Origin of the sequence: Streptococcus parasanguinis (assembly GCF_016648925.1) — a bacterium.
In the GTDB taxonomy this organism is placed as follows: domain Bacteria; phylum Bacillota; class Bacilli; order Lactobacillales; family Streptococcaceae; genus Streptococcus.
On the sequence record NZ_JACLQX010000001.1, the window covers coordinates 20,586 to 78,256 of the forward strand.

Sequence of the window (57,671 nt, forward strand, 5' to 3'; positions counted from 1 at the left end):
AAAATAGGAAGGTGACGCCGCACTCGATGAGTGCTAGGAAGCTTATCTTTTTTCCTAAGAAATGAGGCCAAAATTCAGTTCATCAGGATACAAAGGGCGTGAAGAATCCCGTATGAAAATAGGAGATTGACGCAGTGTGCCACGCACACCAGGAAATCTATCTTTTTCACTAGGGGATTAGCCCGTGTTCAACTATCAAGATATTTTGGACGGTTCGGCTTGCCGAACATTTCTGTAGAAAAATAGGAAGGTGACGCCGCACTCGATGAGTGCTAGGAAGCTTATCTTTTTTCCTAAGAAATGAGGCCAAAATTCAATTACTCAAGATACTAAGGCTACCCAACTCAACGAGATAGGAATTTCAAGAGCCCATCTATTTGTTATATCCTCATCTTTGTATCCAAGCACGTATACCTTTTATTTTAACATATTCAAGCCCAAAAGAAAAAGGCTTTAAGGGCCTTTTTCTGCGAATCTTCCAAGAGACCTATATAAAAATTTTAGATCCAGGTATAGCTTCTATTTATTTTTAAGATTTCGCGAATTCTGTACTGTCGACATAAAAGCGTGTTTTATGGCTTCCACCCTTGTAGTTCTTATTGTTACGTTTCAAGACAAAACGTCTGTATGGATCGGAAGTACCTTGGATAGTCGTTGTCACTTCAACTGAATCTTCATTGACCACCCATTCATCAGGCGAAGGGATTTCCATCGGTGGCATCGCTCCTCCACGACCACCAGGTACAATTTCGTAGAAGGCCTTGTCTTTTGTCGAATAGAGCCAGCCGTCCTTCTTTTCGTTTGTCAGTTGGATCAGCTTGTCTTGTGACAGACTGCGGATAGAGTCCGATGTCTCTTCTGCATTCAATTTATCAATGACATCTTGCAGATTATAGGTTCCCGGCGTATAGGTATTGTAGTAATCAATGAACATGTCTTGCGGGTAACCATCAACCGCACCGTGATCATTGTTCAACTCTAGCAAGCGAGTCGGTTGCACCTGAAGTGAATAGGTCAAAGACGCACTGTTTTCAATGATCGAGTAGATATCCGCTTGGTCCGCTTTTGACAAGGTCCCAATGGCTTCTTTATCATGCTCATCTGACTTAGCTTCTTCTGACTGTTCTTTTTCTTGCGCCTTGTCAGATGATTTTTTGACCGATGAAGCTCCTACTGGACTGTGCTTACGCTCATAGCGTTTTGGGGCGCAGGCTGCTAGGGAAATTACCGAACCAACTGTTAAGAATAAAATAATAAATTTTTTCACAATATCTCCTATTTTTTTATCCTAGTCTATCAAAGGAAATCTATTTACTCAGTATCAATGAAGAGACCACTAGCAAATATAATTTTTTGTTTTTCTAACCTTTTTTAGTCTTCCTTATAGAACAAGTCGCTTTGATCTGAAATAACATTCTGACCCCAATAAATAATATCCTTACTATTATCAACAGAAAAATTTCCATATTTTAATGATGCAGGAAACTCTTGACCTGCTGGGAAAAAACTCATTGCTGAAGCACCAGCTGGGGCAGTTGAATGAACACTACTACTTAAGTATCCAAATTCATGATTAAAGCGGTCTACAACCTGATCTGTTGGTGCACCATTTATCTTTGATATACCGTTATCATCAAATGTTACACTCATTCCTTTCCCATTTCTCCAGGTCCCTGCAATACTTGAAAAATCACCGTTCTGAATTTCTTGAATATTCATTCCACTGCTTTTCTTACTTGTGCTTGCTGATTTAGAACCATCCACACGCGTTGTGAAGTCAAGGGCGATCCAGCCTTGTCCAGATTCAAGCTTGCCCCAGGTATGACCATCGGCATCTACGGTTTCCGTAATGGTGTGAGTTCCTTTTGAGATCATCCCTGCAGAGGGTGCTGAAGTAGACGGTTCTTTTCGAATACGAAGATCGGCCACGCTAACTTGTACTTGAAAGCTTTCCGATTTTTTCTCTTCTGCTTTAGCTGTTGATTTGGAGTATCCTGTACCATCAAATGTTTTCCAGTCAAGTTTACTGAGGTCTAACTTCTTGGCTGAAATACCGAGAGCCTGCTCTGCTGTTTCCTTCCCACCAATTTGAATGGTTGCTTTCTTTTCTTCCTTGGCTTCCCCTTTTCCTAGTGAATATAGGATCAATTCCATTTCTGGATTAAGGGATTGCCAAGTGGCATAGACGATTTGCCCATTGTCAAAAACTTCTAAGCTAGAGCGATAGCCACCTGCAGAAGCCACATAGGCTACATGGAGCAAGGTTGGCTGCTTATCTTTCAAATAATACACAGCAGCAATCGTTTTGCCATCCCCAATCAGCAGTTCATCATTACCATCACGATTAAGATCCTCAAAAGCATATTGCCACTCATTGGTACTCCCAAGTGTTTGAAGGTTAAAGACATACGCATATTCTTCTGAAGTTGCTTCGATCTTCTTCAGTTCATTTTGTAAAGCTGTTTTGTCCTTAGTATGAATGGCAACCGCATAAGACTTATAGCGATCTAATACCTCTTGATAATACTTTTGACCTGTATCCTTCTTCTCTTTTTTAACCGATGATGACGTTGCTGTCTTTGTTTTACTTTGGCGTTCATAGCGTTTGGGCGTACAAGCCACCAGAGCTAGAACGGACGCACCCGCCAGTAGTGAAATCATAACCTTTTTCATAAAAATTTCCCCATTCGACTTACTTTTTTCTTAAAATTATATCATTTTAGGCTGGGTTTCCCCAGCCTAAATAGTGTTTTTATTTTGATTCGCGTTTGCGTTTCAATCCAACAAAACCTAGAGCTGCCATTGCTAGCCCCATAAGTCCAAGTGTACTTGTAGTTCCACCAGTTGATGGCAATTTCTTCATATTTGCTTGTTCTTCTTGAGCTGCAACTGGTGTGTTTGCACCAGGAGTTCCTGTTACGATTGGGACGATTGTCTTCATCACTTTGTTTTGAGTGGATTCATGACGAACTGGTTCGTTGCGACGAGTTTCTTCTTCGTGTTTGATACGTTCTTGTTCGAGACGAATTGCTTCTTCCAATTGTTTCGCTTTAACGAGTTTTTGATAAGCTTCGAAGACGCGAGTGTAATCTTCTTGAGCCACTTTCGCTTTTACTTTCAAAGCTTCAAGTTTTGCAACTTCTGTTTCAAGAGTTGCTTTAGCTTCAGCTGTTTTAGCTTTTGCTTCAGTTAGTGCTTTTTCAGCTTCAGCAAGTTTTGTAGGAGCATTCTTGAGCAATTCAAGATAATCTTTTGCGTCTTGTACGGCTTGTTCTGCTGATTTGACAGCTTGTTTAGCACGTTCAACTTTAGCTTTAGCTTCAGTTGTTGCAAGACCTTTTGCTTTCAAATCGTTTTCAGCGTCGATTGCTGTTTTAAGAGCAAGTTTAAGATCTTCTTCTTGAGCAACCAATTTAGCTTTAGCGTCTTTTAATTCAGATTCGCGTTGTGCACGAACTTGTTGCAAGTTTGCAAGATTTGATTTAGCTGTTGCAAGTTCATCTTTAGCTGTTTCAAGAGCTTTTGCAGTTTCAACTACTTTAGCTTGAGCTGCTGGAGTTTGTTCTTTGACCGCAAGCGCGTCATCGTATGCTTTTTGAGCTTTAGCAATAGCATTTTGAGCAGCGTTCAATTTTGTTTGAGCGTCAACTTGAGCTGATTTTGCAGAAGCAAGATCATTTTCAGCAGATTTAACGGCTTTATCCGCTGCTATTTTCTTATCTTTTGCTGCCTGAAGTGCTTGTTCTTTCTCTGCAATCGAAGAAGTAAGGGAGGATTTGTATTCAGCATCAGTACTAATATAGTCTGCCTTATCTTCGTTCATAGCACGGCTTGTTGACAAAATGTGAACCGCACCAGAACTTATACCGATACCAATACCAGTTCCTTGAAGTGTGATTAAATGTTTTGTGTGACCGTTAGATTGGTCACCATCGGCAAACATCATTTTACGGATTGCGCTCGCAATGTCTTGTTTGATATTTAACATAGTGTATCCGTCAAAGTTTTCTTTATGCCATTCTGGTAAAAGTCCCCCAAGAGATTCTCCCGCACCGTATTGTCCAAGAATTGAAGATAGGTGTTCCCAATTTTTAAGAAAATTAAACTTATCTGGTGTCCCTCCATTATCCGCATAGAACTTAGAATATCCATGAGCGATAGTGTCAGCCATTTCTTGACCACCTACTGTCAATTGAAGAGGTTCTATTGTTTTACCTGGTTCGCGTTTAGACCAATATTGTTGGTTAAGGTCATTCAACATTTGAGCCGTAAATTCAGCAAGTTCTTTACGTTGAGCTGATGTAAGATTTGCAAGATCGACGACTTCTTTATTAGAGCCAATGCCTGTTTGGCTATAAGCATCCCAGTCGATTTCTGGTTGCAATTTCATGAACTCATCTTTATGAGAGATGAACCATTCGTAGTCCTTAATATCGTGTTTTGCATAGTCAGCAGGAACGAAGATTTTACGGAGAGCTTCGTCTTGTTTCAACTTAGCAACTTTTTCTTGATAAGCGGCGTTTGCTGCATCAAGTGCTTTTTGAGCTTCATCAACTTCAGCTTGAGCGACACCTGCTTTAGCTTTTGTTTCAGCAAGAGCTTTTTCTTTTGCTTCTACGTTAGCTTTTGCATCAGCGAGACCTTGTTCAAGAGCAGGAACGTTCTTTTCAGTACGTTCTTTTTCGAGAGCTGATTTTGTTTCATCAATTTTAGCTTGACGGGATGCGTCGAATTCTTTTGCACGAGTCAATTCATCTTGAGCGGCTTTATTCACAGACTCTGCATCTTTCAGTTTATTTCCCGCAATCGTCACTGTCTCCTGTGCTCTGGTCAGTGTTGTCTCATTAAGAGCTTGTTCTGCCTTCTTCACTTCTTCCTTGGCTAATGCGACTTTTGCTTTTTCATCTTCTATTTTTTTAGTAGCCTCTTCATATTTTTTTCCTGATTCGGCTTCTGCTGTCTCAGCTGATTTCACACCTTCTTCAGCCGTTTTTACACTTTCTTCAGCTGATTTCACACCAGCCTCTTTTGTTTTAATGGCTTCTTCAGCTTTTGCAATATTTTCAGGAGTTGCTTCCCTCGCAGCTTCTTTTGTTTTTTCATAGGTTGCTGCTGCCGTTTTTTCAGCAGCTTCCGCTTCCTTAGCCTTTTGATCGGCCACGCTGACAACCTTTTCTTGTTCTGTTACCGTTTTAGCCGCAGCATCAGCTTGCTCTTTTGCTGTATCAACTGCCTCTTTTGTAACCTCAGCAGTATGGTCAATATTTGAAACAGTTGCTGATGTCCCTGTCTGAGGTTGAGCAACTGGCGCTTCTTCAGCTTGTACAACTGAAGTTACAGCAGTAGCGGCAATAATAGTAGCACCGATAGCAATACTTTTCTTTGTTGTTTTATTCATAATTATATTCCTTCTATTTACTTCCCTACCTATTTATCCCGGATTTCTTATCTTCCATAACGAATATTCTCAAGTTCACTTGCTACAGCACGTGATGCAGCAGCTGCTTCTTGTGTTTCTGCAATTTGTCTAGCACTTAAAATATTTGCATGTTCTTGAAGCTTGATCATTCGTTCTTGATTAATAATCTGCTCTTTTTCAAGTTCGATCATCTCTGCCTCAAAGGCTCGACGGGCTGCACGGTCTAAATATGTATCGTATAGATTAATTGCTTCCTTTATATTATCTGCTTTGAAATTATTAAACGCGTGAATAAGATAGTTCACTGCATCTAGTGCATAATAATCTTTAGGGTACCATCCTTGACCAATTGCTACAGCTTGATTCCGGAAATTTTCCATCAAACGTCCCTCTTGCTGATAGGCCAATTCTAATCGTTGATTTTCTGCAACTACTGCTTGGTAATCTCTTAAATGCTGCTCATTTTTATTACGAATACCTTTATTCACAAACGCAATCATGAGTTCCAGCTTATTTTGAATGATGAAATAGGTGGCTACAATTGATACTCCAAGTAGAATTAATGTTATAGGATTAGGAGTCAAAAGCAAACGTAGAGGGAATACCAGTAAGATCCCTCCCATAATCAGTGTCGCTGGATAAATCCAGCTATCCTTTGAACCTTTCATACGACGATACAATAGAAATAAAAATCCTGATAAGAATAATACTTCAAAGATAATATCTCCGATTAATCGATTCACAGCACCAAGTAAGATGACATACAATAAATCCCCTAATAGTATCGAAATACTTGAAAATACCATAATTGAAAAAGCAAGCTTGAGGGATTTATGAGACAATGTGTTGTCGTTATATTCATCTTGTTGAATCAATTTGGCTGTTCTCATTTGATTAACAAGTGTAACCTGACGTGAACGGGCTTGAATAAATCCCAATATATTCTCACGAATGAGTTCTAATTTAGAGACAATTTCTTCTCTTGTTTCCATATATAACCTCCCCTATCACTAATTAGCAACATTTTACTAAAATTTTGAATATAAGAATTGCCACAAAAAATTATCAAACAATCCTTATATTCTTTATAGCTATTAGTGTTGAGTATTGCATGAAATGCAATACTCTGATGTACTTAGTATATCAGCAAAATTTCAATCCATGTCTTACCTAAATATAGTAGTTAGAATTGAAATTTTAATCTAAAATGTTTTCCCAGCTCTTTTCAAGATTTTTACACAAGCATTTTCCCCTCTCCCCCTATGTTTCTGTCTTTTTTTCTGCTATACTTAGTATAGTTATTTGATCAAAAGGAGAACACTATGGAATTAAAAAAACGTTCTGAATTTCCTGAAAACGAACTCTGGGACCTCACAGCCCTCTACCAAGACCAGGAAGACTTCTTGCGCGCCATTGAAAAGACTCGCGAGGAAATCAATGAATTTGTCCGTAACTACAAGGGCAAGCTCCACACTTTTGAAGACTTTGAAGCTGCCTTTGCGGTCTTTGAACAAATTCAGATCCAACTCAGCCACATTGGCAACTACAGCTTTATGCCACAAACCACTGACTTTGGCGACGAAGCTTTTGCGGAAATTGCTCAAGCGGGAATGGATTTCGAAACTTGGGCCAGCGTCGAACTTTCCTTCTTTGATGATGCTTTGGTCGAAGCAGATGAAGATGTCCTCGAACGCCTGGGACAACTTCCTCACCTCACTTTTGCCATTCGCCAAGCCAAAATCAAGAAAGCTCACTACTTGGGAGCTGATGTGGAAAAGACCTTGACCAACCTTGGTGAAGTCTTCTACGGACCGCAAGACATCTATACCAAGATGCGGGCGGGCGACTTTGAAATGGCTGATTTCGAAGTGGATGGAAAAGTTTACAAGAATAGCTTTGTTACCTATGAAAACTTCTACCAAAACCATGAGAATGCAGAAGTCCGTGAAAAAGCCTTTCGTTCTTTCTCAGAAGGTCTCCGCAAGCACCAAAACACGGCTGCTGCTACCTATCTAGCCCAAGTTAAGTCTGAAAAGCTGATTGCAGATATGCGGGGCTACGACTCTGTCTTTGACTATCTCCTAGCTGAGCAGGAAGTGGATCGTGCCATGTTTGATCGTCAGATTGACCTGATCATGAAGGACTTTGCTCCGGTCGCTCAAAAATTCCTCAAACACGTGGCCAAGGTCAACGGCCTTGAAAAAATGACCTTTGCTGATTGGAAGTTGGATTTGGACAGTGCGCTCAACCCTGACGTTACCATTGATGACGCTTATGACTTGGTCATGAAATCTGTCGCACCACTTGGAGAAGAATATTCACACGAAATTGCCCGCTACCAAACCGAACGCTGGGTCGATTTCGCAGCCAATGAAGGCAAGGATTCCGGTGGTTATGCGGCAGATCCATACCGCGTCCATCCTTATGTCCTTATGAGCTGGACAGGACGGATGAGTGATGTTTACACCCTGATCCACGAGATCGGACACTCTGGTCAATTTATCTTCTCAGACAACAACCAAAGCTACTTCAACGCCCACATGTCGACCTACTATGTGGAAGCTCCTTCTACCTTTAACGAGCTCCTCCTCAGCGACTATTTGGAACACCAGTTTGACGATCCTCGTCAAAAACGCTTTGCTTTGGCTCACCGTTTGACAGATACCTACTTCCACAACTTCATCACCCACTTGTTGGAAGCAGCCTTCCAACGCAAGGTCTACACCCTGATTGAAGAAGGTGGAACCTTCGGCGCTAGCAAACTCAATAGCATCATGAAGGAAGTCTTGACAGAATTCTGGGGAGACGCCGTTGAAATCGATGACGACGCAGCTTTGACCTGGATGCGCCAAAGCCACTACTACATGGGGCTTTACAGCTACACCTACTCAGCTGGCTTGGTTATCTCAACAGCGGGTTACCTGCATTTGAAGAACTCCGAAAACGGAGCTAAAGATTGGCTAGACCTCCTTAAATCAGGTGGTAGCAAGACACCACTTGAGTCAGCCATGATCATCGGAGCAGATATCTCAACTGACAAACCACTCCGCGATACCATCCAATTCCTTTCGGACACTGTGGATCAAATCATTGCCTACAGTGCAGAATTGGGAGAATAAAATTCAAAAAAAGCTAAAGAAGGTTCATTCTTCTTTAGCTTTTTTGCTTTTTAACTCAACTCAGCCACAATGGCCTTAATTTGTGCTGCGGTATGCACTCCTGCTACTTGTTTAACAACCTGCCCATCTTTTTTAAAGAGCAAGGTTGGGATGGACATAATGCCGAAAGCACGCGCTGTTTCTGGATTTTCATCCACGTCCATTTTTAGGATTTTTAACTCATCTTCCGAAAGTTCTTCCGATAATTTTTCTAAAATAGGAGCTTGCATGCGACATGGACCACACCAGGTTGCCCAAAAGTCTACCAAGACCAAGCCTTCTTTGGTTTCTGCTTCAAATGTTGCGTCTGTAATTGCTTTTGCCATTTTCTTTCTCCTTTAGTTTTGGTACTGCGTCAAATCTTGCTTCATCAAATAGAAGAAGACATCTCCGTAAGTCCCTTGGTAATCCAATTCATACCCATTATAGGTCAGTTTCACAACAGGATAAAAATCTGCTACCCCAATCAAGCAGGCTTGTTGGGAGCGTTCAAACTCTTCGTAGGAATCAAAATGCATGACTCTTTCTTGTTTTGCACCGTCTAGATATGTAATTTCAATCATATCGATAACCTCTATTTCTTATGATGCATCAATTGTAACTCTAGATATTACATCTGTCAAACAAAACGACTTCCTCAGAATGATGGATCTTGTTCGATAAGGAAAAGACAAGAAAACAGCCCCCTGAATCCAGAGAGCTCCATTCTTGCTGGATAGAACGTTTCTAGACAAGGCGACGAACCGAAGATTGTACCGGATTTCTTCTGAAAACAAAAAATCTCCCCGAAGGGAGATAGATCTGGTCTATTTTACCTTACGATGCTAGGAACCGAAGCCGAAGATTATACTCGAGTATATCGAGGCAAGGTGACAACGCAGCGTAAGTGGAAAATAGAGCAGATTAACGACGAAGTCCAAGAGAGTTGATCAACTCACGGTAACGGTTAACGTCGTTTGTACGAAGGTAAGCCAACAAGTTACGACGGCGACCGATTTTCTTCATCAAACCACGGTAAGTAGCGTGGTCTTTTTTGTGTTGTTTGATGTGTTCGTTCAAGTGGTTGATTTCCCAAGTAAGGACAGCAACTTGTACTTCTACTGAACCAGTGTCACCTTCGTGACGTGCGTATTGTGCAATGATTTCATTTTTTTTCTCTTTTGAGATTGCCATGATAAGCTCCTTTTCTTTATGCTCTATCCGAGTGGCAGGTTTGGCATATCCTGCTACCAAGAAAGAGTTAGTTGTCTATTCGACCTTCTTATTCTACCAAGATTTCATCTTTCTGTCAAACACTTATGTTTCCTTTGAGAGGAGCTTTTCTCATTTCTAAAAAGAACCTTGGGAATATGGACAGTTTGATGGATCATTCTTCAAGCAACTTATTCAAAAGAGAGTGGGACAGAAATCGGTAATTCGTTAGAATTTGATTTCGTCGTCCCACCTCCGCACAGTTGAGTAGGGCTGTAAAAGCTGATGAAATCAGCGTAGTAGAGCCCACTCAACCACTGCGTCTTGCTCGACAATCCAAAAATAATTGAGAGGCTAGGACTTTTGTCCCAGCCTCTTTTATCGGTATGAAGCTTATTTCTCTTTCCGTTTACCACGCAAGAGCAAAGCCAAAGCAAAAATTGCTAAGAGGGCACCGAGTATGGTCAATCCGTAAGCAACAACTTCACCAGTTGATGGAAGAATTTTTTTCTTTCCTTCTTTTGGTGTAGTTGGAGTTTCTGGTTTTTCCGGTGTGCTTGGTGGCGTTGTAGGAGGAGTTGTTGGCGGTGTCGTTGGTGGTGTCGTCGGTGGAGTTGTTGGCGGTGTCGTTGGTGGTGTGGTAGGCGGAGTCGTTGGCGGTGTGCTTGGTGGGGTGGTAGGAGGTGTTGTTGGTGGCGTATGACGATTGGTTACCGTGAAACCATCAATGTTGCTTGTATAACCTGCTACTGGATCCTCTGTAATCGTGTAGGCAATCTTCTTACCTTCCTTGTATACAGGTAGATCCGTGAAGCTTGCCTGCCAATTATCAGTAGCTGTAATTTCTTTTACAGCCACTTCTTGACCATCCGCAAGGAGGCGAACTGTGATTTTTTCAGGACGAAGACCCTCTTTATTGTCTGCATCATCCCAGATCTTCTTGACCGCTACTTCCGTTACTTCTGGTGTGCGGCTATTGGTGATCACTACATTTCCCTTGTTACTGTCATCAACCGTACTAGTATAGCCTTTGACTGTTCCAACTTCTTTCACTTGGTACTGAATCTCTTTGCCTTTCGCTTTTAGAGGCAAATTGCTAAAGGTATGAGTCCAGTTATTTTTAGCAGAAAGTTCCACTTCTTTTCCTTGAGCTTTGCCGTCTGCATAAAGCTGTACCTTAATGGTGTTTGGACGTTTCCCATCTTGGTCATTGTTGTCTTCCCAACGTTTTGTAACAGTGACGCTGGTTTTACCAGGCTTGTAGCTATTAGTAATGGTTGTTCCATCAATCGCAGCAGAGTAATTGGCTACTGTGTCTTCTGTGACTGTGTAGACAATTTGTTTGCCGTGATTGTATTTTGGAAGATTGGTAAAGACTGTCTTCCAATCAGTCGCTGCACTTAGCTCTTGGCTAGCTACTTCTGTACCATCTGCAAGGAGACGAACAGTGACCTTGTCAGGACGAACACCATCTTGGTTGTCATTGTCTTTCCAAACTTTCGTTACTGGAATCTCAACAACTTCTGGTGTCCGAGTGTTGGTAATATTGGTTCCCTCAATAGTTGCTTCATAGCCTTCAACAGGTTCTTCTGAAACAGTGTAGGCAATGACATTGCCAGCATCATCGACCACATCGAGATTATCAAAATGATAAGCCCAAGTTCCTGTAGCATCTGGTTTCACTTCTTTAGAAGCGACTTTGACACCATTTGCTAGGAGGTTGACTGTGATTTTTGACGGACGCTTGCCATCTTGATCGTCATTGTCATTCCATGTCTTTTGACTAGCAACGCTTGTCTTTTCTTTTTGGTTCACAACATCACGAGAAATCGCGAGGTCATTTCCAAAATCGTCCTTGCTGATCTTGATAGGTTCTTTAGAGAGAACATAGCCTGTTGGAGCTTGAATTTCTTGAACCGTATAAGCTTGTTTGATCAAGCCCGTAATGGTACCAACACCATTCTCATCTGTCGTAATGGTTCCTACTTGCTCACCTGTATCATCTGCTGTCACAGCAAAAACAGCACCTGCAAGAGCCTGACCATTTTCACCTTTTTTATGAATCGTAAAGGAGTATTTCTCACCATTGAAGTCTCCATCAAGGAATTGATACAGAATATCTGCAACCTTATTTTGCTCCTTGATTTCTGTAGCTGTCATCTTCGCATTGTTTTTGTAGGAAGTATTGATGGCTGGGACCTTGTCCAAATAAACATCATAGCGAATCGTCATTCCTTGTTCTGGAGCTAGATCCCCAATGTGAACCGTTAGAGATTGACCATCGGCACTGACAACAGGGGAATAATTCTTCGTGACGTTGGTAGTGTCTCTTAAGTGATAGGCACCATCTTCGTTATCGATCTGCCAAGTTCCAGTATGGATGTTGATAGAATCTGCTTTGATTTTTCCATCTGTAAAGGCCAATTGGTCCTTAATATCAATATTATGAAGAGCTGTGTGACCTTGATTGATGTTCAAGGTATAGGTCAATTTTAATTTATTATCTGAGTTGGTCCAACCCCATTTGCTAAAGACTTCTGGAGTAGGAGGATTTTCACCCGGGTTCACCCCTTTGTAATCGATATTCCCACCTGAAATCACTTTCTTATCGATCGTGAGAGTAAAATCAAGTGTCTTTTGCCCTTTGACGACTTGGTGGTCTACACGCGCAAAGAAACGCAGTTTCCCTGTCACATTGGCCATTCTTTCAGGATAATCCGTATAGGTTACAGTGATGACTTTTCTTTGATCATCTACCGTTGCTGTCGCAACTTTTTGACCACTTGGATCCAGCAGGTCAATGGTATCCGTTTCAAAGACCTTAAAGTCATCTCCAAGTTGGATAACGGTCTGATCTCCCTTTTTTACACGTCCATTTGGCAACACAAAGTTTGCTTCAACTTGAAAACTTTCCCAAACACCGAGTGGATCTGTAATGGCCCCACCAGTTGATTTCGAGATGTTTACAGATGTCACAACATCATTGATCGTATCTGCATGGACTTTAGCCGGACTATTGGGTTTGGCAAATCCTAAAGCCGCTACCAAAAATAGGGCAACTGCTATCACAACAGAATAAAGCCTCTTTTTCATAAACGATTTTTCTCCTTTTTCTACGTTTACTAGATAAGGTATGTGAGTCGAAAAATTATCACTACATATTGTGATTTTATGCACAACCCATCTTTTTTCATTATAATCGATTTACTTTGAGAAGACAAGCTATTATATATGCTTTTTGTATTTTAAGTACATTTTTTTGATACAAAGAAAAATAGAGAGTGAGACAGAAATCGGTCATTCGTTAGAATTCGATTTCGTCGTCCCACCTCCGCACAGTTGAGTAGGGCTATAAAAGCTGATGAAATCAGCGTAGTAGAGGCCACTCAACCACTGCGTCTTGCTCGACAATCCAAAGACAATTGAGAGGCTAGGACTTTTGTCCCAGCCTCTTGGTTTTTTGCTTATAAGGGAACTCCGAACACCTCTAGGGACTTGAGTTCAGAAGATTGGAGTCTCCGCCATTCTCCCAATTGAAGAGTGGGATCTAGTGTTAGAGGACCCATAGAAATTCGCTCTAAATCCACTACTTCCTTGCCACAGGCAGCGACCATGCGCTTGACCTGATGGAATTTTCCTTCTGCAATTTCAATTTCGACATAGGAACTGGCGCTTGTCTCATCCACCTCTAAGATCTGCAATCTCGCAGGCAAAGTCGTGAAATCTTTGAGGGCAATGCCTGCTTCAAAACGGGCCACATCTGCCTCATCCATGATCCCAGCCACCTGGGCACGGTAGACCTTCGACACATGCTTCTTCGGCGACAGCATGGCATGGGCGAGCTTACCATTATTGGTCAAAAGGAGCAAGCCATGGGTATCGATATCTAGGCGCCCGACAGGAAAGACTTCCTTGTGACGGGCTGTCTCATCCAATAGATCCAAGACAGTTTGGTGATGATCATCCTCAGTCGCTGATATGACTCCAGCTGGTTTATTAAGCAGATAGTACACAAAGGTTTCATGGACCAGATTTTCCCCCATAAAGGTCACCTGATCCTTGTCTGGATCAATCTGTAGCTTCCCTGCTGTCTCTTTTTTTCCATTCACTGCGATTTTATTTTGCTTGAGAAGCTGCTTGACCTCGGTCCTACTCCCCACGCCACAATCCACTAAAAATTTATCTAGACGCATGATTACTTCCCGCTCTTTCGCACAATCCAAAGGCCAAAAAAGGAAATCAGGATCATGAGGATACCAGAAAATCCAAAAATAAAGGCAGGAGTTGAGGAGACAGTTCCTAAGAGGCTGAGAACAAAGGTCGTTGCGATCGAACCTGCACTACACCCCAACACCGCAATGGATGTTGCCTGACTCAAGACCCCTGCGGGCATCTTATCAGATAAGACATTGTAAACTGTTGTAAGAGCTACACTATAGGCAAAGCCTGCAAGGATGGTCACAATGGCAAGCATCCAGAGATTGGTAGAAAGCCCGATCAACAGTTGGGTCAAGCCATAGGCCACTCCCGAAACGAGCAACAAGCGATCGCGGAAGAGCTGGGTCAAGGGTGAGAAGGCTAATCCTGCAAGGATCCCGACAAATTGCATAGCTGCTAACATAATCCCTGCAGTTTGGGCAGTGCCATGCCCAACTTGCTCCACCACACTTGGAATCCGAACAGTAATCATGACATTAGATAAGACGATCGACGCCGCAACAACAGCTAAGCCTAGTGCCGTCCGCCATTGACCAGCTGTCATCTGATCATTCCGATGTTTCTCCTCTACACCAACTGTTTTCGAACTATATGGCACAAATAAGAGATACAAAAGTAAGATTGGAATACTGATACCGTAGACGAGAAAGGCAGCCTGCCAGCCAAAGCGAATCAAGAGACTCACTCCAAAGGTCAAAACAGCTGTCCCAACAACCTCTGCAGAACCCCGAATGCCAAGTGTTTGGACACGTTCTTTTCCTTTATAGCGCTCACTGATAATGGCAATGGCAGAAACATTGAGCAAGCCAACCGCCATCCCGAAAATAATCCGAGACAAAAAGACAACCGGATAAGCTGGACTGATTAAGGGAATAAAGCCACATAGAGCGTAAGCGACTAGGCCTATCACAATCATCTGACGCTCTGAAAATAGGCGCCCAATCCATTTATTGAAGATGAGTGAAACCATGATCCCTGCAGAAGGAAGCGAGACCAAGAGCTCAATCATGCTGTGAGGAATTCCCTTGTAATAGGCAAACATGGCCGACTGCGCACTCGAAATCGAAAACGAGGTCGTCAAAATAAATGAAAGCGCGAGAATACTCACTTTCTCCATGATTCTTTTCATTATTTTTTCCTTTAAACTATTCTTTTTTTCACACTCCTCCTATAATAACACGAGCTAGTGACAGGACGCAATAGATTGAATTAAAAAAACGAAATGATTTTTCAATCATTTCGTTCGTACTAGTAATTGTGAGGCGAAGACTCCTGTTAGGAGCATCAAAGCACCAATCAAGACAAAGAGCAGATGATTGGAAGGAGCTAGTGGCGTCACCAACTGGATGAAGAAAGAGGAGACGGCTGATCCAAGATTGCAGCCAATCAAGACAAGCGAGGTCGCAAGATTCAGAAGATTAGTCGGAATTTTTTCAGATAAGTGATAGAAGATACTGGTTACTCCTGTACTGTAGGTAAATCCTGCCAAGAGGGTTCCTAGAACCAGGCTCCACAGCTGTCCAGACAAGCCAATCAAGGCTAACGCTAGACCGAAACCAAAGCACATGATCATGAGCAAGTTCTTTTTGAAAACATGTGTCAAACTAGCAAATCCTACCCCTGCGACAATCCCTGTTAATTGCATCAGACTCAAGACGGTTCCAGCTGTTGTCGCTGTTCCCATATGAGCGTCAACAATGATATCCGGCACGCGCAGACTAATAATAGAATTGAAACAAATGATGATACCAGCAATCACGGCTAGCATCAGACTAAAACGCCATTGAGGGGAGCGAAGGCGTGCGGAACCTTTCTTTTTCTCCTTCAAGCTAGACTGTTTTTTCCCCTTAGGATAGGGGACAAAAAGGATATAGAGGAGTAAAATCAAGTAACCACCTCCATATACAGCAAAGATCGCTGGCCAGCCTAGGGGTAAGAGTTGTCCCACCATAAAAGTCAAGATGGCAGAACCCACCACTTCAGCAGACCCCCGATAGCCCAGCATCCGAGTCTTGTCATTGCCTGAGTAGCGTTCACTGATAATCGAAATAGCCTTGGCATTGATCATTCCTGTCCCCAAACCAAAGAGAAAACGACTCAGAAAGATGAGAGGATAGTCCTGCACGACCAAAGGCACAAGGCCGCTAGTTGAAAAGAGCAAGAGCCCTGCGACAATCATCTGGCGCTCACTCATCCACCGCTCGATCAGGCTATTTAAAAAGAGCATGACCACAACCGCAAAGGCCGGCAGGGAAACCAAGAGTTCCACCTGTCCTGCTGAATATCCGAATTGGCTGAAATAGGCCTTCATAGCTGGCAAACCGGCTGTAATTGAAAAAGATGAGATCAGCATGAGCGACAAGCTCAAGAGACTGATTCTTTCCATTGTTTTTTTCATTTTTTTATTTCCTACACTTTACTGGTAACATTTGACTTTACTAGTTTTTTTTAGAAAAGATTCAAACTAGTATTTTCAATAGAATCCTAGTATAATCAATTTAGAAAGAGAAAAATAGGACATTTGTCCTATTTTAGGAGATTAAGATGAAAAAAATTTCCCCATCTACGAAACTCATGGAGATCATCACTGACTACCAATTGGATCAGATCTTTCCAGGTGACTGTCTTAGTCAGCTGGATCTCGTTCTCTATCAGGCTGGAGAGTATATCTGCCGCCAGGGTTCTGACCAAGATGTCATTCCTTATTTTCTCAAAGGCCGGCTCAAGATCGTCCACAGTCTTGAAAATGGTAGCGACACAATCCTTGAAATCCAAGAAAAACCTGGACTCTTAGGAGAGATTGAGCTCCTGCTCGATCGGGTCTGTATCACATCGGTCATTGCAGACCAAGACTCGCTAGTCGTCCAGCTCCCAGCCCAGCACTTTAAGAAGCGCCTCCTGCTTGATCCAACCTTTTTGCGCTCTACGGCCAAGACCTTGGCTGAGAAATTGCACCAGATCAACTATTTGGCTCCTGCCAACTTTCATTATTCGGTCAAGGAACGCCTCGCTACTCATTTTATGGAACATTGCGATGAAAATGGGACCCTCAAGCCCAAGATGAATCAGCTGGCCCTGCATTTTGGGATCAGCTACCGCCACCTTAGCCGCGTCATCAAGCAGATGATCGAAGAGGGCTTAGTCCAAAGAGAAGGGAGAGTCTATACGATTTTAGATGCAAAAAGGATGAATGATTTGTCCATCAAACATGCGGAAACCGTCGACAGATAACTTTAATTTTAGGCTCTTTTGTGTTATCATGGAGGGTAGAAAGAAAGTGAGAGTAAAACGATGAAAGCAATTGAAAAAGTTACAAGAGCATCCCATTTGATTGATATGGATGACATTATCCGCGAAGGAAATCCCACACTTCGAGCGGTTGCGGAGGATGTGACCTTCCCTTTGTCTGACCAGGAAATTATCCTAGGTGAAAAAATGATGCAATTCTTGCACCATTCTCAAGACCCTGTCATGGCTGAAAAACTCGGCCTCCGTGGAGGAGTGGGACTCGCGGCCCCTCAGCTGGATATCTCAAAACGGATCATCGCTGTTTTGGTTCCCAATCCAGAAGATGCCGATGGCAACCCACCAAAAGAAGCCTATAGCCTTCAAGAAGTCATGTACAATCCAAAGGTTGTCGCCCATTCTGTTCAAGATGCAGCTCTTGGCGACGGGGAAGGCTGTCTCTCAGTAGACCGCAACGTCCCAGGCTATGTGGTTCGACATGCCCGCGTGACTGTTGAGTATTTCACAAAAGATGGGGAAAAGAAACGCATCAAACTCAAAGGCTACAACTCCATCGTCGTTCAACATGAAATCGACCACACCAACGGCATCATGTTCTATGACCGCATCAACCCAAACAACCCATTTGAAATCAAAGAAGGACTTTTGATTTTAGAATAGCGTAACCGACAAAAATACCTAACTGAGAAAACTCTCGGTTAGGTATTTTTTGTTATTTTTTGTCTTGCCTTTTATTCGAAAACTTGCGCATGATGGTACGCGCTATGCTAATGAAGAGGTCCAAGACGATTCCTAGGGTAACCATTCTGACAAACCACACTAATAAAATTGGTCGTCTTACCTTTGCATCAGCATATCCTAAATGATCAAGTGCTACAAACATCAATAGATAGCATACTATTTCTAACGGAATGCGAAGTTTAGCTTTTTTCAGACTGAAGCCTTTCAACCAACCCCATAGTAAATCCCACAACGTCGGATTCTCCTCAGGTTCATCCTCCCAGTAATCCTTGCTTTTCGTTTTCAAATACAAGAGGTAACCCACTTCTGTCAGCAATTGAGTAAAAGCGTAACTGAATAGTATGCTTACGGATACTCCTAGCACCACTCCATAATAGCCAGTAAGGGCCGCTCCTATCATGGAGCAGACGAAGATGATCGTTAGGGCATTGCTACTGTAACTACTTGATTTTGCGAAATAATTTCCCAGGGTTCTAGTTGGTGAAAAGCCAATCTTTAACTGCTTCTTAAGCCAAAAATGATGATAAATAAAGCCCAATAAGGTACAAATCACAAGAAAAGTAATGACGATGAAGCCATATTTCGGGAAACCTACTTCAAATTCCTTATTTGCAAGAGCAGAAACAATGATGAGCAAGCCCATGACTTGGAGCGATAAAAACATTCCTACATAGGTGAATAAGAGTAGAGTCGTTGACAACACTTGTCTTCTATATATAAATGCCCCCATTAACGGCAAGAAAAATGCAATGATATGGTAAAGACAATAGATGACGAGGATATCAAAAAACCAATGACTAAATGGTTTTATACCTTTCGATACATCATACGAATAAAAACAAAGGATTTCAAATGCGAACAGAAATACGCCTGTCCACGAATTGATCATCATAGCCGCTGAAGCGCGTGTATTGGCTAAACTTTTAAAGTAGACTTTGTTCGCCTGCTTAATATCGACTTTCTTTTCATTTTTCATAGCATGCTCCTTTCTAAAAAATTGTTTTAAGGGCCAAAAGCAGATGGACGCTGCTATTGCTTCTGGGTTTTACTCGACTGGATCTACTTGATTTTAGCTTTGAAATCGTCGCCTGGAGCATATAAACCTAAAATAGCTGATGCTAAATACATAAATGAAGTAACAAATAGGACCATATGAACAATTAGATTTGGTTTAATTTTACTCAAAACTGAGTAAATCATTGCACTTGACAAAAACAAAGGAACTATCAACAATAAAAGATTTCTTAGTACTATCCTAAATTTTGCTGGGCGACAATAGATTCTTTTAGCTTTCTTAGAAGCCATCATTCCAGTCTCTATTTTCCTAGTGCTCAGCCAAATACGAAGCCCAACAACAATACATAGAACAAGGATCATTAACACTAGATTCAGTAGATGGGAAGTAAAATATAAATAATCCTCTATCGGAAAAGCTCTACCTAGTAAAACTGCTAAGGAACCAGCACCAAGTGTTGAGATCCCCACTTTAGTCTGAGTTGAAAGCATGTTCTTATCTCCTTCAAGCACTTTCGGAGCTATTGCTTCTACTTCATCCTCTGTTAGCTGATAACCTTTATGAGGGACAAAATAGGTAAACCATGGAAGAAAATAACTTGTTATAATTGGCCGATCGACTTCCATTAAATACCATTCATTCTCTACTTTTAACAAACGATATCGAAAATTCATTTTCGGTAAATACTCGATTTTTGCGGGTTTAAACATAGATGTCTCTTACTTTCTATACTGTTTCATTCTTAGACGGAGAAACTAAACTAACTTTTCACCAGTCTACCACAGCCATAATTATCTTATTTAATCATAACAGAACATACCTTCCATCATACCTGATTTTACTTTGATGATCAAGTTTTGACTAAAAAAGAGGTTGGAAGATTTCCAACCACTCTATCTGTTTTAGCAAGTTAAACCTAGCTTCCTCTTTCCCAGAAGATGGCTAATAAAATCATGGCACCAAGAATCGATGGGATAATCGCTGTACCGTTTAGGCTTGGTCCCCAAGCACCAAAGAGTAATTGTCCTAAAAAGGCACCAATCCAGCCCAGGAACATTTTCCCAAAACATCCCATGCGTTCGCCACGATTGGTGATAGCTCCAGCTAGAAGTCCGATCAAAAGACCGACAAACATACTTCCAATCATAGTTTCTCCTTAAATTGCCCAATCTCCATTGCGGAAGACTGGGACGCGGGTGCCGTCTTCTCGGATGCCGTCGATATTCATTTGATTTGAGCCGATCATGAAGTCGACGTGAACGTCTGAGCGGTTAAGGCCGGCTGCTTCGAGTTCTTCTTCCGTGAACTCTGCACCACCTTCTACGCTGGTTGCATAGGCTGCCCCGATGGCCAAGTGGTTAGAGGCATTTTCATCAAAGAGAGTGTTAAAGAAGGTAATGCCTGATTGGGAAATTGGGCTTGGATCTGGTACGAGGGCACATTCACCCAAGGCACGCGCTCCCTTGTTTTTGAAGACCAAATCTTTCATGACTTGATCGCCTTTTTCAGCTGTGATATCCACAATTTCTCCATTTTCAAAAGTCACTTTGATCCCTTCGATGATGTTTCCGTTGTAGCTAAGCGGTTTTGTAGAGGTGACATAACCTTCTGCGCGACGGAAGTCAGGAGCTGTGAAGACCTCTTCTGTCGGCATGTTTGGCAAGAAGCTTTCACCTTGGGCATTGATGGCTCCGGCAGATTCCCAGACGTGATTTTTCGGCAAGCCAAGAGTCAAATCGGTGCCAGGCGCTGTGTAGTGAAGGGCTGAGAATTGTTCCTTATTTAGTGTATCTGCCTTGCTCTTGAGAATAGCTGCATGCTCTTCCCAAGCCTTGACTGGATCTTCCTCATAGACCCGGCAGGTCTTGAAGATTTGATCCCACAGGAGATCCACTGCTTCTTCATCGCTCGCCGCATTTGGGAAGACCTTTTTCGCCCATTCCAGTCCTGCTGCAGCAGCAACGGTCCAGCTGACCTTGTTGGATTGAGTAGCGATGCGCATTGGTTTCATGGCCATGCCCAAAGCCTTAGCTGAGGCAGAAAGCTTCTCTGCATCAACACCATTTAAGGCACCTGGATCAGACGAGCGCACACCCAAGCGACTAGCCTTGTGGTCTAAGAGGTAGTTCATCTCCGCGATCTTATAGTCTGGCACATTGTCCAAACGATCCATCGGTGCATGGAGGAATTTTTCCCGGGTAGTGAAGTCATCGGCCCATTGGACAATCACTTCGTGCGCACCCAAAGCATAGGCTTCCTTCACAATCAAGTGGGCCAATTCTCTTTGTTCCACATCAATGTTCAAGACCAAGGTATGGCCAGGTTGCACGTTGATGCCGTTCGCCACTAACAATTTAGCGTATTTTTCGAGGTTTTCTTTAAAATTTGGTAAAACCATTGTTTTCTCCTTCATAAGTGAATAATCTTCTCCTAGTATACCATAAGTTCATGCAAAAAGAGAGCGGGACAGAAATCGGTAATTCGTTAGAATTCGATTTCGTCGTCCCACCTCCGCACAGTTGAGTAGAGCTGTAAAAGCTGATGAAATCAGCGTAGTAGAGCCCACTCAACCACTGCGTCTTGCTCGACAATCCAAAAATAATTGAGAGGCTAGGACTTTTGTCCCAGCCTCCTTTTTCTTGTTCCTTCTAGCTTAAGGAAGAACATAGCCTTGATCATCCACGGTATGGGGTTGTTCAGAACTGCTATTCTCTCTCAAGGCTTCCAAATCTTGATCCAAAATGGAATTGTAGTCTGTACTACCTTCACGGGTTACCCGAGTTGATACTTGGCGCAAGAGTTTTTCATTGAGATTGCGAACCCAGCGACCATTACTATGGTCATTGGCACGCATATAATTCCCTTTCACAATCTCTCCATAAAGAGCTTCATTGACTTGGTAACCTTGCTTACGCAATCCTAACAGACCGATCTCCACGATCTCATCTGGGCTGTAGTCTTCAAAATCAAATGTAGTCGGGATTCGGCTTTGCAGACCTGAATTGACCTGCAAGAAGTCGTGCATCTCTTTCGTGTAACCAGCAAAGATAATGACGATATCACGACGGTGGTCCTCCATAAATTTGAGGACTTCATCCAAAGCTTCCTTCCCAAAATCATCATTTACACCGGTAAAGAGGGTATAGGCCTCATCGATAAAGAGGACACCACCCAGTGCACTCTCCAAAACTTCACGCGTCTTCAAAGCTGTTTGACCTTGGTAGCCTCCAACCAGATTGCTCCGCGATACTTCGATGAATTTCTTCTGATTGATCACCCCTTTTTGGAAGAGAATGTTACCCAAAATGCGGGCAACGGTGGTCTTCCCTGTACCGGGATTTCCAAGAAAGAGGGAGTGCAAGGTCGTATCTTCGACGATTCCTCCTTGTTCGGCCCGTTTTTGGTTGAACTCAGCCATGGCTACGAACTGTTCCACTTGCTCTTTCACCTTGGCAATGCCAACCAAACGATTGAGGGCGGCCATCCCATCTTCTTCCTTGTCGGCTCCTGCCTGGTACTTGCCTTGGTTAAGGACAGCATCGATATCGCTATTGAGGATGGTCTCAATATCATCGGAACCTTGGGCCACTACCCGATCTGCCATGGTCTTGGTCAATTGCTCATCCAGGTTACGGATCCAGCGACCATTGCTCTTATCTAGCGAGCCATCATAGGCCCGTTTGACATGACGCGCATAATAATCCCGGTCTTCGAGCTTGTAGTCCCCTTTGCTTAGGATCATTTCGCCCAGTTGGACAATCTCATCTCCTGTGAAATCTTCAAAGATGAAATTATTTGGTACCCGAGAACGAAGGCCTGGATTGGTCTTTAAGAACTCCTCCATTTCCTTGGTATAGCCGGCAAAGATAATCATGATGTCGTCACGATTGTCCTCCATAAATTTGAGGATGGTATTGATCGCCTCGATCCCAAAGTCCGCACCGCTGTCCTTTTTATCCAAGCTATAGGCTTCATCAATAAAGAGGATGCCTCCTCGCGCTTTTTCAAGCAGGGCTTGGGTCTGTTCAGCTGTTCCTCCAATATTTGAAGAGATCAGATCGGACTCCGTTGCTTCCACGAAACGGAATTCTTCTCCTGAGAGGACACCTGCATCAAAGAGCACTTGTCCCAACAGACGGGCCACAGTGGTTTTCCCTGTACCAGGATTTCCCATAAAGGCAGCATGCAAGGTTTGCTTTTCAGGAGCCTTGCCACTGGCGATTCGTTTCTTGTTAAATTCCACCATGTTGATCATTTTCTTGATCTCATGTTTGACTTTTTCAAGACCAATCAGGCTATTGAGTTCTTTAAGAGCATCTTGTTTCTTCTCTGGTTCAGAGTCTCTTGCGGTGGTTGGAGCCACCGTTGCATCCGTCGTCTGTCCCGTAGGAACGACTTGCGCATTGCCCTTCGCCACTTCTCTGCCAACAAGATAGTCACAGTCATCCTCGATTTCCTTGGTCAGATCACGCGCATCGCCCTGCCTATAGGTCACGGTGCCCACCTTCGCAAAAGCTCCACCTTGAAGCCGTATATTGGGATCCGCAATCTTATGACAAATCATATGCTCAGCCATCAGCACACCATCATCAAAAACTCCAAATGAAATGGTTTGAGCATTCTCATTCAAGAAGGTTGTTTCTCCAGTCAGGGAAGCAAAGGATTCTTCATAGACGCATAAAAATTCTGAAAATGTAGCTTGATGAGCTCGGATCATACTATTGTATGAATTGATGGAGGTCATATGATCCGAATCCGAATTGAATTGAACATTATTATCAAGACAGACCCCAGTACCAGTAGGCAACTCAATTTTACAGTTTTCAGACTCCCAGATGACATTCCTCAACCAAACTGGTGGAAAGTCCTTTTCCAGATCCCCGCCTGTAATCGTTGAATTTTTTGCGATCACTTCTGAGTCCTTGGCATGGATCGTATTATTCCCAAATATTTCAATATGGACATTTTCTAAGGTCAATTTAGATCCTTCTGACAGATCAATCTTAGAAAAAATCGTTGAATTGCGAATAGACAATTCCGAAGCGGACATACCGATGGCACTTTGGTGTTTTTCCGGAACCTTCATCCCGACTCCTTCCAGTGTCAACTTCGAATGCGTATCCATATAGATAAAAAATTCATTATTTGTTGGAGTGGTTGCTTCAAAATAGACCTGTTTACAGATGATATCTGAGCTATTCCATAAGAGCAAGGTAGTGTAATTCCCACCAACTTTAAACCACAGATCTTCAAATGTCACCTGAGCTCCCTCTACAAATCGGAAGGAAGCCTCAATCGTGTTGTTAAACATGCGCCCATTGCCATTTGGATTTGGGACCACATGCCCCACAAAATGAAGGTTCTTGTCGATCTCGATCACTTTATTTGTCGGCCATTGAAAGACATACCCATTTTCAAACTCGATGGTATCCCCATCCTGCGCTTTTTCAACCGCATCCATAAAGTTCCAACTATTGTTGTAAGGCCCTACTAAATATCTTGCCACGCGCTTCTCCTTTGTTTCATCTTTTTGAAAGAACATCCATTGTTTTTCTGTTTCCTTGTCACAAACAATCGTTACTAAAAATTGTAACACAATCTAGGTCCAAAGAAAACACTTATCAGATCTGAAAGGACTGAAAAACCTCTATTTTCAACAGGAAAATAGAGGCTGTCCGTTAATCTTTCAAGGCTGAAAATAAGCCGGCTAGAGCAATCGCTCCTGAGAGCATGGCGGTGGAAAGGAGCAGGACATTGTCTGCCACTTCTAGCTTGTACTCAAAGACTTTTTCAGCTGGTTTGTCTTCTGCAAAAATTTCTACCTTCATGTTTTCCTCCTTTGTTTCTAGAACAAATCATCAAAGAGGCTCAACTGGTTATCCTCTGGCATATTGCCAAGAATGCCCATCTCATCCATCTTTTCAACCAGAGTTGACGAAACGCCGCCACGCTTCCGGAGCTCAGTCTTAGAGAGGAATTCTCCTTCTTCACGCGCCCGCACGATCTGCTTAGCAACGTTCTCTCCTAGACCATCCATAGCGACAAATGGCGGAATCAGGGTGTCTCCATCGATCAAGAATTCTGTCGCCTGACTGCGATAGAGGTCTAGCTTACCAAACTTGAAGCCCCGCTCCCACATCTCATTGACAATCTCAAGGGTGGTGTAGAGATCGATCTCGACGTTAGAGGCTTCGTTGTTCTTGCGTTTCTCAGCGATTTCTTTCATCCGCGCTTTCACGGCTTCAAGGCCTGCCCCCATGGTTTTGATGTCAAAAGCCTTGGCCCGAATCGAGAAGTAAGCACAGTAGTAATAGAGAGGATGATGCACCTTAAAGTAGGCCACACGAAGGGCCATCATAACATAGGCCGCCGCATGGGCTTTCGGGAACATGTACTTGATCTTCCCACAGGACTCGATGTACCATTCAGGGACATTGTTTTCCTTCATGGCTTGGATGTAGCCATTGCGCTCTTCTTCTGAGATCTTGAGCCACATCCCTTTCCGCACGCGCTCCATGATGGTAAAGGCCATCTTAGGCTTGAGACCCGCGTGCATGAGGTAAACCATGATGTCGTCCCGACACCCGATAACGGTCGATAGATCAGCAATGCCCGCCTTGATCAAGTCTTGGGCATTTCCCAACCACACGTCGGTACCGTGAGACAGACCAGAGAGCTGAAGTAACTCTGCGAAGGTCGTCGGATGGGTCTCTTCGACCATGCCCCGAACAAAGTTGGTCCCAAACTCTGGAATCCCCAACATCCCTGTCGGCGTTCCGATCTGCTCGGCTGTCACCCCTAGCACTTCCGTCCCAGAAAAGAGAGCCATGACCCCTGGATCATCCATAGGGATATCATTTGGGTCAATGCCTGACAAGTCTTGGAGTTTCCGAATCATGGTCGGATCATCATGTCCCAGGACATCGAGCTTGAGGACGTTCTCATCGATATCGTGGAAGTTAAAGTGGGTGGTCTGCCATTCAGCGGTCACATCATCTGCCGGATATTGGACCGGAGTAAAGTCATAGACATCCATATAGTTTGGAATAACAACGATTCCTCCCGGGTGCTGACCGGTCGTCCGTTTGACCCCAGCTGCGCCAAGAGCCAAGCGCTCGACCTCGGCATCCCGGTAGTACTTGCCATAGTCCCGCTCATAACCCTTGACAAAGCCGTAGGCAGTCTTAGCTGCGACCGTACCTACCGTTCCTGCCCGGAAGGCATATTCTTCCCCAAAGATATCACGAACATCCAAGTGGGCGCTCGGCTGGTCCTCCCCAGAGAAGTTCAAATCGATATCGGGTACCTTGTCCCCATCGAAACCAAGGAAGGTTTCAAAGGGAATATCCTGCCCATTTTTGCTGAGCTTGTGGCCACAGTTTGGACAATCCTTGTCTGGCATATCAAAACCAGATCCATAAGAACCATCCGTGATAAACTCACTGTACTGGCACTGGCCACAGACATAGTGAGGCGAAAGTGGATTGACCTCGGTGATCCCGATCATGGTCGCTACAAAGCTAGATCCGACAGATCCACGCGATCCAACCAGGTAGCCCCGCTCATTGGAACGGTGCACCAGCATTTGCGATGCCAGATAAATCACGGCAAAGCCATTCCCCAAGATGGAGGTCAATTCTTTTTCAATCCGCAGATCGACAATATCAGGGAGCGGATTACCATAGATCTCAAAGGCTCGCTTATAGGTCAATTCCGCAACCCTTTCTTCGGCCTTGTCGATAAATGGCGTATAGAGGTCCCCCTTGACCACTTCGACCGGCTCAAAGGTCTCTGCGAGCGCATTGGTGTTTTCAATAACAATCTTGCGCGCCAAGTCTTCACCCAAAAAGGCAAATTCATCTAGCATTTCATTGGTAGTTCTGAAATGCGCTTTTGGCAGTGGCGCTGGCTGGGCATCTTCTCCGTGCCCGATGGTCCGGTTGATCATAGCTCCTTGACCGAGACTACGGACAATGATCTCCCGATAAATCTCATCTTCCGGCTCCAGATAGTGGACATTCCCTGTGGCAAGAACAGGCTTGCCAAGGCGATCTCCCACCTCAATCAAGCTCTTGATAATGGTCTGGAGCTCCTCCATGTCCTTGACCTGCTCCTTAGCAATGAGAGGTGCATAGATAGCCGGTGGCATGACCTCGATAAAGTCGTAGTACTTGGCCACTTCGACCGCCGCATCCACCCCTTGTGATATGACCGCATCAAAGACTTCCCCTTCTGAGCAGGCCGATCCGAGGATCAAGCCCTCGCGGTGGGCATCCAGCACAGTCTTGGGAATCCGTGGGACTCCTTCAAAATACTTGGTCCCAGACAGCGAGACCAGTTTAAACATATTCTTAAGGCCGGTCTGATTCTTGACATAGATCGTGGCATGCTTAACCCGGGCCTTCTTATAAGAATTCTCATCGATCAAATCGATATTCAGATCCTTGAGATTGGTCACCCCATGCTTTTCAGCGACATCTTTGATGAAGATAAAGAGCAGGCGCCCCGTCGCTTCCGCATCGTAGTTGGCCATGTGGTGGTGCTCCAAGCCCACTCCAAACCGCTTGGTCAAGGGCCCCAAGCCATGCCGTTTAAAATCGGGGTAGAGGTTGCGGGCAAATTCCAGCGTATCGATGACTGGCTGGGTGATCTTCGGAAGACCATGACGCTCATAGTTGGCATTCATGAAGCCCACGTCAAAGGTAGCATTGTGGGCGACAAGAACTGTTCCCTTGCAGAAGGCCTGAAATTCCTTCAAGACCTGCACCAAGGGCTTGGCCCCCCGGACATGCTCATTGGTGATCCCTGTCAATTGGGTCGTAAAGGCAGACAAAGGATGGCCCGGATCGATAAACTCGTCAAACTCCTCAATGACATTGCCCTTGTACATCTTAGAAGCGGCCACCTGGATCAAGTCATTGTAAATGGCTGAAAGTCCCGTTGTTTCTACGTCAAAGACCACATAAGTCGCTTCATTGAGGTCCAGGTCCACCTCGTTATAGGTGATCGGTACCTTGTCTTCTACGATATTTGCTTCCATACCATAGATCAGCTGGATTCCAGCTTTCTTGGCTGCTTTAAAGCCATGTGGGAAGCTCTGCACATTGCCATGGTCGGTGATGGCCACCGCCTTGTGGCCCCACTCAGCTGCCTTGGCAACCAGCTCTTCGACTTCCGGTAGGGCATCCATGGTCGACATATTGGTATGGGCGTGGAATTCCACCCGGCGCTCCCCTTCTAGCATCAGGTCCTTACGGGTATAATGGACGACTTCCTGGATGTCTTGGACATTCATAGTCAAGTCGCGCGTGAAATTGTTCATTTCGATATTTCCCCGCACCCGAAGCCAGCTGTTCTTCTTGATCATGTCAAACTTCTGGGCTTCTTCCTCATTTTTGACCCATTTTTGAAGGGAAAAACTCGAGGTATAGTCGGTCATCTTAAAGCTGATCAAGACCCGACCGGTCCGCGTCACCTTGTGCTCCACGTCAAAGACCACACCCTCAAAGACAATCCGGTTCTCTTCTGTCGTAATCTCGATCATCGGAGTGATCTCAGCCTTGTCTAGCTTAGGTTTAGCCGCAGCTTTCTTAGCCTTGAAGTCAAAAACTGGCTTTTCTTCAACTGCTGGTGGCGGAGCCATCTGGGCCAAGGATTCCATAGCTCGCAAGGTCTCTTCATTGGCTGCTTGGAAAATCTTTTCATTTTCCTCCTCAAAGCGCGCCACTTCCTGCTCTGTCAACTCCTCATCAGACTCCACCCGACAGGTGAAATGCGGAAAACCAAAGGCTGCCAACTGCTTGGCAAGGTTGGGCAAATGATTCTTACGAAAATGCTCCGTATCAACCGAAGAAGGTCCAGAGATGATCAATTCCTGCCCTTCCGCGCGCACCTGCAAGTCTTGGTAGAGCCCCTTAAATCCTTGACTAGCGCAAGGGCCTTCCTCAAAAACCTCCCGGTAGTAGGCCTGCAATAAATCAGCAGTAAATTCCGGATTGGCCACTTGGATGGTAAAGGTCGCCTGGTTTCCTGTCTTTGAAAATTCATCCTTCAAGCGCTGGCGCAATTCCTTAAACAAAGCAATCGGCAAGACTTCCGCAAAGGCAAAGCGGAACTCCCAAACCCGACTGACCTTATGCACCACGACTTCTTGAATCTCCGCATGCAAAAAGGCACTGGAAGATCGCATCTCCAGCGGCATATCCAGCTGATCCATTAAAATTTCAAAGATGTTGGACATTGTTTCTCCCTTGATCTTGATTCTTTTGCTCACTTTTGAGTAGCCCGCTTTCTAAGCAAAAACAGACCATTCAAAAACATTCGTAACCCTTATTTTATCACAATTTAAGGATTAATTCGAGGGAGAAGTGAAGACAAAAAAATCACCGATAGGACGGTGATTTCTTTTCATCTTTTATTCAGTTAGGGCTGATCCATCATTTATACTTCATTCCCATGGTAATGGACACAACTGCTAAAATAGGCAATAAAATTAACATCCAGATTCCAATCCACATCTGCCGTTTAAAAAGCCTGTCTAGCCCACCATAGCGTTCAACGTATGATTCTTTTGGACAGGCTGGATTATACCAGACCGTCATGGTCAATCCCAGTGGAAAAGCATCTTGAAAAAGATTGCCCTTTGAGACTGTAGAATTGGTGTAGATGGTTATCCTTTGCGCCATCAAATCGATGTCGCTAGCCGCTTGATTCGTTTTCCAAGGAAGTGTTGCCCGCACCACCCAATAATATTTCAGGCTATTTCGATAGGTCTGACCATCCACTCTATATTCTACAATTGGAGCCGCTACAATTTGTGCCCGCTTATAGCCAACTACCACTCCCTCAACGCTCTTTGACGAGAGGGTCTTAATCCTAACTTCTCTTCTATAAAAGTGTCCAAAAAAGAGTACGGCAAACAAAGGAAATCCAATAACAGCCACAGCAATAACTAGAAGTATTCTGATATCAGGCATCCCCATCACCTACTTCATTATAATGTCTGTGATACTCAGACTCATCTTCGTTTCATCCGATATCTTCTCTACGATCGAGTTTTGTTCACTCGTCAAAGGAAGCAACAAGAGAGTCGCTGATTGGGTCGGTAACTTAGGATTATTCGATAGACTATACTGGACCACTTGATCTTGGTAAACAGATTACCCATCATAACTCCAGCTAATTTTAAAGGTCGCATCATGGTCAATATTCGTTGTAGTTTTATTGACCAACATAAATACTGCATATTCTTGTTGCTCTACAGTATAGGTGTTCCCTGTATAATACACAGTGATATCCCCTTGATCGCCAACTTCCGAATGCTCTTTAACTAACTTTTTCCCCAGTTCCATCAATTCTGATGTCTTTCCTTCGAATTGAGGCGCGACTACAAATTTCAACCCCTTTTCCTCTTTAGCAGACGAGGAAGCCTTTGTAGTTTGCTCCGTTTTGCTTGCGGTTGCCTCCTTGGCCTCTTTTTTCGGCTGAGTGCAGGCTGTTAAAACAAGCACACTCGCCAGTAATAGTAGCATCTTTTTCATGGATTATTTTCCTTCTTTTATGATTGAGTTAGATTTAAGAATATTTTCTACTATTCATACCGAAAATTAGTTTGAAGAGCAAGTTAGTTACTAGGTGGGGAAAGTTGTGGATGAAAAAGAGAGAACCGTGGTTCTCTCTAAAATTAATAGTTATAAATTTTCAGTATAAACCATTGATGATAAAATTCTATCGTGTTATTTAGATTTCGTTACACCTTTTTTAATAGTCTCCGAGTTCTCATCAAGCCAACGTTGATAGATTTCAGCAAATCGCTCCTCTTCTTCATCGCTATAACCAGGATATACAACTTTATCCACATCTTCACGATTAAAATAGAATAACTGTTCTGGATTTAATCCTATTGGGTAAAAGGCTGCAGAATAATCAAAAAGAACACTTTCCCCATTTTGATCAATAGTCACACCCCTATTAAGAATCATGAGTTTTTGACTTCCTTCTTTTAAATATACGATTGTTCCGATTGGTAATATTGACATTTTATTTCCTTTCTTCTACAATTTTTCAATCTTTTTAACCACAATTTGACCTTGCTTATAGGGATAAGCAATTGGATAACTTCCTAGAGTAAACATGAAAAAGAATAAGGATACGATTCCATTGATTACCAAAAAAGCTCCTTCTGTTCCATTATTCAAACCAAGAAAGAAAAGTAAACAAATGAAAATTGCTCCAACCAAAGGATATACTCCTCCATTACTTTTCTTAATAGTTGTAAAGGTAACTGTGTATTTATGGCTGTTTTTAGGAATCCATTTATCTGCTTTTTTATGGGCCACCTTTAATGAAATCAAAATGGCAAAGTAAGAAATAAGCATAGAAATTGCAAAGAGTAATAACTTTAATAACACTTGCTCACTAAGATTGTTTTTAATAAAAAGCCGCTTTATAACATCGTAACCAATTTTGACAATTGGTTGTACGATAATGGCTGCCATTGTTGTACTTACAGGTGTTGTAGGCTTAATTTCGAACTGATTGTTATTCTTTTCGATCTCCACCATACCCACTGTAATCGTATCTGTTTTAAATCCCCAGTAATAACTCTTTGGACTCATTGTACTTGTATCCATGATATACTTCTTTGATTCTTGATCTAACTGGACAATCTGAAAACATGTCATACTTGAATTTTTAAATTTTAATTCCACTTAATTCCTACCTCATCAAAAACCAAAAACATGTTGAATTGACTTTATACCTGAGTCAAAAGTTTTGCCAACGCCATCTAATGTCGAATCAATAAATTCACCTGTTTTTTTCAGACCCGAATGAATATTATCCCCCACCCATTCTAGTCCTTTATTAAGATTATCACCAAAATCATTAGCTATATCTTTAATACCTAAAAAATTATTATCATAGGCTACTGTTGCAAGATAACCAATTCCAATGCCTGCCATAATAGCCCATCCAACTGGATGACTTCCCATAAATCCAACTAATTCCATTGCAGCTGGTGTGAACATACTACCTCCTGTACTAGTATATAAGATTCCTGTAGTCAGCATATCAACTCCTACTGCTGTAGATGTAGTTGTGGCTGCCGTATGCATAAAGGCACGTCCCGCATTCTCGTTTTGCAAATTATTATAATAATCATAGCCTATAAATGCCGAACTTACTGCTGAAATTCCAACAGACGAATTAGTTCCTGGTACTGGAATGTCTACCTCTGAAGCCAAACGTTTAAGGAAACTTTTAGTTGTCTCTTTTACTACATTATTAGTATAACCTTTTACGTTTGAATTCATAGATATATGTACATTACCCATTTTATCTGTTTTAGCAAAGTATTGAATATATTCTGCGAGTTTTGGATAATAAACTTTAATTTTTTCAAGTTGCGATGAGGTAAGTTCTTCTGCAACTGTAGAACCTACGAGCTCTAAAGCCTCCTCATAAGGAACCCCTTCCTTTTCTGACACTTCTTTAGCCGCTGCTTTTAACTTTTTATCTTCAATTGCCTGTTTATGCTTATCAACAGCCAATTGGACTGTCTCTGGTATATCTCTATTCGAAAATCGCTTCTTATAAGCATCGATCTTCTTCACATCATCGTCATTAAGCTCTTTCCCGTCTTTTATTTTCTCAAGCACCTTCTGATAATCTTCATCTATCTTGGCTTTTTTATCCCATTCACCTTCGATACTATTAGCCCAGTTCAACGTTTTTCCAGAATGTTTGGGGAATGTCCCACCGAAGCTCGCGAAATCACCCTGTATCATATTCAATCCAGATGCCAAATTCTTCACGACTGTGTCCATGCTCTTTTTAGCATCGCCTTCAAAAACTTCATTGGAACTTCCCGCAAATAGATTCAACTTACGAAGTTTATCCATCTTCTCATTTTTTTGAGATGTTAAACCATCCATACGAGAAGATATATTTTGCAGGAGACCCTTATCCGCATGATCACTTCCTTCCATAGCATGTAAACTACCTCTAAGACTACTAATGCTACTTTCAAGGTTTTGGATTTCACTTTCAAGCACGGCTGAATCTAGATCTTCGTCCCCAACTTCTGACCTATATTTTGAGGGAAGCTTGGGTACAGCTTCACTGAGGTACTCAGAATACATGATTGCCCCTTTAATCAGTGGCGTAATCACACTCACTCCGTATTTTTTCCCTGAATCATAGGCACTCCCTTGCAAGTTACCCGCTCCATTGAATTTAGAGAGGGCTTTAACCGCTGAGTTGTAAGCATCGATTCTAGCCTTTCCAACGGAAGACATGGTCTGACCTTGTGCATCCGATGAACTTAATACCATTTTGACCATATTATCAATTCAATTCCTGTTCTACTATTTGTCTCTTTCAATATACGATATAACTATTTCTTTATCTTATTTCAATTTTATTATTTTTTTAATAATCTATCAGTATTATTCATCAAGACTTAGTCGAGGATAATTAATATTATCTTTTTCCTTTTTGAATTTCTGTTGAAGTAACTCTTCGGACTCGTCAATATAACCTTTAAACCAGACCTTAGCTATGTTTTCTTTGTTAAAAAAATATGCCTGATTATCTAAACTACCATTAGGATATACACAACCAGAATAATCAAAATAGCCTATCACTCCATGGTTATTGTAAAGTGGATAACGATTTATTATCATTAACTTCACCTCTCCATTATTCAATTGGACAATACTTCCAATTGGCAACACTTCATTCATTTATCTGATTCCTTTCATTTAAATTTAATACTATTCTAAAATTTTTAAAATTAATTATATTACTTAAGAAACAATAAAAATTTATAGTATCTTTACTTTAGGTACTTATTTCTTTTAACAAGGTATCTACTACCCTTTTTCTCATATATAAACGATTAGCAAAACATACATATATAACAAATAATAATACTGAATATATGATTAAACTTAAAAAATTTCCAATGATTAAATAAATTACAAATGAAATTACTAAACTAAAGATAACTGCAATGAAATATCCAAAAACGAGCATTAAGTTCTTCTTTTCATAATGCAAATATTCTAAATACTCAATATCACTAAAAGAAGCCGGATACAGGTCTAAATTCCTATACTGATACTTTACAAAAAAATTTCCTAAAAATATTGAAATTAATGTAAATAATATCAAACTTAAATATTTTATTACAAACACACCAAATATATCCATATTATTAAATAATCGAACGATTGGCAGTGTTATTAAAATAAGAAAAAGAGTATAAAATTGTTGATTTTTAGAACTACCTTTAGGTAATGAAAAATAAAGTTTATTAAGCCTCAAATCATAATAGACCGTTTTATTTTTATAGTTACTCAAATTCACTAATTGTTTATGATTCTCTTTTTTTTCTAACATTGTAAAATATTATCCTTATCTAAGAAAAAACTGAACCTAAGCCACTGAAGAAACCAGAAACTGCATCGCCCACTTCTTTCATTTTTGTTTTTACAGTATTAACAACTGCATCAGAAGAATCTTTTACAAATTTTGCAATCTTATCTTTGTTATCATACACGAAGTCGAAGAGCATCGACCCTGCTACTCCTGCAACAAAACCAATTGCTCCACCAACAACTGTACCTGCACCTGGAACCAGTGCACTTCCAATTGCTGAACCTAATTTAGCTGCTCCAACACCAATCGCAACATGGGCACTTGTCTTTATACCTGCATCAACTATATTTGCTCCATCATTAACCTGCATTGTGAAATCAATAGCCGCACCAATTATTGGTGCTCCGTATTTGGCAACACCACTAACAAATTGACTATAAGCAGGATTAACATTGATTGGAATAGTAGTTGTCCCACCTCCTGCAACTGCTCCCACCAATCCATATTGTGTATTTTGTGGATTATAAGCTAAAATTTTCCAAACAAATTTCACAAAACCTTCAACGCCCTTTTCTATAACTTTACTTTTTGCTAATTCATTAAGAAATGCAACTCCACCACTTATAATTCCACTTCGCAATGATTGATAGGTATCATTTGAAATTTTACCCTCTTTTTTATCCTTTTCAAGTCTATCTAATGCTTTCTTGGAATCCTCATCTAGTTGAGATTTTTTCTCACGCTCTTCCCATTGAGTAGAAATATCAGTAATCCAAGAAGTTTCCTTTGGCATATGAAAAGTTCCACTAAAATTTGTAAACTCTGCTTGAATTTGGCTTAAACCAATTTGAATACTTTGAATTAAAGTGTTAATCGGGCCAACCTCCCCTTCTCCTGAGAAAACTTCATTGGAACTCCCCGCAAATAGATTTAGTTTTCGAAGTTTATCCATCTTCTCATTTTTTTGAGACGTTAAACCATCCATACGAGAAGATATATTTTGCAGGAGACTCTTATCCGCATGATCACTTCCTTCCATAGCTCGCAAAGTACCTCTAAGACTACTAATGCTACTTTCGAGGCTTTGAATTTCACTTTCAAGTACGGCTGAATCCAGATCTTCGTCCCCAACTTCTGACCGATATTTTGAAGGGAGTTTTGGTACAGCTTCACTGAGGTACTCAGAATACATGATCGCCCCTTTAATTAGTGGCGTAATCACACTCACTCCGTATTGTTTCCCTGAATCATAGGCACTCCCTTGCAAGTCACTCGCTCCATTGAAGTTAGAGAGGGCTTTAACCGCTGAGTTGTAAGCATCAACTCTAGTCTTTCCAACGGAAGACATGGTCTGACCTTGTGCATCCGATGAACTTAATACCATTTTGACCATATTACTTTTTCGACTCCTGTTCTATTAATAGTTTCTTTCTAGCGTGGTAGAGTTCATTTAATTGCTCATCCAGCTGATTTTCTCGCTTCTTAATATCCGCTCTTCGTCCTTCAGACCATTCTTCAACCATAGCTCCGATGCCTTCTATACTCACGATTAGATTTTCATAGACTTGGTAGTCTTTGGAAGATATAGGAAGCGTTAAGATCTGACGAAGAGGTTTTAAGCTTTGTCGATGTAGTTCAAACATTTCCTTCTCTGCTCGTTCCACTTTCCTTTTTTCTAGGTTCAGTTGATCGAGCGATTGAGCAATGTTTTTCTTCTTTTTATCGATCTCTTCTAAGGTGATTGGTTTCATTATTCCGCAAAATATCCTGAATTTGGTACAAACTCTCCGCTCTCACCAGGAGCTGCACTGGTTTCTGGTAAATTAGATGTATTGGCATCGATGTTGGACGCAATATTACTATCCATGGCTACAAATTCTGCCGCAACTCCATGAATCAATTCTACAAAATCATTTAGCACACCACTAATTGAGGCTGCATAGTTGGCTTCCTCTGGAATTTTTTCTGCAGCTGTACTATTTCCTGGATACTCACTCGATCCATCTAATGTGACGGTATCAGCTGATGTTATACTTCCTGCCGCACTCGCTATTCCTGAAGCGATAGAACTTGCGACTTCTTCTCTACTCTGTATTGGTGTCATATAGTTACCTCCCTATCCATTCTTGGTGATTTTAAGTTTAATAGCTTGCTTGCGATCATGCAAGTAGATTTCATCTGAAGCAAGACGCGCTTCTCGATTATTATAAGGCTTATCTAGGAACATTTGATCCATCAATCTCATACCGATCATAAACCATTGAGCATTTCCTTTGAGATATTTCGGTACTTCATTGATGTTATTTCCAAGATAGGCATATTCACTTCCTATTACAAAGTGCATACCAACTCGTGGTCCATTATCAAATAGATAGCGTAGATCTTTTTCTGTAAGTCCTTGATCAACAATTGCCTTAATAGTTGGCATCATGATCAACCAATCTGAATACAGATCTTTTTCTAGACGACGATCAACCTCATAGATTAATTGTTTGGCAATTTCAGAAATTTCTTGACTACTACTAATATAAGTAGAAACTTTATCCTTATAAGCAACACATTCTTCTAAAGGATCCACCAGCATAATATGTAATTTTGATCCAAATTGAAGTGCTGTATTTAACAAATGTTTTTGCTGATTTTCCAGTGATTCTGGAGAGTCCGCCATAAATACCAGATTTTTCAAGCGATCAAATGGAATCTTGACCGTTTTGACCATTTCAAAGTCAAGTCCAATTGGAAATTCTAGATTTTCCATGGACTCTTTCACATCCTCACGTCCGTAGAAAGCTGCTTCTGTCAACTCATCTGGTACCATTGGGATGCCTGCTGGGGTGCGACCCGTCCACATCTCTCTGAGGCTTTGAACTTGGTCGCGGAGGTTGTTGATGATTTGGATATCATTGTCTCCTGCGACTGGTAGGGCGAACTGGATGACATCGACTTCGTCACGCTTCATGAGCGCGCGTCCCTTGATGTCTTCCATCGTAGACGCTAGTGGGGTTGCTCCCACGATACCGCGGACTTCAGAGATATCATTCTGTGGCAAGGTCAGCTGGTGCTTGAAGTTTGAATAGAGCTGAGCCCGTAGGTTGTTCTGACGGCTAGCTGTGATGATCAAGTGCACACCGATGCTGAGACCTTCACGGGAGATCCGCATGAAGAGCTTGAAGAGGTCTGTCTCATAAGGCTCGTCCTTCATAGACTCATAGCTATCCATGAGGATGACCATGGTTGGCTCTTGCTTGCCGGTCACTTCACGGTAGAGAGCGATAGTGCCGACACCATGCTCAGAGAGGAGCTTCTTGCGGCGATCCAACTCGCGGTTGATGATCCGGATGAATTTCTGGATTTTCTCCGTCTGATCCAGCAAGAGGCTATCGGCCACATGTGGCAATTGGCTCAATGGTGCCAGACCATTGGTTCCGAAATCCAGCAAGTACATGGTCAGATTTTCTGGACTCTGCTTGCGAGCCAGATCCATTGCGGCTGTCTGTAGGAAAGTGGTCTTTCCTGTGCCTGGACTTCCGTAAAGGAGGATATTCCCATCTTTTGACAGATCGATGGCGACCGCTTCTTGCTTTTGCGCTTGCGGGATATCAGCGACCCCGATCAGGACGCTTGGAGCTGTCCGTTTTTGCCAAGCCTCGATCGGTACGACCTTGTCCAACTCATCCAGCGTGATCCGCTCTTTGAGCGGTGGCAACCATGGTTGGGCCACAGCTGCGATGCCTTCTTGTTGGTGCAAGTGGTTGATTTCTTGAACGATGACATCCAGCTCTGTCGGCACTTCCTTGATTTCTTCTGCCATATCCAGACCAGAGAGGTCTTGGTTGAGGACTTCGTATTGGCCCAGTTCATTGATCAAGTAGATGGTATGGTCTTCGATCCCTAGCTGGTCCTTCTCAGGCTGGTAGTCTGCTCCTGACCAAGCGGTTTGGAAGAGTTCATAGACTTCGTTATTTCCGACTTGGAGGTAGGCACGACCGGTCTGGGTGATCTCAGCCGCATCTGCCGTCCGCAGCATCTCCATAGAGTCCCCACGATCTGCCACCTTGAGGGCTAGCTTGAAGCGGGAGTTGGACCAGATCTGGTCATCCACGACCCCAGAAGGTTTTTGCGTCGCAAGGATCAAGTGCACCCCGAGGGAACGCCCGACACGTGCGATAGAGACCAATTCCTTGATGAAGTCTGGTTGGTTGACCTTGAGTTCGGCGAACTCATCACTGATCAAGAAGAGGTGAGGAAGCGGTTCTGTCGCTTCACCCAGTTTAAATTTCTTTTGGTATTGGTTGATATGGTTGACCCCATATTGACCAAAGAGGCGTTCCCGACGATGGATCTCCGCATTGATAGAGGCTAGGGCCCGCATGGACTGGGCGCCATCCAAGTTGGTGATGGTCCCAAGCAAGTGAGGCAGATCCTTGAAGAGGTTGGCCATTCCCCCACCCTTGTAGTCGATGAGGAGGAAAGCCACATCGTGTGGGTGGAAGTTGACGGCAAGGCTCAGGATATAAGACTGAATGGTTTCAGACTTACCAGAACCGGTTGTCCCTGCAATCAAACCGTGTGGTCCATGGGCTTTTTCATGGAGATTGAGGTAGACCAAATCGTCCTTCCCGCGCAGACCAATCGGCACTGCCAAACTTTGGTAAGGGGCATGGCTCTCCCAACGACTCAAGACCTTGAGGTCATTAAAAGTTTCCGCCTGGTACATTTCAAGGAAGGTCACCGAGTCTGGAATTGAACTCTTAAGCTGTTGGATATGCTTAAGAGGGGCTAGGCCACGCGAGATAGCTTCCTTGTCATAACCTTCAGGGAAGTGATCCAATTGGAAGTCGAGTTCTCGAAGAACCCCTTCTTGCAAGAGCAATTGCCCTTGGTTACGGTCCTTGATAGAGATAACGGTTTGGATATTTTCAGAAAGAGATGAGAGCACATCTGCCACATAGATAATGGAGCAGCCTAGCTCTGTCGGATCTTCACGGAAAAACTCCATGATGACATGGTCCAAAATCAAGGTTTCATCAGTGATGAGGACCACATAGTGAGGGTGGAAGATCTTGGTATCATTGGCTTTTTCTTCCTCTTTTTGCGCCTTGCGGAGCTTGAGGATTTGGTTGAGACTGTTCAAGACCTGATCCCGTGTCCGCTGATTGTAGACAAAGCTACGGACATTCATATCTTGCAGGGTCGCATGAGGCAACCAGCGCATCCAATCCCAGCTTTCTTTTTCTTCTTCTGGAATGATCGGAATAATGGTCAGATCATGGTAAGAGTGAAAGACAGCCAATTGGGCAACGAGGAGTTGCAACTGCTCTAGCACGATAGGACGAGGGCCGACGTACCCTACAGGTCCCCGATTAAGGCTGGCTACAATCGGAAGATTGTCGATTTTTTGATGAGCTTGGAAAAGAGCATAGCCTTCTTCTTCCAAGGCATCTTTCTTCCCACTACGCTCTTCCTGACCATATTTGAGCTCATAGCTGGTTGGAACCTTGCCCAAGCCCAAACGATAGGCCAAAAAGTCAAAATGAAGCGGTGTTTTTTCGTAGATCCGCGAGTCATAGCGTTTGACCATCTTGGTCAAGTCTTCAATCGCTGGGAAATGGTAAAACATGCCTTCTCTCTGCTTACGAGATAGCTGTTCCAAGTCCTTGGCCTTGTCTTTGAGATAGAGATGGTAGAGCTCCACGCGCTCTTTCTTGTCTTCTTTGTATTTCTTACGATTCTTGAAGAAGCCTTGGACCGAAAAGATCACACTAACCACAGACATGGATACTGTCGCGATGATGTAGAGCCCCCGCGGTTGGAAAATGGTGATCAAGAGGGTCACCCCAACCATGATGAGGGGTGGCATGATCAACTTCAAGAGTTCATCAGATGGCTTTTGAGGCTCCGCTCCAGGAGGATTGATCAAGATCTTGTCTTCCGAACTCCGGTAGATGATCCGAGGAGACCGGTGGTACTCTGGATAGTCCTTGTAAAAGTCATAGCGTGAATGCAAACGCGGCACTAGATAAGGACTTACTTCGACAGCCCCTTCCACGCCAAATTCTTCCGGATAGAGCTTAAAGGTCACATCTCCAATAGCCAGCTCATCCCCAAAGGCCAGTGGAAAAGTCGTTTCACTGACGAGTTTGTGGTTATGGTAGAGTTTTCCGGATAAGAGCTGGCAAGTCCATGTCTGCTCTTTTTTCACAAGGAGAAAGCGTACTGGATAGTGCAAGCGCACATCTGCACCCTTTTCATCTGCTACGAGAATTTCTTCCTTGTCTAACAGTTCATAGGTATGGACTTCTCCTGTCGCCAAGTAGCAGACCACATCCCCAAGGATTTTGCTATTTTCAAGCACACCCTTGTCTTCACCATACTGGTAGAAGATTTCTCCTTGACTCCATTGGAAATGAAGGGGATTTTCTTGCGAAGCCAGGGTCAACTGAGCTGTTTCTTGATTCGATACGGTGGCTGTTTTCCCCTCTTCTAGCGTTAGCTCATAGCGAAAACCTTTTTTATAGAGTATGATACGTTTTTTCATAGACTACTCCTTGTGGTCGCTAGACTCAGTCGAGCTTGCAGTTGTAGAAGACGAGCTTTCTGTTGAGGAACCTTCTGTAGACGAAGCTGTTGTTGAGCTGCTAGTGGAAGCTTTGGTTTCATCTGTCTCTGCTTCCAAGAGTTTAGAGCGGGCATCCCAGTATTTCTTGTATTCGCCCTCAAGCTCAGAGAGTTTCTTCTCGCGCTGTTCACCAGAGAGTTTTTCGCTATCACGTGTCGCCTTGATTTCTTTACGAAGGGCATAGATAATCAAGTCTGAATCGTCGATCCGCTTGGCTGTATCCAGCGCTTGGGTAAAGTCATGACGGCCGATATAGATCCAGTAGTGGAGATAGAGGCTGTCTGACTTGAGCGTAACATTGTTAAGGATGACCTTCTTTTGGTCCTCTGAGAAATTCAAGCCTTGCAAATAAGACGTCGCCAACTCATATTTCTGTGTCGTTGGAAGACTGCTTGGAGCTACTCCCTCTAGCTCATCGATCACACCGGTGTAGTCTACTTTGAGATAGGCTGTATCCGCTTGAAGCAACTTTTCTTTAAAGGGGGCTTGGAAAAAGACCAAATAAATCAAGGGCAAGAGTAAGAGGGCCACTACAGCTGAAAGCCATACTGTTGCCAACTTAAAGATTCGGTGTTGACGACTTGAAACCAAGGTCAAGGTCTTTTCTTCCTCTTCCTTGCGTTCTTGGTAGGCTTTCTCTAAGAGAGCTTTCATCTCTTCTAAGCTAGCAGCATCACGGATTTCTACCAAGAAATCAGGCAGATCTTCTAATTCAAGTGTGCCTTGATAGAGCTCCATGAAATCCCAGTCCCCAAAAAGAGTGACCGCATAGCACTTGGCCTGCCGCAAGAATTCAACCTGATCCCACTTGCGTGGCACCATCATTCCCGGCACCCCGCGATAAGCGATCTTGACTTGCGCATCCTTGGTCACAAACAAATTGATAGGATGCAACATAAAGGTCACCGGAAGCTCCAAGGCTGGCGCCAAATCCAAGACATTGATAGCTAGACGCAGACGGTCTGAAACCGGTAATGCCTGGATTTCTTCTGCACTCAAGCCTAGCGCGTCTGTCTGATAGGTCAGATGAATCTGGTCTTGATCCTCTGTCATGCTTTGCTCTAAAAACAAGGGATGATGGAGATCCAAAATCCATAAATTGCGTAAATCCTGGCTATCCACTTCTGAACGCTTAAGGTCCAGCCGCCAGCTCGTTTCTTCTTTTTCAAAACGGAAGACTTGTTCTTCCAGTGTAAATTGTTCTTCTTTCACCTTACCACTCCTCAATCTCGATCAGATCACCACTCGTGATCGGATACTCCTGTACCACCTTGCCTTCATCCAGCAAGATGCCTTTATTTACCACGCGCAACTGATACTTGCTTCTAGGCTCCATGGCAGACCCAAAGATCTGATCCAATTCCCGAATCAAGCGTCGCACCTCCATCCGCGTTGGGATTCGGAGGTCATGGCTTGCACCATTCATACGGAAGGTGACATTGATATGTTGGTCCATTTAGGCCTCTTTTCTATAGATTCGATAGGAAATATAGCCAGCAATCCCAAAGAGAAGAGCACTCCAAGCCAGCATTTGCAAGGCTGGAATAAAATCCGACAAGCTGGCCGAATTGTCCTCCACATTGGACTCGAATTTAGATAATTTTTGATTTTCAGGCTGGAACAGGTCCGCTTCAGGCCCTGTTTTTTTCTTTCCCTTTATAGCAGAAAACAACTGGCCGTCAGAATCGGTCAATTGTTTCTCTTGCTTGCGTTTTTCATCTGCTAATTTTTTCTGATCCTTCTCATTGAAAAGAGACTCAGTCGCATCCAATTGGCCCCCAAGTGTCTTTTCCTGCTCTGTCTCAAGACGTGAGTTGTTGACCTGCAGACGATTATCAATAAAATCATCTGCAGAAACAACAGCTACTGGTAAGAGACTAAAGACAAAGAGAAGATACATCATTTTTTTCATAAGCTTGATTCAATTTCCTTTGTTTGAGTAAACTTCTTAGGAATGAAGATATTGGCAACTGTCAAAAGGCCGAAGAAGACCAACAATCCGAAGAAGACGCCGATACCGGCTGTTTGTCCATCAAAGTAACCCGCAAACTGTCCTTCTAAAATAGAAAGGAGGTTGACATTTTTCACCAGTGCTGGAAGGCCTGACAAGGTCGCGGTCGTTCCGATCGCACTTGATAGGTAGACATAGCTGATCAACATGAAGAAGGCCAGTCCCATTCCAATCACACGGAAGTGTTTCAAGAGAAGGTATTGCAGTTGTACCAAGACAAAGCTTGCTAGAACCGCTAAGAATACCCATGAAGGTACATATTCACGACCAACAGAGAGTTGAATACTTGAAATCATTCCGATCACCAGTCCAAGGATGAGAGAAAGTCCCACAAGAACACCGACAGACAAGAGATCTGATTCTTGCAAACGATCGAGTTTGAAACGATCCTTAACCTTGCGAATGATTGGTTGAGTCGCAAAGAGATAAGCTGTGAAGAGGCTCAAGACTTCCAACATAAAGATCCAGATAAATGGACGGTAGACGTTGATAGTCGCTTTCACAGAAGACGATTTCTCTGCAACTGGATTTGACAAAAAGTCGAGCAGGACTTCATTTGGTACTCCGTTTTCATAGGCATTGTTGAAGACTTTACGGAAGGCTTCGACGAAGTTCCCGTTTTCAGACAATTCCTTGTCGAATTCACCCATCAAGCTCTCTGCATTGCTAGACAATTTCTCTGTATTGCCTTGAGCTTTTTCCAATTCTTTATTCAATTGGCTAAAGATTTCATTGGTAGAGTTAGCAGCTTCTACATTGCTACGAGATGAGCTCTTAACGCCTTCTGTCGAGCTCAATAATGACGTGTATTCAGAACCAAGGGCTGACAAATCTGCATCGGTCTTGGTTTGAGCCTGTGTCACTGTTTCTTGTGCAGATGAGATAGCTTCTAAGCGTTTTTGAAGGTCTGCATACTGTGCCAATTGATCGTTGATATTTTGGGTTAGATCTTTGTTAGTATTTTCGATTGCTTGAAGATTGGCCTGCAATTGTGGTCCCAAGTCTTGCAACTGTTGGAGTGTACCATCTAACTGGGCTTTCACACTCTTCGTTGCATCCCCAGATTCATCCGTTTCAATACTCTTACGGTAGTCCTTCATGTTACTTGAAACGGCAGCCTTCACGACATCGACCAAAGCATTTGTCAAATCCATATCTTCGATCGGATCATAGAGCGAATGACGATCTCCCTTGTCATCTTTTGGATAGTAGGCATCGATCAATGCTCCCGCACGTTGATAATCCAGGGCGATTTCACTAGCTTTCGATGCATAGTTAGCTACAGCTGTTTTCAAATCATCTGCAGATACGGTCACACTGGTTGAAGAAACTCCATTCACAAGAACTTCAACATCAATCGCGCTTGGCATAGCTCCTCCATCTTCAACGAGGTGAATTTGAATTTGTTTGCCATCTTTCAGTTCGACTTCCTGCTCACCACCACCTGCATAAGTCTGTCCATCATAGGTCCAAGTATCAACCTTGACTCCTGCAGGGACATGAATACTAACTTTCTGTTTCCCAGATTTAGCATTAAGGACATCCGCAACTGCCGTTGATTTGGCATCCACTTCTGTAGCCAATCGTTTTAATTCATCGGCATTCCCTTTTGCCTGCCCCTTCGTACCAGCAAAAGCACTATCAAAATTAATCGCTGCGTTGAGATTCCCATACTTATTCAAATTCAGACTAGCAGGGTCTAAAGACGGAAGTTTTTCAATCGCTTGACGAATGTCATCATCCGCTTTATCTCGAGCCTTGCTGATAGTTTCGATTTTTGGTTTTCCAAGCAAGGTACGAAGAGTGACTTTGTCTCCTTCTTTTAGACCATAGTAGTCAAGGATCTTCGTTTTTACAGAAGACTCGATGTTCTTTTCGTGCTCATCTAATTTGTCGCGTTCTGCCTTGATCCCTTTTTCGAGGTCTGCCACACGATCATTCACATCTTTTGTCAAGCCTGCATAGGTCTTGGTCCCTGAAGCATCTCCTTCTGTTTCAGTTGGTTGACTCAATTGTTTGGTAATTGCTTCTTGGTTTTGTTGTAGATTCTTATACAACTCTTGGGTCTTTTCACTGACAACAGACTGGTTCATAGACATCAGCTGGTTCATGAACTCTTCATGGCTGATCTTATCCTCAGAGCGTTGCTTGATCAATGTGTCGAAGTTTTGACCGTACTGATCCTGAGATTGGGTCAATTGATCAAAAGCCTGTGTATAAGACTCAAGGACTGTCTTCAAGGCATTATTCGACTCGACAGAAGACGTAGACAAGCTATAGAGACTTGGAAAGATATTCTTGGAATCCAAGGCCGAATCCAGCAAGTTGCTTCGGTATGAACCAATGTTGGTCGATTGGATTTTGTTACTTGTTTCCACGTTCTTCTGAGCTGTATAAAGGTTGCTCAAAATGCTAACCATATACATATCAACCAACTGGCTATTCAAGTCTGAAACGATATCTTTAGCGACTTTATTGGCCTCGTTTTCAACCTGAGAATTCCCAGCCGCATTGACCTTATACGTCACCGTGGTCTTCTCTGCATTAACCGCGTTCACTTCCAAGACCTTCTCTGAAAAGTCACTTGGAATGACAATCATCAACTGGTACTTGCCATCTGCAAGCCCTGACTCAGCGGCTCCACGAGGGAGTATAGACCAGTTTTGCGAATTATCCCGTTCGATATTCTTTACATAGCTAGCCCCAAGGTTGTATTCTTTATCATTCAGTTTGACCGCCTTGTCTTCATTGACAACCGCAATGTTGAGCTTAGTGTTTTCTGTCGTTTGCACGGTCTTTGCTTCGTTTTGCTTTTGGTTCTTTTGAACCGTCGTATAAAGACCCACTACAGATCCCATCAAAAGGAGCACAACCGCACTCTGACCGATGTATTTTAACCATTTTTTATTTTTAACTTCCATACCTTTTCCTTTTTCTAATTCATAGATACAAAATAGGGGTTAGGAATTAAGAATCTAACCCCTATTTTCTATATATCAAAAGACAAAAGGGTGATCTACCTACAAGAAGTAAGATCACCTCCAAGACTATCTTAGTGGATTTGTGCAGCGATATCTTGGTCAGTTTGTTCAACGATATCAGCGACTTTGATCAATTGAGCGTTGATGTCTTCCAACAATTGAGCGAATTGTTTGATTTTTGGAGACAATTCGTTGAATTGTGCTTCAAAGCTATCAAATGCAGATCCATCCCAGTTTGCGTCGATGACTTGTTGTTCATGAGTCAAAGTGTTAAGGATTTGATCGATTTCTTGAGAACCTTGTGCATAGCGTTGTGCTGATTGACGTAGTTCTTCTGGAGTTAATTTAATTTGAGCCATATGTTTCTCCTTTTGGGCTGATACCCTTATATTTTTTCCATAAACAATACATTTTAGTACGAATTAGTAAAATGCCAGATAACTGTATATTTTACCTTTTGCTCCCTTTTTGTATTATTTACTTAAAAATATCTTAATGAAATATTGCCAGAATGTCAAGTTTAGAGAGCTAACTGATAAAACATTGTAACTTTGTTACGATTGTGTAACATTTTGTCACAAACCTGTAATATATTTTCTGAATTCCTTGCCCCAGTAGTCTCCAACTAGTATTATTTCCGGAAAGAAAAGAAGACACTCTGTCCTTTTATATTAACTCAACACATAGATAAAAAATGTTGATTTTAGGTGTTTTTAAAAGCAAATTTTGAAGATTTTTGTATATTTTTTCATTTTTAAAACTTTTATGGTATAATGAAACCTGTTCAAAACTTGTTTCATACAAGATCGAACACCATTAACCTATAAGGAGTATATATGAAAAAATTTCTACTTGCCTCTGTCTGTCTGCTAGCTCTTACCGCTTGTAGCCAAGGCCAACAAGGTAAAGGAACTACTGCCGCTTCTTCCAAGCAAGAGGCCACTCAAACCAAAAAGGAGCAAGTCCAAACCAAGACCTTTGTTAGTGACCTCGGCGATCACCACCAAAACAAAATTCAAATTGGCTACAAGAATGAGGAAATTGTCTCTTTTACTTTCCTTAGTTTTGAACCCATTTCCTCAGATTTGCAAGACATGGATCTTCCTGAATTAAAGGAAATCTACCAAGAAGAATTAGAACATAGCGATATCTATAAAACCTTAAATGGTAAGCCTGGACTTAGCTTCCGCATTCAAATTTCAAAAGATAAACAATCCTATGCTAAAGTCTTACAGGCTGACTTCTCAAAAATCAAGAAAGATGAGTTTGCTACCATCTACGGAGATCAAGGGGAGGAAGAAAGAGCCGAGTTCAAGAAATACCTCAATGGCAAACCTCAAGATCTCTTTACCTATTTCAAAGATCAAGGTCTCAAAGAAGAAAAATAAAAAGAGCTTCCTGAGTTTCATCACCACACTGGTGAGGGCTCAGAAAGCTTTTTCTTATTTGTTCAAGATTGAAAGAGTTTCAAGGAGATTGTCCGCATGAACTTCGATGGTATCTCCTGTCGCTTTGATTTTCACTTCAACGATGCCTTCAGCTGCTTTCTTACCAACTGTTACGCGGATTGGAAGTCCAATCAAATCACTATCGCTGAATTTGACACCAGCGCGTTCATTTCGGTCATCCACCAAGACTTCGTAGCCTTTATTCACCAAGGCTTCTTCGATCCGATCGGTCAAAGCAAGGCTTGCTTCATCCTTAACATTGACTGGAATCAAATGCACATCAAATGGCGCCAATTCTTTAGGGAAGTTAATTCCCCAAGCGTAACGGTACTCCCCTTTTGGAGTCTTATTGACAAAGAGGCGTGCATGTTGCTCCATAACGGCTGAAAGAAGACGGCTGACACCGATTCCGTAGCAGCCCATGATGATTGGAACTGCACGACCGTTTTCGTCTAAGACATCTGCTCCCATGCTAGCGGAGTAGCGTGTACCGAGTTTGAAAATGTGACCGATTTCGATCCCACGTGCAAAGTTCAAGATCCCTTTCCCATCTGGTGAGATTTCGCCTTCACGAACTTCACGGATATCGACGTATTCTGCAGTAAAGTCACGTCCTGGGTTGACACCAGTCAAGTGGTAGCCTGTTTCATTGGCACCGACTACTGCATTGCGGCTGTCTTGGACCTTGCGGTCTGCGATAATCTTAACATTTTCAGGAAGATCTACTGGACCGAGAGAGCCAAAATCAGCTCCTAATAATTCTTTCACTTCCACTTCGGTTGCAGGTTCAAAGAAGTCTGCGCCGAGGTGGTTTTTCAACTTCACTTCATTGAGCTGATCATTACCTACGAGAAGGGCTACAACAGGCTCACCATCTGCAATGTAAACCAAAGTCTTGATAGTAGCTTCTTCTGGAACATCCAAGAATGCAGCTACTTCATCAATCGATTTGACACCTGGTGTTTCCACGCGTTTCACTTCTTCTTCCGCTACGACACGGTTACTTGGCTTGTATTCGTTAGTAGCCATCTCCAAGTTGGCAGCATAGGTTGATTCACTTGAATAGGCAATGGTATCTTCACCAGAGACCATCCATTTGAGCAATTCTGCTTTGATTTCTTCTTGGACTTCTGCTGGGATCTCATCAAAGGAAGCCACCGATTTGTCTAAAACAACCCAACGGTCCAAGTCTGTACGAGCAGGCGTCACAGCCATAAACTCTTGGCTATCTTTTCCGCCCATAGCACCACCATCACCGATGATGGCTTTGTAGTCGATACCACTGCGGGTGAAGATTCGCTCATAAGCTGCCTTGTACTCATCATAAGTGACATCCAAGCTATCGTAGTTGGCATGGAAGCTATAACCGTCTTTCATGATGAACTCACGGGTCCGAAGAAGACCGTTCCGTGGGCGTTTTTCATCGCGGTATTTTGGTTGAATTTGGTAGAGATTCAACGGCAATTGTTTGTAAGATTTTACGGAGTCGCGCACAATAGCGGTAAAGGTTTCTTCGTGAGTTGGACCTAAGATAAAGTCAGAGCCTTCACGGTTTTTCAACTTATAGAGGTCTTCCCCGTAAGTTTCGTAACGACCAGATTCACGCCAGAGATCCGCACTCAAAAGGGCTGGAGCTAGCATTTCTACTGCTCCAATTTTTTCGAATTCTTGGCGCATAATGCCTTTTGCTTTTTCAATCACTCGATTAGCTAATGGCAGATAAGAATAGACACCAGCTGATACTTGGCGAACATAACCTGCACGCAACATCAAAGCATGGCTAATGACTTGAGCATCGCTTGGCATTTCGCGAAGCGTTGGAATCAACATTTTACTTTGTTTCATGGACAATATCCTTTTCTATTTCAAAAATAATTTCATAATATCATTCCAGGTGACAGCAATCATCAAAATAACCATTACAGCTACACCTGCAAGCGTCATATAGGTTTCTACTTCCTGTTTCAGTGGCTTTCTCCGGACGACCTCGATCAAATTGATCAAGATTTTTCCTCCATCCAAAGCCGGAATCGGGATTAGATTGAAGATGCCAATATTAATAGAGAGCATGGCCATAAGAGATAACACTGCCGGAATCCCTAATTGAGCAGCTTGTGAGCTGGCATTGTAGATGGCAACCGGACCACCCAGTTTATTGAGACTAAAGTGGAAAATAATATCTTTCAAAGCTCCCAAAATCCGTGTCGCTGTATTCCAGGTATCTGTAAAACCAGACAAGAGTTTATCTACAAATCCTGTCTTGAGGCCGTTTGTCACACCCAGATAGTAACGATCCCCTGACTTGGTTGGCTTCACTTTGACTTCTTTTTCTTGACCGTCTGTCTTGACTTTCAGGGTCAATTCAGGAGTCGTCTTGCTGTCCTTGGTTGCCTTCTCGACAGCATCTGTCAGTTCATCCCAGTTGCTAACGGTATCGTTGTTGACTTGAAGGATCTGAACAGTGCTTTTGACACCGACCTTAGCAAGCGCCCCATCGGGTGCCACCTGAACATTGTTGCTGTAGTAGTCAATCGCACCACCGCGCATAAAGGCTAAAAGTGAGTAGACGACAATACTGAGGATAAAGTTGTTCATAGGACCCGCAAAGTTGGTGATTAATCGTCCCCAAATGCTGGCATTCTGATACTGAACATCTCTCGGTGCAATCCGCACTTCTGTCCCATCTTCTTCAACGATAGTCGCATCATGATCAACACTATAGGTCTTGGTCTCATCGAGAACCAAGCCCGTAATTTCCAGTTTGTCTTCAAAGTCAAACTGGGTAACATTCATGGGAAGGGCTGTCTGATCCAGATTCTTTCCAGAAAGATTGATCCGGACGACCTTACCAGCTTCATTTACTGTCAAGCTGACAGGCGTTCCGGTTTTAATCTCAGCTGTATCCTCACCCCAGCCAGCCATACGAACATAGCCACCTAAAGGTAGAATGCGAATGGTATAAGCTGTTCCATCTTGACCAATATGGGCAAAGATCTTGGGTCCCATCCCGATCGAGAATTCTCGCACTAGGATGCCCGATTTTTTTGCAAAATAGAAATGACCAAACTCGTGAACGAGAACGATCACTCCAAAAATAACTATAAAGGCAATAAACTGCATCGTTCTATACGTGGTTTCCTTTCTATCTCTTCTGTCTTAGAACAAGCCCAAGAAATGCATCAAGGGAAAGACAAAAATCAAACTATCAAAGCGGTCTAGAACACCGCCATGTCCTGGAATAAATTTCCCAGAATCCTTGACACCGAAGTGGCGTTTAATCGCACTCTCTACCAGATCTCCAAACTGACCTGCAATACTAAAGAGGATGGTAAAGAAGATCATAGCAAGAAAACCATGTCCACCTGCCACAGAGCGATCCACGATCATATAGATCACAGTTACCGCAACTGCAGACAAGATTCCCCCAAGACTGCCTTCAATCGTTTTATTAGGAGAAACCGCAGGCATGAGCTTGCGTTTCCCAAACCGGCTTCCTACCAGATAAGCACCTGAATCTGTAGCCCAGACAATAAAGAGGGCTAACAAAACCTTATCAATACCAGCGATTCGCGCATCTACTAAGGAATGAAAACCAAGTCCAACATAAAAGCTAGACGCAATGGGATAGACCACATCTTCATAATTGTAATTCTGAGCAAGAACAGTTGTTCCCATGAGAGTCAAGACAACCAAACCATAAGCAATCATATTGCCATCTGCTGGAAGGTAAGGGAGGTAGTCCTCGATCGGCAAAGTCAGGACGAAGGCCGCTAACATGGCCAGCGCTCCTTCAAAGGTCGCTGTCTCAAGCCCCTTCATCTTGAGCAATTCATGAACCCCTAGCATGGCGATCAAGCCAATCACAATCTGGAAGAACACCCCTCCAACCATTACTGTTGGAATGAAAAAGAGCAGGGCAATTCCTCCAAAAATCACACGTTTTTGTAAATCTTTCGTCATCATCTTCTCCTAAACACCGCCAAATCTCCGATGGCGATGGCTATATTCTACTATGGCACTTCGTAGTGCTTCCTCTCCAAAATCTGGCCACATCACATCTGTGAAATACAACTCACTGTATGCCGCTTGCCAAGGGAGGAAATTACTCAAACGGATCTCTCCGCTGGTGCGGATAATCAAATCCGGGTCCCTTAGGACACGTGGCAAACTCTCGGTATAGAGAGAATCTGCGATCATCTCTTCTGTGATATCTTCTGGGCTAAACTTCGCATCCAAGACTTCTTTGGCGATCTGCTTCACGGCCTGGGTGATCTCAGCACGTCCACCATAATTGAGCGCGAAATTCAGGATCAAGCCTGTATTGAGATGGGTCATCGCTTCTGCTCTTTCCAAAGCCTCCAGCGTTTCTTTTGGTAATTTCTTGGTATCACCGATCATTTGAATCTTGACATTATTGCGATGCAATTCAGGGACAAAGCGATCATAAAACTCGACCGGCAAGTGCATGATGAACTTGACTTCATCTTCAGGGCGTGTCCAGTTTTCGGTCGAAAAGGCATAGACAGTCAGGACCTGAACCCCCATATTTTTTGCTGCAATCGTCACTTCTTGGAGAGCTTCCATCCCTGCCTTATGACCGAAGACGCGCGGTTGCATCCGCTTTTTCGCCCATCGACCATTGCCATCCATAATGATCCCAATGTGTTTCGGGACTTCTAAAGGGATCTCGATTTTTTCTTTTTTCTTAAAACGAAACATGTTTTTCTACCTATTTCAATATTTATCGCTTCATTATACCATAAATCCCCATAAAATAGGGACTCTGGCCTCTTTTTTGAACCAGCAGGACTTTCCTTCATCACATCGTCCTATTTGCCCACCAAAAAAGAGGCCTTTGCCTCTTCTTTGATGATTATTCTTCGATGGCTGAATCGGCATCTGAGCTAGCGCTTTCTGTAGCAGTAGCTGAGATTCCTTCTGATACAGGAAGAACTGTTTTGATCGCTCCCAATTCAAAGGTCAGGTAGACACCATCAACATCCAAGACAACGGTCTTGCGATCTGTATCGACTTCATCGATGGTTCCGTACAAGCCACCAATCGTGATGACTTCATTTCCTTTTTGAAGTTTATTCAAACTTTCCATCCGTTTTTGATACTGTTTCTTTTGGCTACGGCTCATGAAGTACATCAAACCGACCATAAGAACGAGCATAATTAGCAAACTTCCGCCTTGCATATGTTTCTCCTTTAATTTTCATATATGCTATACTATATCAAATTTCGCCCGTCTTTTCAAGTTTTCCCATCCTCTTCAAGTAAAATCAGACTCCAGTCTCAGAGAAGAGGCAAGTTTTGATGAAAAAGAAAAAAACCACGAAAAGTGGGCTACTGACTAGTCAATCGTAATGCCATACTTTTCATGATTCTCATCATACCAATCAATCAAGGCCAAAGCCGTTTGATAGGTAATATTTTTGATTTTACTCGTTCCCTTCGTCAAAGTCGCTAGGCTCATTTTGCTGATGTTTGTTTCAGTTGCGACACGATAGCTCGTCAAGCGACCGTCAACCATCAGTTGAACAACGGCTTCCACTTTTCTGTATTCGGGAGTTGAGTAGATATCAATTGTATTGCTCATCTTACTTCCATTCCTCAAATTTTATTCTTGTATAGATTATATACTTATTTTCTTTATTTATTAATAATTTTGCTCAAATTGGATTAATTTCACTAATTATTGATGTTTTTTTGCCCCAAATAGGAGGATTTTGGCCTTATACGGCGAATAATTTCCCCCAGGTGGGAAGAAAAAATAAAGACTGCTATATGATAGCAGTCTCTATTTTTCACAAACTAATTCGCCTTAATCTGCTTGTTTATCAGCGTTTTCTTCCTTCTTTGTGTCTTTTTCTCTGATCACAAGGACACCATCTTCCATGTCTGCTTCGAGATGTTTGGCATCCAAGTTATCCAAGTGGAAGTCTGTGACTTTGTCACGGATTTGTTGTTCAACTACCCGACGGAGTGGACGAACACCCATCACTTCATCATAACCTTCTTCAGTCATGTATTCTTTAGCTGCATCGCTCACTGCCAAGTCGATTTCTTTCTTAGAAAGGGTCTTATTGACATCTACCAACATCAAATCAACAATCTTAGAAAGATCTTCCTTGCTCAAGTGTGAGAATTCAATGACAGCGTTGAAACGGTTCAAGAATTCTGGACGGAAGTAAGGTTTCAAACGATCCATGAGTTCTGGTTTATCCGCATCTTCTGTCAAGTTGGCTTCGTAACCAAAGCCAGCGTTTGAAGTGGCGATAATCACAGTGTTCTTGAAGTTGACCGTATTCCCTTGACCATCTGTCAAACGACCATCGTCCAAAACTTGGAGGAGAAGGGTGATCACTTGAGGATCCGCCTTTTCAATTTCGTCAAGAAGGACGATTGAGTAAGGGTTACGACGAACACGTTCTGTCAAAGTATTGCTATTGTCATCATAACCAACATAACCAGCTGTTGTACCAATCAATTTAGAAACGGCTGTACGGTCGCTGTATTCTGACATGTCCAAACGGATGATGGCATCTTTGGTTCCGAACATATCAAGAGCCAATTGTTTAGCCAATTCCGTCTTACCGACACCAGTCGGACCTACAAAGAGGAAGCTACCGATTGGACGGTTCCCTTCGTCAAATCCTGCACGGTTCCGACGGATAGCACGCGCTACTGCTTCAACGGCTTTATCTTGACCGATAACCTTAGTTTGCAAACGGTGACCCATATCTTTCAAACGTTCGATATCAGTTGCACCCATTTGAGACACTGGAATACCAGTCATCCGTTCTACAGATTCAGCCACATCATTGATTGTTGCTGTTACTTTATGGTCTTCCGTATGGTTTTCAATTTTCTTTTCAAGTTCTTCGATACGAACTTTTGCTTTCAAAGCTGCTTCGTAATCTTCTTTAGCTGCAGCTTCTTCTTGTTTGGTTTTTTCTTCTTCAATTTCATGTTCCACAGCATGGACATCTGTTACTGGATGTTGGGCTGCCAAGTGAGCAGCTGTCACATCGACCAAGTCAATGGCCTTATCAGGCAAGCTACGTTGTGGAATGTATTGGATCGAATAATCAACTGCTGCTTTCAAAACTTCATCTGGCAAGATGACATTGTGGTGTTTTTCATAAAGATCACGGATCCCTTGGAGGATCTTGAAAGTATCTTCGGCTGATGGAGCATTGACTTTCACTTCGTTGAAACGACGAGCAAGAGCCGCATTCTTCAAGATGGTGTTACGGTATTCATCTTGAGTAGTTGCCCCAATGACTGTCAATTCCCCACGTGAAAGAGCAGGTTTGATGATATCCGCAAGACCTTTAGATCCTTGACCATCACCTGTGCTGCCTGCACCAAGGATTTGATGGATTTCATCAAAGAAGAGAATGACATTTCCCATAGCCTTGACTTCTTGGATCAGATTTTGAATATTTTCTTCAAAGCTACCACGGTATTGCGTACCAGCTTCTAGACCAGAAATATCAATCGAGATGATTTCTTTGTTTTTGATAGCCGCTGGAACATCCCCGTTCACAATAGCTTGTGCCAAACCTTCTACAACTGCTGTTTTACCAACACCGGCATCCCCTACAAGGACAGGGTTGTTCTTGGTACGACGAGACAAGATTTCAGCAGTTTCTTGAATTTCTTTATTACGTCCGATGACCGGATCCAATTTTCCTTCACGAGCTTCTTCGGTCAAGTTACGACCAAGTTTTGCAAGGATCCCATCTTGTTTCATTCCTTTACCTTGATGGTGTTGCACTTGCTCACTTCCTTCATTTGGAAGTTGACCAGTTTGGCGGTAAATAGCGAATTCTTCTGGTGTCACTTCACGACCGTTGATCATGTAGCGACGGCTTTCAGAACGAAAACCACCCATGTTTCCCATTAGTTGATTGAAAAGATCATCCATATTGTTAAAGTTGTTGTTCATAGTTGTTACCTCGTTTTACATAATTTTAATTCATTCTTGAAAATTAGCAGACCAATTGGCTGCTGTTTGGTTTTTTACATAATTTTAATTCATTGATTTAATAATAGCCCTACAGGCTAACAGTTTCTATTTTCCCTTTTATCAATTAGTTGTCTTAATTCTGGAAATAGCATATTACCATCTCCTTTCCACTATTGATCTTGTAAACTCTTGAGATTTTCCAACCTCTTTTTGTTTACATAAATTATTATAACGCAGACTGATTTCTTTGTCAACACTTTTTTACATAATTTTTTAAAATTCATAAAAAAATCTGGATGTCATTCCAGATTCCACATTTTATAGAAGTTCTTGGCTAGATAGATTTAAATTCCCCAGCTTTTTCTTGAATAGCCGTCTGTACATTTTTAGCAAATTGCCCCACCATGGATTGGTCCAGTTGCTTTCCGACTACTTGGACGTCTTCTTCAGCTACTGTTGCAATCGCAGTCAATTCATCATTGAAGCGTTTCTCGACTCCTGCCTTACAGGTCAATAAAATGGGGGCATAGACAACCCGTATTAATTCTTTTTCAAGTTTCTTTCTGCTTTCGATGATCCTCATCTTATCTTTCATATCTAAATCAAAGAAATCTTTGACAGGACTATCACCCATACTTCCTCCTCTTCTATACTATGAAACTTTATCTTGTGCAATTTCCTCTTCCAACTGGCATCTCTCTTTACGGTAGGATTGCCATAAATTCTCTTCTTCAGTGTCGATCTGTTTTATGGCTACTTGCGCTGCATCTCTAGCTTCGAGATCATACTCTTCTATACAGCGATGGAGGGACTCCCATGCACAACTGACATCAACCTCCTGCTTTTGTAAAAAGGAAGCTGCCATCGCATACTCTTCTTCCAGCATCTGGGTGAAGAGCTGCTGTTTTCTTTCTACTAAGCAACGCTTTTCATCTAGCTCCAAGCGCGCTTTTTGAAATTCTCTTTCCAAGTGATCTAGTTGCTTTTCCCTTTTCGAAGGAGTAGATGACATTAATAAGCTAGTTGTTCCCATTGATTCATTTCTCCTGCAATTTCTTGATCTTTTGCTTTTAAGAGCTCAATTCCTGCATTCACTTGCTCGTTTAAAGCATGGAATTCATTCGATAAGGACTGATATGCAGCCAAACGATTGTCGAATCTTTCTCTTACTTCAGTGACAACTGTTTGCCTTGTCGCACCAGCCTGTGCATAGGCCTCTTCTACTTCCGCAAGATTGAGAATGAAGCCTTTCGGAACGGTCTGTAAGACTTTCTCCAAAGCTTCTAAATCCGCATCCAGTTGTGACTTAGATTTCTGAGCTTGCTCCAGCCCTTCATCCACTACTCGAATCAGCTCATCAGAAGCCAAGCGCGCCTGCAAAGCATCGAGATAGATTTGTTCACTTGAACTCAGTCCACCACCTGTTTTTTGTAATTTATCCTTTAGGCGATAGTAAACCTTCATCCGCTCTTCAATGATTTCCTTCCGAGTGATGGCTTCCGTTCCCTTTTCAAGAACCAAATTCCCATCCTTATCATAGATATAACCATGCATCATGTGTTGCAGGCCAATATTTTTCAAATTCTTCGTTTTGAGGTGCTTAACAATCCCACTGGCACCCTTGCTTCCAGAATCTGGATAGCCCAAACTAACCAAATCTTTATGGTCAATGTGGTTGTAGATCTTATACTTCAGCGCATCTATACGCGCTTTTTGCTCTGGTGTTAAGATGGAGTAGGCATTAGGACCATTGTATAGATGGACGGTCCCAATATGAGAAGCTTCCTCTTCCGTCAAACAGGCAAGAGCATACTGAATATTCATAGATCCCAGAGAGTGACCATATAGATCAATCTTGGCATTGGGGTATTTTCGGATCACCTCTTTCAAATGAGCTGCAGCATCTTTAAATTGCGGAGGTGGGAAAGTACCGTTTTCGTCATTGTATTTTTTTAAAAAAGCAGCTCCTATTAAAGTAGGAAATCTAACCTGTTCTTCGGCTGTCCTTTCTGCAAAAAATCCGACCATATCTGATGCTTTTTCCTGTACGAAATTGCTGACAGGATTGTCCATCGCTTTTTGTATGAACCTGCCAACGGGAGTGGCCTCCGGTGGAAGATTAACTGATGTAGGAATAATTGCATCTTCAAGAGCTTCTACAGCATTGTTAAAACCATCTTTAGCCTTATTTCGCGCATAATTCTTCGCATATTCTGTTGCATACTCGCTCGCACCACCAGGGTTCAAAATATTGGAAGCTGCCGG

At 42.7% G+C, this 57,671-nt stretch carries 48 protein-coding genes (1 of these 48 only partly in view); 4 read left to right on the plus strand and 44 right to left on the minus strand.

Going from position 1 to position 57,671, the window contains the following annotated elements:
- Positions 1-529: 529 nt before the first annotated feature.
- The 4 genes from H7T97_RS00100 to H7T97_RS00115 form a co-directional block, all read right to left on the minus strand.
- Entirely contained in the window at positions 530-1,267 is a 738-nt protein-coding gene (locus tag H7T97_RS00100; RefSeq protein WP_021154407.1) for a hypothetical protein, read from the minus strand.
- A 104-nt stretch (positions 1,268-1,371) separates the two neighbouring features.
- Entirely contained in the window at positions 1,372-2,673 is a 1,302-nt protein-coding gene (locus H7T97_RS00105) for a DUF6287 domain-containing protein (RefSeq protein WP_195487420.1), read from the minus strand.
- A gap of 79 nt (positions 2,674-2,752) precedes the next feature.
- Entirely contained in the window at positions 2,753-5,398 is a 2,646-nt protein-coding gene (locus H7T97_RS00110; protein WP_195487419.1) for an SEC10/PgrA surface exclusion domain-containing protein, read from the minus strand.
- Positions 5,399-5,445: 47 nt separating this feature from the next.
- Complete coding sequence (locus H7T97_RS00115; protein ID WP_195327161.1) at positions 5,446-6,411, minus strand: hypothetical protein; 966 nt, start codon at positions 6,409-6,411, stop codon at positions 5,446-5,448.
- 330 nt (positions 6,412-6,741) lie between these two features.
- Between H7T97_RS00115 and pepF the strand changes: the two genes are divergently transcribed.
- Complete coding sequence (gene pepF / locus H7T97_RS00120; protein WP_195327162.1) at positions 6,742-8,538, plus strand: oligoendopeptidase F; 1,797 nt, start codon at positions 6,742-6,744, stop codon at positions 8,536-8,538.
- 50 nt (positions 8,539-8,588) lie between these two features.
- Here pepF and trxA read toward each other — a convergent pair whose 3' ends face one another.
- The 7 genes from trxA to H7T97_RS00155 all read right to left on the minus strand — a co-directional run bounded on the left by trxA (position 8,589) and on the right by H7T97_RS00155 (position 16,384).
- Positions 8,589-8,903, minus strand: a complete 315-nt coding sequence (trxA, locus tag H7T97_RS00125; protein WP_003013593.1) for a thioredoxin — start codon at positions 8,901-8,903, stop codon at positions 8,589-8,591.
- A gap of 12 nt (positions 8,904-8,915) precedes the next feature.
- Complete coding sequence (locus H7T97_RS00130) at positions 8,916-9,140, minus strand: DUF4649 family protein (RefSeq protein ID WP_021154401.1); 225 nt, start codon at positions 9,138-9,140, stop codon at positions 8,916-8,918.
- Between the two features lie 340 nt (positions 9,141-9,480).
- The gene (gene rpsO / locus H7T97_RS00135) at positions 9,481-9,750 is read right to left on the minus strand and encodes a 30S ribosomal protein S15 (RefSeq protein ID WP_003004251.1); all 270 of its coding nucleotides are present in this window, start codon (positions 9,748-9,750) and stop codon (positions 9,481-9,483) included.
- Positions 9,751-10,161: 411 nt separating this feature from the next.
- Positions 10,162-12,861 carry a Cna B-type domain-containing protein gene (locus tag H7T97_RS00140; RefSeq protein ID WP_201088906.1) on the minus strand — a complete coding sequence of 900 codons (2,700 nt, stop codon included), beginning with the start codon at positions 12,859-12,861 and terminating at the stop codon, positions 10,162-10,164.
- A gap of 371 nt (positions 12,862-13,232) precedes the next feature.
- Positions 13,233-13,961 carry a pseudouridine synthase gene (locus H7T97_RS00145; RefSeq protein WP_201088908.1) on the minus strand — a complete coding sequence of 243 codons (729 nt, stop codon included), beginning with the start codon at positions 13,959-13,961 and terminating at the stop codon, positions 13,233-13,235.
- Positions 13,962-13,963: 2 nt separating this feature from the next.
- Positions 13,964-15,115 (minus strand): MFS transporter, encoded by a 1,152-nt coding sequence (locus H7T97_RS00150; RefSeq protein ID WP_201088910.1) that lies wholly within the window; start codon positions 15,113-15,115, stop codon positions 13,964-13,966.
- A gap of 105 nt (positions 15,116-15,220) precedes the next feature.
- Positions 15,221-16,384: an MFS transporter gene (locus tag H7T97_RS00155; protein WP_195487416.1), complete on the minus strand. Its 1,164-nt coding sequence runs from the start codon at positions 16,382-16,384 to the stop codon at positions 15,221-15,223.
- 146 nt (positions 16,385-16,530) lie between these two features.
- On the opposite strand from H7T97_RS00155, the gene H7T97_RS00160 reads away from it, so the two are divergent.
- Positions 16,531-17,217, plus strand: a complete 687-nt coding sequence (locus H7T97_RS00160; RefSeq protein ID WP_195487415.1) for a cyclic nucleotide-binding domain-containing protein — start codon at positions 16,531-16,533, stop codon at positions 17,215-17,217.
- A gap of 60 nt (positions 17,218-17,277) precedes the next feature.
- Complete coding sequence (gene def / locus H7T97_RS00165) at positions 17,278-17,892, plus strand: peptide deformylase (RefSeq protein ID WP_003004253.1); 615 nt, start codon at positions 17,278-17,280, stop codon at positions 17,890-17,892.
- Positions 17,893-17,944: 52 nt separating this feature from the next.
- Here the strand turns inward: def and H7T97_RS00170 are convergent, their stop codons facing one another.
- The 23 genes from H7T97_RS00170 to H7T97_RS00280 all read right to left on the minus strand — a co-directional run bounded on the left by H7T97_RS00170 (position 17,945) and on the right by H7T97_RS00280 (position 46,339).
- The gene (locus H7T97_RS00170; RefSeq protein ID WP_070665112.1) at positions 17,945-18,949 is read right to left on the minus strand and encodes a hypothetical protein; all 1,005 of its coding nucleotides are present in this window, start codon (positions 18,947-18,949) and stop codon (positions 17,945-17,947) included.
- Between the two features lie 83 nt (positions 18,950-19,032).
- Positions 19,033-19,698 (minus strand): DUF443 family protein, encoded by a 666-nt coding sequence (locus H7T97_RS00175; protein WP_070665111.1) that lies wholly within the window; start codon positions 19,696-19,698, stop codon positions 19,033-19,035.
- 206 nt (positions 19,699-19,904) lie between these two features.
- Positions 19,905-20,135: a GlsB/YeaQ/YmgE family stress response membrane protein gene (locus tag H7T97_RS00180; RefSeq protein ID WP_003010011.1), complete on the minus strand. Its 231-nt coding sequence runs from the start codon at positions 20,133-20,135 to the stop codon at positions 19,905-19,907.
- A gap of 9 nt (positions 20,136-20,144) precedes the next feature.
- Positions 20,145-21,386, minus strand: a complete 1,242-nt coding sequence (locus tag H7T97_RS00185; protein ID WP_070594811.1) for an aminopeptidase — start codon at positions 21,384-21,386, stop codon at positions 20,145-20,147.
- 255 nt (positions 21,387-21,641) lie between these two features.
- Positions 21,642-24,494, minus strand: a complete 2,853-nt coding sequence (locus H7T97_RS00190) for an AAA family ATPase (protein ID WP_201088912.1) — start codon at positions 24,492-24,494, stop codon at positions 21,642-21,644.
- A 172-nt stretch (positions 24,495-24,666) separates the two neighbouring features.
- Positions 24,667-24,816: a hypothetical protein gene (locus H7T97_RS00195; RefSeq protein ID WP_003010006.1), complete on the minus strand. Its 150-nt coding sequence runs from the start codon at positions 24,814-24,816 to the stop codon at positions 24,667-24,669.
- Positions 24,817-24,833: 17 nt separating this feature from the next.
- The gene (locus H7T97_RS00200) at positions 24,834-29,228 is read right to left on the minus strand and encodes a PolC-type DNA polymerase III (protein WP_201088914.1); all 4,395 of its coding nucleotides are present in this window, start codon (positions 29,226-29,228) and stop codon (positions 24,834-24,836) included.
- Positions 29,229-29,424: 196 nt separating this feature from the next.
- A complete protein-coding gene (locus tag H7T97_RS00205) occupies positions 29,425-29,829 on the minus strand; it encodes a DUF3592 domain-containing protein (RefSeq protein WP_229101052.1) in 405 nt (134 codons plus the stop codon).
- A 318-nt stretch (positions 29,830-30,147) separates the two neighbouring features.
- Positions 30,148-30,528: a hypothetical protein gene (locus H7T97_RS00210; protein WP_229101053.1), complete on the minus strand. Its 381-nt coding sequence runs from the start codon at positions 30,526-30,528 to the stop codon at positions 30,148-30,150.
- A gap of 195 nt (positions 30,529-30,723) precedes the next feature.
- The gene (locus H7T97_RS00215; RefSeq protein ID WP_049491006.1) at positions 30,724-31,026 is read right to left on the minus strand and encodes a DUF4176 domain-containing protein; all 303 of its coding nucleotides are present in this window, start codon (positions 31,024-31,026) and stop codon (positions 30,724-30,726) included.
- A 15-nt stretch (positions 31,027-31,041) separates the two neighbouring features.
- A complete protein-coding gene (locus H7T97_RS00220) occupies positions 31,042-31,698 on the minus strand; it encodes a DUF443 domain-containing protein (protein ID WP_080980939.1) in 657 nt (218 codons plus the stop codon).
- A gap of 15 nt (positions 31,699-31,713) precedes the next feature.
- Complete coding sequence (locus H7T97_RS00225; RefSeq protein ID WP_065426832.1) at positions 31,714-33,330, minus strand: hypothetical protein; 1,617 nt, start codon at positions 33,328-33,330, stop codon at positions 31,714-31,716.
- 105 nt (positions 33,331-33,435) lie between these two features.
- Positions 33,436-33,732, minus strand: coding sequence for a DUF4176 domain-containing protein (locus H7T97_RS00230; protein ID WP_049491007.1), 297 nt, complete (start codon positions 33,730-33,732; stop codon positions 33,436-33,438).
- 97 nt (positions 33,733-33,829) lie between these two features.
- Complete coding sequence (locus H7T97_RS00235) at positions 33,830-34,390, minus strand: hypothetical protein (protein ID WP_049491008.1); 561 nt, start codon at positions 34,388-34,390, stop codon at positions 33,830-33,832.
- A gap of 19 nt (positions 34,391-34,409) precedes the next feature.
- Positions 34,410-35,762 (minus strand): hypothetical protein, encoded by a 1,353-nt coding sequence (locus H7T97_RS00240; protein ID WP_065426833.1) that lies wholly within the window; start codon positions 35,760-35,762, stop codon positions 34,410-34,412.
- A gap of 1 nt (position 35,763) precedes the next feature.
- A complete protein-coding gene (locus H7T97_RS00245) occupies positions 35,764-36,120 on the minus strand; it encodes a DUF3958 family protein (protein WP_049491009.1) in 357 nt (118 codons plus the stop codon).
- Positions 36,120-36,473, minus strand: a complete 354-nt coding sequence (locus tag H7T97_RS00250) for a TIGR04197 family type VII secretion effector (RefSeq protein ID WP_049491010.1) — start codon at positions 36,471-36,473, stop codon at positions 36,120-36,122. Before H7T97_RS00250 ends, H7T97_RS00245 begins: the two co-directional genes overlap by 1 nt.
- Before the next feature lie 12 nt (positions 36,474-36,485).
- Positions 36,486-40,907, minus strand: a complete 4,422-nt coding sequence (essC, locus tag H7T97_RS00255; protein WP_201088916.1) for a type VII secretion protein EssC — start codon at positions 40,905-40,907, stop codon at positions 36,486-36,488.
- Between the two features lie 3 nt (positions 40,908-40,910).
- On the minus strand, positions 40,911-42,200 hold the full coding sequence (gene essB, locus H7T97_RS00260; protein ID WP_201088918.1) for a type VII secretion protein EssB: 1,290 nt from the start codon (positions 42,198-42,200) through the stop codon (positions 40,911-40,913).
- A 1-nt stretch (position 42,201) separates the two neighbouring features.
- On the minus strand, positions 42,202-42,444 hold the full coding sequence (locus tag H7T97_RS00265; RefSeq protein WP_003013697.1) for an EsaB/YukD family protein: 243 nt from the start codon (positions 42,442-42,444) through the stop codon (positions 42,202-42,204).
- Positions 42,445-42,900 (minus strand): type VII secretion protein EssA, encoded by a 456-nt coding sequence (gene essA / locus H7T97_RS00270; protein WP_045759059.1) that lies wholly within the window; start codon positions 42,898-42,900, stop codon positions 42,445-42,447. It lies immediately after the preceding gene.
- A complete protein-coding gene (gene esaA / locus H7T97_RS00275) occupies positions 42,897-45,920 on the minus strand; it encodes a type VII secretion protein EsaA (RefSeq protein WP_049491013.1) in 3,024 nt (1,007 codons plus the stop codon). The genes essA and esaA overlap by 4 nt, the downstream gene beginning before the upstream one ends.
- 131 nt (positions 45,921-46,051) lie before the next feature.
- Positions 46,052-46,339 (minus strand): WXG100 family type VII secretion target, encoded by a 288-nt coding sequence (locus tag H7T97_RS00280; protein ID WP_031576577.1) that lies wholly within the window; start codon positions 46,337-46,339, stop codon positions 46,052-46,054.
- Between the two features lie 477 nt (positions 46,340-46,816).
- Here H7T97_RS00280 and H7T97_RS00285 point away from each other — a divergent pair, with 477 nt between their 5' ends.
- Positions 46,817-47,368, plus strand: coding sequence for a hypothetical protein (locus H7T97_RS00285; RefSeq protein WP_201088920.1), 552 nt, complete (start codon positions 46,817-46,819; stop codon positions 47,366-47,368).
- Positions 47,369-47,422: 54 nt separating this feature from the next.
- On the opposite strand, the gene H7T97_RS00290 is transcribed toward H7T97_RS00285, so the two are convergent.
- From H7T97_RS00290 to H7T97_RS00335, 10 genes are all read right to left on the minus strand, one after another.
- Positions 47,423-49,273: a proline--tRNA ligase gene (locus H7T97_RS00290; protein ID WP_049507582.1), complete on the minus strand. Its 1,851-nt coding sequence runs from the start codon at positions 49,271-49,273 to the stop codon at positions 47,423-47,425.
- Positions 49,274-49,288: 15 nt separating this feature from the next.
- The gene (rseP, locus tag H7T97_RS00295) at positions 49,289-50,548 is read right to left on the minus strand and encodes an RIP metalloprotease RseP (protein WP_201088922.1); all 1,260 of its coding nucleotides are present in this window, start codon (positions 50,546-50,548) and stop codon (positions 49,289-49,291) included.
- Between the two features lie 36 nt (positions 50,549-50,584).
- Positions 50,585-51,388 (minus strand): phosphatidate cytidylyltransferase, encoded by an 804-nt coding sequence (locus H7T97_RS00300; RefSeq protein ID WP_201088924.1) that lies wholly within the window; start codon positions 51,386-51,388, stop codon positions 50,585-50,587.
- A gap of 9 nt (positions 51,389-51,397) precedes the next feature.
- The gene (locus H7T97_RS00305) at positions 51,398-52,147 is read right to left on the minus strand and encodes an isoprenyl transferase (RefSeq protein ID WP_201088926.1); all 750 of its coding nucleotides are present in this window, start codon (positions 52,145-52,147) and stop codon (positions 51,398-51,400) included.
- 154 nt (positions 52,148-52,301) lie between these two features.
- Positions 52,302-52,628 carry a preprotein translocase subunit YajC gene (gene yajC, locus H7T97_RS00310; RefSeq protein WP_201088928.1) on the minus strand — a complete coding sequence of 109 codons (327 nt, stop codon included), beginning with the start codon at positions 52,626-52,628 and terminating at the stop codon, positions 52,302-52,304.
- A gap of 156 nt (positions 52,629-52,784) precedes the next feature.
- A complete protein-coding gene (locus H7T97_RS00315; RefSeq protein ID WP_003009969.1) occupies positions 52,785-53,030 on the minus strand; it encodes a hypothetical protein in 246 nt (81 codons plus the stop codon).
- A 225-nt stretch (positions 53,031-53,255) separates the two neighbouring features.
- Positions 53,256-55,385: an AAA family ATPase gene (locus tag H7T97_RS00320; RefSeq protein ID WP_021154368.1), complete on the minus strand. Its 2,130-nt coding sequence runs from the start codon at positions 55,383-55,385 to the stop codon at positions 53,256-53,258.
- Positions 55,386-55,740: 355 nt separating this feature from the next.
- A complete protein-coding gene (locus tag H7T97_RS00325; RefSeq protein ID WP_201088930.1) occupies positions 55,741-56,040 on the minus strand; it encodes a hypothetical protein in 300 nt (99 codons plus the stop codon).
- Between the two features lie 18 nt (positions 56,041-56,058).
- Positions 56,059-56,439, minus strand: a complete 381-nt coding sequence (locus H7T97_RS00330; protein ID WP_070465190.1) for a type III secretion protein — start codon at positions 56,437-56,439, stop codon at positions 56,059-56,061.
- Positions 56,418-57,671, minus strand: the 3' portion of a protein-coding gene (locus H7T97_RS00335; RefSeq protein ID WP_201088932.1) for a lipase family protein. The gene runs 342 nt beyond the window's last position; the window shows 1,254 of its 1,596 coding nt (coding positions 343-1,596); its start codon lies beyond the right edge, outside the window; its stop codon occupies positions 56,418-56,420. The genes H7T97_RS00330 and H7T97_RS00335 overlap by 22 nt, the downstream gene beginning before the upstream one ends.

Bases quoted from the DNA above. Each gene is read 5' to 3' on its own strand.
- essA (WP_045759059.1), bottom strand. From the start codon at position 42,900: ATGAAAAAAATGATGTATCTTCTCTTTGTCTTTAGTCTCTTACCAGTA.
- H7T97_RS00225 (WP_065426832.1), bottom strand. From the start codon at position 33,330: ATGGTCAAAATGGTATTAAGTTCATCGGATGCACAAGGTCAGACCATG.
- rpsO (WP_003004251.1), bottom strand. From the start codon at position 9,750: ATGGCAATCTCAAAAGAGAAAAAAAATGAAATCATTGCACAATACGCA.
- def (WP_003004253.1), top strand. From the start codon at position 17,278: ATGAAAGCAATTGAAAAAGTTACAAGAGCATCCCATTTGATTGATATG.
- H7T97_RS00155 (WP_195487416.1), bottom strand. From the start codon at position 16,384: ATGAAAAAAACAATGGAAAGAATCAGTCTCTTGAGCTTGTCGCTCATG.
- yajC (WP_201088928.1), bottom strand. From the start codon at position 52,628: ATGCAAGGCGGAAGTTTGCTAATTATGCTCGTTCTTATGGTCGGTTTG.
- H7T97_RS00325 (WP_201088930.1), bottom strand. From the start codon at position 56,040: ATGGGTGATAGTCCTGTCAAAGATTTCTTTGATTTAGATATGAAAGAT.
- esaA (WP_049491013.1), bottom strand. From the start codon at position 45,920: ATGGAAGTTAAAAATAAAAAATGGTTAAAATACATCGGTCAGAGTGCG.
- H7T97_RS00170 (WP_070665112.1), bottom strand. From the start codon at position 18,949: ATGAAAAATGAAAAGAAAGTCGATATTAAGCAGGCGAACAAAGTCTAC.
- H7T97_RS00250 (WP_049491010.1), bottom strand. From the start codon at position 36,473: ATGACACCAATACAGAGTAGAGAAGAAGTCGCAAGTTCTATCGCTTCA.
- H7T97_RS00290 (WP_049507582.1), bottom strand. From the start codon at position 49,273: ATGAAACAAAGTAAAATGTTGATTCCAACGCTTCGCGAAATGCCAAGC.
- H7T97_RS00145 (WP_201088908.1), bottom strand. From the start codon at position 13,961: ATGCGTCTAGATAAATTTTTAGTGGATTGTGGCGTGGGGAGTAGGACC.
- rseP (WP_201088922.1), bottom strand. From the start codon at position 50,548: ATGCAGTTTATTGCCTTTATAGTTATTTTTGGAGTGATCGTTCTCGTT.
- H7T97_RS00160 (WP_195487415.1), top strand. From the start codon at position 16,531: ATGAAAAAAATTTCCCCATCTACGAAACTCATGGAGATCATCACTGAC.
- H7T97_RS00140 (WP_201088906.1), bottom strand. From the start codon at position 12,861: ATGAAAAAGAGGCTTTATTCTGTTGTGATAGCAGTTGCCCTATTTTTG.
- essC (WP_201088916.1), bottom strand. From the start codon at position 40,907: ATGAAAAAACGTATCATACTCTATAAAAAAGGTTTTCGCTATGAGCTA.
- H7T97_RS00150 (WP_201088910.1), bottom strand. From the start codon at position 15,115: ATGAAAAGAATCATGGAGAAAGTGAGTATTCTCGCGCTTTCATTTATT.
- H7T97_RS00215 (WP_049491006.1), bottom strand. From the start codon at position 31,026: ATGTCAATATTACCAATCGGAACAATCGTATATTTAAAAGAAGGAAGT.
- H7T97_RS00240 (WP_065426833.1), bottom strand. From the start codon at position 35,762: ATGGTCAAAATGGTATTAAGTTCATCGGATGCACAAGGTCAGACCATG.
- pepF (WP_195327162.1), top strand. From the start codon at position 6,742: ATGGAATTAAAAAAACGTTCTGAATTTCCTGAAAACGAACTCTGGGAC.
- H7T97_RS00285 (WP_201088920.1), top strand. From the start codon at position 46,817: ATGAAAAAATTTCTACTTGCCTCTGTCTGTCTGCTAGCTCTTACCGCT.
- H7T97_RS00105 (WP_195487420.1), bottom strand. From the start codon at position 2,673: ATGAAAAAGGTTATGATTTCACTACTGGCGGGTGCGTCCGTTCTAGCT.
- H7T97_RS00305 (WP_201088926.1), bottom strand. From the start codon at position 52,147: ATGTTTCGTTTTAAGAAAAAAGAAAAAATCGAGATCCCTTTAGAAGTC.
- trxA (WP_003013593.1), bottom strand. From the start codon at position 8,903: ATGGCAAAAGCAATTACAGACGCAACATTTGAAGCAGAAACCAAAGAA.
- H7T97_RS00185 (WP_070594811.1), bottom strand. From the start codon at position 21,386: ATGGTTTTACCAAATTTTAAAGAAAACCTCGAAAAATACGCTAAATTG.
- H7T97_RS00320 (WP_021154368.1), bottom strand. From the start codon at position 55,385: ATGAACAACAACTTTAACAATATGGATGATCTTTTCAATCAACTAATG.
- H7T97_RS00115 (WP_195327161.1), bottom strand. From the start codon at position 6,411: ATGGAAACAAGAGAAGAAATTGTCTCTAAATTAGAACTCATTCGTGAG.
- H7T97_RS00280 (WP_031576577.1), bottom strand. From the start codon at position 46,339: ATGGCTCAAATTAAATTAACTCCAGAAGAACTACGTCAATCAGCACAA.
- H7T97_RS00180 (WP_003010011.1), bottom strand. From the start codon at position 20,135: ATGATTGGAAGTATGTTTGTCGGTCTTTTGATCGGACTTCTAGCTGGA.
- H7T97_RS00235 (WP_049491008.1), bottom strand. From the start codon at position 34,390: ATGTTAGAAAAAAAAGAGAATCATAAACAATTAGTGAATTTGAGTAAC.
- H7T97_RS00210 (WP_229101053.1), bottom strand. From the start codon at position 30,528: ATGAAAAAGATGCTACTATTACTGGCGAGTGTGCTTGTTTTAACAGCC.
- H7T97_RS00175 (WP_070665111.1), bottom strand. From the start codon at position 19,698: ATGTTTAAACCCGCAAAAATCGAGTATTTACCGAAAATGAATTTTCGA.
- H7T97_RS00265 (WP_003013697.1), bottom strand. From the start codon at position 42,444: ATGGACCAACATATCAATGTCACCTTCCGTATGAATGGTGCAAGCCAT.
- H7T97_RS00130 (WP_021154401.1), bottom strand. From the start codon at position 9,140: ATGATTGAAATTACATATCTAGACGGTGCAAAACAAGAAAGAGTCATG.
- H7T97_RS00200 (WP_201088914.1), bottom strand. From the start codon at position 29,228: ATGTCCAACATCTTTGAAATTTTAATGGATCAGCTGGATATGCCGCTG.
- H7T97_RS00245 (WP_049491009.1), bottom strand. From the start codon at position 36,120: ATGAAACCAATCACCTTAGAAGAGATCGATAAAAAGAAGAAAAACATT.
- H7T97_RS00230 (WP_049491007.1), bottom strand. From the start codon at position 33,732: ATGAATGAAGTGTTGCCAATTGGAAGTATTGTCCAATTGAATAATGGA.
- H7T97_RS00195 (WP_003010006.1), bottom strand. From the start codon at position 24,816: ATGAAGGTAGAAATTTTTGCAGAAGACAAACCAGCTGAAAAAGTCTTT.
- H7T97_RS00315 (WP_003009969.1), bottom strand. From the start codon at position 53,030: ATGAGCAATACAATTGATATCTACTCAACTCCCGAATACAGAAAAGTG.
- H7T97_RS00110 (WP_195487419.1), bottom strand. From the start codon at position 5,398: ATGAATAAAACAACAAAGAAAAGTATTGCTATCGGTGCTACTATTATT.
- H7T97_RS00330 (WP_070465190.1), bottom strand. From the start codon at position 56,439: ATGGGAACAACTAGCTTATTAATGTCATCTACTCCTTCGAAAAGGGAA.
- H7T97_RS00300 (WP_201088924.1), bottom strand. From the start codon at position 51,388: ATGACGAAAGATTTACAAAAACGTGTGATTTTTGGAGGAATTGCCCTG.